Consider the following 44,093-nt stretch of genomic DNA (forward strand, 5'->3'; position numbering starts at 1 on the left):
GCAGGGCCGCGATGGCTCCGGGCCGGGCGACCGGAGCGTCCTGGGGTGCCTGTTTCGGCATGGGCGCCTCCTTCCGCGTCATATGTTAAGGAACATTCTCTATCTGCGGGCGGTTTCGCGCACATATTCACGAACGCTGTGTCAGGGCGCTGATTTCGCAGGTGGCGACGGGTTGGGGTAGCCTGGTGCGGTTGCCGTCACGGCAACACTCCTGCCGTGGAGAGTCCACGGCCGCATAGTCCATAGGAGGAGGCGAAAAGCCCATGCGTAATTACGAACTGATGGTGATCCTGGATCCGAGCCTGGATGAGCGCACCGTCGCGCCCTCGCTGGAGACCTTCCTGAACGTGGTCCGCAAGGACGGCGGATCGATCGGGAACGTCGACATCTGGGGCAAGCGCCGTCTTGCTTACGAGATCTCCAAGAACGCCGAGGGCATCTACGCGGTGATCGATCTGACCGCCGAGCCCGCCACCGTGAACGAGCTCGATCGTCAGCTCAAGCTGAACGAGTCGGTGCTTCGCACTAAGGTGCTGCGGCAGAACTAGCCGTACTACAAGCAGGGAGAAACACCATGGCAGGCGAGACGGTCATCACGGTCATCGGAAACCTGACGGCGGACCCGGAGCTGCGCTTCACCCCGTCGGGTGCAGCGGTGGCCAACTTCACCGTCGCGTCCACGCCCAGGACCTTCGACCGGAATTCCAATGAGTGGAAGGACGGCGAGGCACTGTTCATGCGCTGCAACATCTGGCGCGAGGCGGCGGAGAACGTCGCCGAGTCGCTCACGAAGGGCACTCGCGTCATCGTCTCGGGCCGGCTCAAGCAGCGGTCCTACGACGATCGTGAGGGCAACAAGCGCACGGTGGTGGAACTCGAGGTCGACGAGATCGGCCCCTCCCTCAAGTACGCGACGGCGAAGCCGACGCGCACGCAGCGCGGCGGTGGCGGCGGCGGTTTCGGTGGCGGCGGTCAGGGCGGCGGTGGCGGTTACAGCCAGCAGCCGGCCCAGCAGGCCCCGCGCCAGAACCAGCCCGCAGACGATCCGTGGGGCAGTGCCCCCGCGGCCGGGAGCAGCTTCGGCGGCGGCAACGACGATCCGCCGTTCTGATCCCGGGATCGAACACTGTGAAGGCATCCCCGGTCCGCCGGGAGCCGAAGTAGACCTCATCAAGGAGTACCAACACCATGGCCGGTAAGGGCAATGGCCGGAAGGTGCGCGTCGAGAAGGCCGTCAAGGCCAAGGCGTGCACGTTCTGCAAGGAGAAGAACACCAAGATCGACTACAAGGACACCACGCTGCTGCGTCGGTTCCTGTCGGAGCGGGGCAAGATCCGCAGCCGTCGCGTGACGGGCAACTGCGTCCAGCACCAGCGCGACATCGCGATCGCCGTCAAGAACGCGCGTGAGGTGGCCCTGCTGCCGTTCACGTCGACGACCCGCTAAGGAGGGATGAAGAAATGAAGCTCATCCTCACCGCCGACGTCGACAACCTGGGCGCCCCCGGCGACACCGTCGAGGTCAAGGACGGCTACGGCCGTAACTACCTGCTGCCCCGCGGCCTGGCCATCGTCGCCACCCGTGGTGCCGAGAAGCAGGTCGAGGGCATCCGCCGCAGCCAGGAGGCCAAGCGCGTGCGCGGCCTCGATCACGCCAACGAGCTCAAGCAGGCCATCGAGGGCCTCGCCGCCGTCTCGCTGACCGTGAAGACCGCGGAGTCGGGCAAGCTGTTCGGCTCGGTCACCGCCGCCGACGTCGCCGCCGCGCTCAAGGCCGCGGGCGGCCCCGTCGTCGACAAGCGCAGCATCGAGCTGCCCGAGGGCCACATCAAGTCCACGGGTTCGTTCCCCGTGGTCGTCGCCCTGCATCCCGACGTCCGCGCGAAGTTCGCGCTCACCGTCGCGGCGCAGTAGCTCCACGAACGAAGAACCCCACCGCCCTCGGGCAGTGGGGTTCTTCCGCGTCTACGGGGCGATCAGACGGTGATCGTGCCCACGCACGGCGTGCTGGTCTGCGTGCCGATCCAGTCCGAGCCCGCGCCCGCCTTGATCACCAGGTTGAAGGTGACGGAGCCCTTGCCTGTCGTCACGGGCGTCTTGTTGAGCGTGGGAGACGCGCCGACGCCGCTCACCTTGGCGGTGCCGAATTTTCCGGTCGAGGTGTTGTTCCAGGACAGCGAGCCGTTCGACGCGAACTGGCTGAGGACGAAGTCGCGATAGCCCGCGCTGCCCGTCGCGGAGACCAGGATCTGCCCGGGACCGCCGACGGTGACTGTGACCTTCCAGGTGAGCTGGTCGCCCCCGAGGGTGAACATCGGGTTCGCGCTCGAGCAGGTGGCCGTCACCGAGGCGGGCTTCGGCTTCGGTGCGGGCGCGGGAGCGGCCGTGGCGGGTCCGATGGCGAACGTGGCGGCAGCCGCGAGCGCGACCGCGACGCCGGCTGTGCGCGTCGAGATCGTGGAGGTGTTCATCGGTGCGTCCTTCCGCAGTCGTGAATGCTCGGACAAGAGTACGCGTCGCGGGTGACCCGGAGAAGGTGCGTGCGAGCCCGGTGGCGTGTTCGTGCAGGTAGGGGACACGGAGGGTGACCGGCGGGTAACAACGAGGGGTGGTTTTGCCGGCCCGTCGATGGCGGGTGCACTGACGACACGCCCGAATGTGAGTTCAGTGCGACACGCGGAGAAACTTCGATCCACAGGGTGGGGAAGCGTGTGGACCAGACCTGACCTGCAGTGACTCGATCCGTCGCCACGGATTTCCACAGGTTTTCCCCATCGGTCCACACCGATGTCCCCACCCTGACCGCGCGCCGTACACAGGAAGTGCACAGATTCGTCCACAGACGAAGTTTGCGACGGTGAGCGGAGGGCTTAGCGTTCACGTGCATCGGTCGCGCGCCTGCACGGGAGTCCCCGGAACCTGTCGGTGGTCCGCGCTAGACCTGTAGTGAGCGTTGGTGAGTTCCTGCGCCGCCCCATGGCGGAACGCGGGTTCGAGGAGAGGTGGGTGCGCGGTGTCGGTCACGGACGAGCAGGAGTTCACCCCGGGGCCGGCCAAGCGCTCGGAGCCCACTCCCGACGGTCCGCCGCCCGAGGACTTCGGCCGCCAGCCTCCGCAGGACATCGCCGCCGAGCAGTCGGTGCTCGGCGCGATGATGCTGTCCAAGGACGCCATCGCCGACGTGCTCGAGGTGCTCAGCCCGGGTGACTTCTACCGTCCCGCGCACCAGTCGGTGTACGACGCGATCCTGGACCTCTACGGCGCCGGCGAGCCCGCTGATGCGGTCACCGTCTCCGCCACGCTCGACCGCAAGGGCGAACTCAAGCGCGTCGGCGGCGCCCCGTACCTGCACACCCTGATCTCCACGGTGCCCACCGCCGCCAACGCGGGGTACTATGCCGAGATCGTCGCTGAGAAGGCCATCCTGCGGCGGCTCGTCGAGGCCGGGACCAGGATCGTCCAGTACGGCTACTCGGGGTCCGACGGTGCTGATGTCGCCGAGGTGGTCGATCGCGCGCAGGCCGCCGTCTACGACGTGACGGAGCGCAAGGCCTCCGAGGACTACGTGATCCTCGAGGAGCTGCTGCAGCCCACGATGGACGAGATCGACGCGATCGCCTCGCGCGGTGGCGTCAGCATGGGCGTGCCCACGGGGTTCACCGACTTCGACGCGCTGACCAACGGCCTGCACGCGGGGCAGATGATCATCGTGGCCGGGCGTCCCGGCGCTGGTAAGTCGACCATGGCCCTGGATGTTCTGCGCTCCTGCACCGTCGAGCACCACATGCCCGGCGTGCTGTTCAGCCTCGAGATGAGCAAGACCGAGGTCGTCATGCGCCTACTCTCCGCGGAGGCGCGGATCAAGCTCGCCGACATGCGCTCGGGCAAGATGTCCGACGACGACTGGACCCGCCTGGCGCGCCGTATGTCGGAGATCTCCGAGGCGCCGCTGTTCGTGGACGATTCGCCGAACCTCACGATGATGGAGATCCGGGCCAAGGCCCGCCGCCTCAAGCAGCGGCACGACCTCAAGCTCATCGTCATCGACTACCTGCAGCTGATGACCTCGGGCAAGAAGGTCGAGTCCCGCCAGCAGGAGGTCTCCGAGTTCTCCCGGCAGCTCAAGCTGCTCGCGAAGGAGCTCGAGGTCCCGCTCATCGCCGTCGCACAGCTCAACCGTGGTCCCGAGCAGCGCACCGATAAGAAGCCCCAGGTGGCCGACCTCCGCGAGTCCGGCTCGCTCGAGCAGGACGCCGACATGGTGGTCCTCGTGCACCGGCCCGACGCCTACGAGCGCGACGACCCCCGCGCCGGTGAGGCCGATTTCATCCTCGGCAAGCACCGCGCCGGCCCCACCGCCACCATCACCGTGGCCCACCAGCTGCACTACTCCCGCTTCGTGGACATGGCCAAGGGCTGACCCGCCGCCTGTAGGGTCCCAGATTCCGTGGCGGAATCCCAAGCTACGTGGCGGACAGTTGGCGGATCCGCCAACTGTTTGGGACACGCCGGGGCACGTCCCCGCATCTGAGGGCGGAAGTGGCACCGTCAAGACCATGTCGCCCGGCAGCTCCGCGGGGACCGCGGTGGAAGTATCGTTCCGCCGCGGTGAGGACCTCTGTGAGCGGACCGTGGAGTGGAAGTCGGCCGCAATGGAGGACCTTCGCGAGGCAGCGCCGTGGCGCACATTTCGCTGGTATCGAGGGCAGAAACACTACTCGGGGTGGTACTGGTCGAGCACTACCCGCGATCTGGTGATCTATGAGTCCCGCCTGGAGCTCGCTAACCTGATGCTCGCAGACTTCGACGATCGGGTTCGGGGCATCGTGGCCCAGCCTTTCCTTCTCGCGACTGAGGTCGATGGTGTCCTGCGGAGGCACGTTCCGGACTTCCTACTCGATACTGATTCCGGCCCGGTCGTCGTTGACGTAAAGCCTGCTCGACGGCTTGATAATGATGATGTTGCAAGGGTTTTGAACTTGACTCGGGATGTCGTCGAGGCCAAGGGGTGGCGATACGAGGTCGCCACCGAGCCGCCGCCGCGGAGGGCCGCGAATGTCAGATTCCTCGCTGGCTATCGGCGCGAGAGTGCAATCGTGCCTGACCATTGCGAGGCGGTTCAGGCGGTCGCTCAGGTGGGATTGACGATTGGTGCTCTCATCGATCGGATGCCAGATCGTCCTGACGCGAGCGTGCGAGCGGCGGTGCTGCACTTGATATGGCGGCGTCGGCTGCACGTCGACATTGACGCCGCAATCACTAGTCGCACTCAGATTTCGAGGGTCTTGTGAGTGGCGTTGAGCGGGTTGAGGTTGGCGGACGGTACATGTACGACGGCGAGGCGTTCGAGATCGTGGAGCTCGCCACGGCTAAGGGCGTCGTCGATGTGCTGGGGAAAAGCGCTGCAGGGCAGTACATGCGAGTTGGCCTCGCGGAGTTGCTGTCTTCGGTCCGGGGTCGGGTCCTCCCGACCGGCCCTGGCGTTTCGAGCACTGATGCAACCGAGCCTGCAGGCGTCATCTTCGGTGAGTTGTCCGCGGCAGAGCTTCAGAAGGTGACGGAACGCGCGGGGCACGTACGCGAGATTCTTACCGGGTACAGATCTGGCAGCGCGGAGACTGCGAGCAAGGGGGAGCCCAGGCCGGAGTTTTCCGGCGACCGCCCGCTCACTGACCGCTACGCAGCGAAGGCGCGCGAACTGGGCGTCGGCTTGCGATCTGTGGAGCGGTGGGTGTCCAAGTTCCGCACTGAAGGGCCCGCAGGCCTGGTAGACGCGCGACGTACGAGAGAGGCGGAGCCCTTCCCGTCTGTCGATCGGCGGTGGTTAGACACAGCTGTCGAAGTCATGGTTGAGCACGCCACCGAGTCGAAACCTTCCCGCACGATGGTGATGGCACGCGCGGAGGCACGGGTCTTGGCGCGATTCGGAGAAGGGGTCGTCGCCATCCCGTCTCGGACAAATGCTTTCCGCGTTCTCGAGTATCTGGAACAGCGCTATCCCACATTTCGACTGTCTGCCAAGCGAAATCGCGACATCGCTGAGCGGCCAGAAGGCGTGTACGGCAAGCTCCGTCCAACTCGGCCTGGCGAGTACATGCTGATGGACACAACCAGGCTCGATGTCTTCGGGCTTGATCCTCTGACGCTGCGATGGGTGCAGGTCGAACTGACCGTCGCGATGGACTGGTACACCCGCTGCATCACCGGGTTGCGACTGACCCCGGTTTCCACGAAATCGGTTGATGTAGCGACCGTGATGTACGAGGTCTTCAACCCACGTCCGGCCGGCGCGGACTGGCCGGAATACGCGGTGTGGCCAGCTCACGGAGTACCGCGGTCGGTACTTGTGGATGTGACTGCGGAGCGGCCAGCGGATGCGGCCGCTGGACCAGCGATTGTCCCTGAGACGCTGGTGGTGGACCATGGCAAGGTCTACCTCTCGAACCACGTGATGAGCGTGTGCCAGCGCTTCGGGATTTCGGTGCAGCCAGCTCGGCTCCGAACCGGCCGCGACAAAGGGCCAGTTGAGCGGTTCTTTCGTACTATTCGTGAAGATCTCCTCCAGGCCTTGCCGGGGTACAAGGGACCTGATGTCCACGCCCGCGGCGAGGATCCTGAGGGCGGAGCGTTCTTCTACATCGACGAGCTCGACAGCATCATCCGAGAGTGGGTCGCGCAGGTCTACCACCACCGCCAGCATTCGAGCCTGCTCGACCCGCGAGTTCCGGGCTTACGTATGTCGCCCGCCGCGATGTTCGAGCACGGTGTTGCTCGCGCCGGATACATTGAGGCGCCTCGCGATCCGGACCTGGCATTCGAGTTCCTCAAGCCGGTATGGCGGAAAATTCTTCACTACGGCGTCGAGATCGGCGGCCGCCGCTACAACGGAGACGGGCTCAACGGCTACCGCAACCTCGCGAGCCGGTTCACAGGTGAGGCCAAGGGACGATGGCCGATCCACTGCGATCCCGATGACATCACCAAGGTGTACTTCCGGCGCCCAGATGACCGGACCTGGCACACATTGGTGTGGGAGCACGCACCGTCGATCGCTATGCCGTTCAGCGAGGATGCACTGCTGTACGCCAGGAAGCTAGCGGCATCGAAGTACCGATTTCCCAACGACCGCCTCGCGGTAGCTGACCTGTTGGAGCGGTGGAACATCGGCTTGGGCTCGACCCGAGTGGAGCGTCGTATTGCATTGAGAATGTCACGCGAGGGCGAACTGTCGCAGCGAGCGCAGGGCGAAGCGCGTGTGGATCGACTGCCGTCGGTCGCCCGCGTGCTCGCGTCCGACCAGGACGAATCTGATGTGCCAGTGGATGACACCGCGATTGATCGCGATCTCGACTACGCCGGCGAGGAAGGTGACGACGATCGTTTCGACCAGGAAGACATCGATGACTTCTACTCTGATGCGCTGGAGGACGTATGACCGGAACCGCCGCGACGCTCGACAATCTGACCCTCGCGCGAAAGGAGGGGTGGCAGAAGTTCGTCAACACCCCCGCTCGCGTCCCACCGGAGGCGTTCAACCGCGAGGAACTCGACGCCCTGACCGACAAGGAGCGCACCGACTACGACCGTGAGCGCCGCGAGTGGCACGCGAACCTGGGGCCGCTCAAGACTCGGCAGTTGGTCGATGTGCACGAAAATCTGTGGGATGTAGTTGATTCCAATGCCCAGGACGGGGACAAACCGAAAGGCGCGGTCGCGATTGACGCGGTCCCGGGGCTCGGAAAGACCACCGCAGTGTTGAGCTTCGCTCGCGCGTTCCACCGCCGTGAAGTGGCCGAGAACGGCACCATGACCGAGGAAGGTCATGAACGGTGGCCGGTGTGCCGAGTGGGACTGACCGGAAACACTGGACTGCGCGAGTTCAACCGGGCGATGCTCGCGTTCTATGCCCACCCAGGCGGCCGCCGCGGCAACGCCGCCGATTTCGCCCACCGTGCCCTGGACTGTGTGCTGGCGTGTGAGACGAAGATCCTCATCGTCGACGATCTGCACTTCCTGCGGTTGCAATCCACCTCCGGCGTCGAGGTCAGCAACCACTTCAAGTACATCGCCAACGAGTTTCCGCTGACGGTGATCTTCGCTGGCGTCGGTCTGGAGGCGCGGGGACTGTTCTCCGAGGGCAGTAGTGACCGAGACGCTCTTCTCGCGCAGACCGGGCGGCGTACAACGCGGCTGACAATGGATCCTTTCGGTGTCACCAATGATGCTGGGCGGCGAGCATGGCGTCAGACGCTCAAGGCGATCGAGCAGCGGGTGGTTCTGGCCGAAAAGTATCCGGGCATGATCGCCGACGATCTCTCTGACTACCTCTATGCCCGGTGTACCGGCCAGATCGGCTCACTGATGACCCTGATCAACCGGGGATGTCAGCGCGCGGTCCGGACTGGGTATGAGCGCCTCGACGAGGAACTGCTCGATCGGGTCAAGATCGACGAGGCATCTGAGAAGGCCCGCGAAGAACTGCGCCAGGCATTCGACAACGGCTGCCTGAGAACTCGCATCGGCAGGGCCGGATGACAGTGCCGCGTTCGCTTCCCCTCAGGGTGGCCCCGGTGCCAGGCGAAGCGATCGATTCCTGGCTCGAAGCGATCGCCTTCCGCGCCGACTCAGCGTGGGGAGACCTCCTCGAAGCAGTCGACCTACCTGCGCCTGCAGGTCTTGGGTACCCGCCCTGGACCATCGCACTCAGCGAGGCCGAAGCAGACAACCTGCGTGCCGCCACGGGCACCGACGCCGAACTTTCGATGATGACCCTCACCCGGTTCGACGGGACCGCGGTGCGCATCGACTCGGAGTCGCGGAAATTGCGCCGCGAAGTGGCATGGACCCGCCGCACCGGATCCCGCTTCTGCCCGCACTGCCTCCGAAGCAACGGCGGCCGATGGAAGCTCGAATGGCGACTCGGCTGGACGTTCGCCTGCACCGAGCATCGTTGCTTGCTGTCCGACGAATGCCCTCGCTGCCATAGAATCCCACGCCGTCGCCCGCTCCCCGGCCACTGCACCCCGATCCCCGGCCGATGCGCATCGCCGGCGCAGGAAGGAGGCATTGGACGGGAGGCCCGACGGTGCGGCGCCGATCTCATGGCTGCCAAGGTCGTCGACCTTCCCGATGCGCACCCCGCTCTTCGGGCACAGGCCCTCATCGATCGAATCATCGACGACAGAGTCGTGCGGTTCGGGGTCTACGCGCGCTTTCCACAGCCCGCGCCTTCTGTGCTCGCCGACATTCGCGCCATCGGCGGCCGAGTACTGTCCTACGCCACTGACGAAGAGCTCTTAGCGCGAGTGGGACCCGAACTGGCGGCTGAGTACCGGGCAGTCGATGAGCAAAGTGGTGCGCGATCCGGACAAGTCCGACAGAGCCGCACGAAGCCGGCTCTCGAAGCTCCAGCCAGAGCCGTCACCGCTGCGATCGGCGTCAGTGCCGCGATCGACGTTCTGCAATGCTCGGACATCGCCGCCGCAGCTGAGCACCTGCGATGGTTAGTAACCTCGGCACGGGAGACGGGCCTCAGTGTTCAACCGACGAACATCGGCTGGGGGACGCGGATCTCACCAATCTTGACCAGTGTCCAGCTCGCCGCGCTATCACCGACGCTCGACCCGTCCGACCAACTTCGCTACCGCACTCACTCCGAGCTTCCCACGTTGGTGACCAGTGGGCGCGCAGAGCTTCTAGCCCGTCACACTCCGACTCAATTTTGGGCCGGAATCAGTTTGCCCTTCACGGTCCCGGCGGCCAGGCGCACAATGATGCGCCTGGCATTGTCTGCGGCCGTACAGTTGGTGGGTACTCGGTTGAATCTGACAGCCGCTGGGCAGCAGGTCGGAGGTAACCTGGCTGGCCACGCCCTATCGCGATTCCTGCAGATTTTGGAGTCCGATCAGCACTGGAGCGATGTGTGCGCAGGACTGACACGCGTTGCCGATTACGTTGTTGAGCATGGCGTACCGATCGACTACCAGCGCCGCCGGGCACTCGATTGCACCGGCTTGCTTACGGACGATGAGTGGAGGCAGATCTGCCACCGCACTGGAACGCCATCACCGGGCGGCTCCGCCCGGGCGGCTGTTGCGCGGGCACTTCTTCGCGAGGAACTCACAGGCGTCCCCACGGTTGACGGGTCCGCAGACCTGCTCGCTAAGGTCGCCGCGTTTCCGCGCCAGCTCACACCCGACCTTCGGGACGAGCTGATCAACCACGCACGGGTGTTCTTGGACGCCGCGGGGATCGATGAGGAACCAGTTGTCTGGGAGCCGCCAATTGAGCTCCTCGCTGGCCTCGACCTCCCAGGCCCGCGACCAGGACTGATCGACCGTGATCGCCTCCGAAAGCTTATCCGAGAACGCGACCTTCCCATCGGCGCCGCCGCCCGCGACCTCGGCACCACTGGCGAGGCAGTTCGCCTCGACCTGCTCGTCAACCCCCTCCCAGTCGATACCGGCCGCCAGCCGTACGTCAGCGCTCGAACACAGCTGCCCCCGGCAACTCTGACCCAGCTCTACCATCACGAGCGCCTCACCCTGCGGCAGATTGCAAACCGAATTGGAGTCAGTCGTCAGGTGATCCGCCGACTTCTCACCGAATACGAGATCCCCACCATTCCGGCAACCGAACGCGCGACGATCATCGTCGACCGTGACTGGCTCTATCAGCAATATGTCACCAACAGGCGGACCCTCCCTGACCTAGCCCGAGAACTGGGTATGAGCACGGCGAACCTGGCTCGGTGGGCGAACAGACACGAGATTCCGATGAGACCCCGCGGCGGACCCAGTCACACCGCGGCCCTCGACGCCGCGGCCGCCGCGAAAACGGTACCGCCGATCTTGCGCACTGCTGTTGCGGCCCAGGGCGGGCGCGACCGACTGGAACGAGCGAAAGCAGCATCGCGATTCCCCACGCTGACCGAAGCTGCGCACGCGTTAGGAACCAGCCAGGCAACCCTCACGAACCAGTTTCTCCGGCTCGAACGCGAGACCGGCGGAGCTCTGTTCGACCGTGCCGAGCGCAATCGCCCAATGACCCTGACCGCGCACGGACGGAGGGTGATCGCCGCCATTCGAAAGCTGGACGGAACGGCTAGCGAGTCTCCCGGTGGGCAAAGCGGTGCACCAAATTCCTGAACCTGGCCTCTCAGGTGGCGAAGGCGGGGTTCGGAATGCCCTAGCCTCCACGCATGTCCTCGCGTCGGTAGGGCCAGGAGCGACGAAGCGCGATTCACGTCCCGGAACCTGTCGTGGTGAGGCTCTAGAATGGATACAGCCGGAGCCCGGCTCGTTTGCCGACGAACCGGGCTCTGCTGAACAACTGAATCACCGCTCCGAGGGTTCGTGCCCTCAATACCGTGACCGTTGCGAATGTCTTTGGATGACGCCTCCGATGGTAGACGGTGTGCGCGGGTTCGCCAAACACCGGAACGGTCGGTGTGGGCGAGCGATGCGGACCTCGGCGTGGTGGCTCATCCACAACGCCTTGAGGAGGCACCGTTGACCAACGACAGTCGCGACTTTGATCGCACTACCGATTCCACCAGCACTACTAGGGCTGGTGGGGCCCGGCCCATTCAGGTCGGACAGCACCGGCTCGAGGGCATGCCGACGGACCTGTTCGTTCAGGTCCCGACGACCTTGATCGACCCGACCCGCGCTCTGATCGCGTCGGAAGGTGTCGGCGCGGTCTACACCGTGCCGTGGCAGTCCCGGAACCACCGCACCGCGGTGGCGAGCACCGCGGCGGATCAGACCCGCAAGAAGTGCCCCGACGCAGCCCTGCTGCTCGACGCGAACCTCTACAGCGGCCGGCAGCGGAAGATGGCGACGGCGGAGCCGACCCGCGACTGGATCACCGTGCAACGTAGCGCGGGCCTGACGTGGGCATTGACCGATTCCGGCTATGTGGCCAAGGGCGACACCGCCGGGCTGCGGACCACCTTGAAGACGGCGGCCCGCTTCGGTGGACAGGTGATCGCGGCGCTGCCGATCGCGAGCTGGTGGCTCTCGCACGCCGCCGATTCGCTCCGGTCTGAGATCAACGCGCACGGCATCCCCGTGGCGTTGATGGTCGAGGACACCGACGACCCGTTCGACCGGACGAACGTCGTGACCGGGCTGGTGCACGTCCTCACGGCAGATGTCCCGGTGCTGCTACTGCGCAGTGACACGGCGGGATTGGGGGCGCTGGCGTACGGCGCCGCGGGCGCGGCGCTGGGTTCGTCGACGACGTACCGGCACATCTACCCCGACATCGGCGGGGGCGGCAGCAGCGGGTCGGTGTCGTTCATCCTCCCGGAGCTGCTGGCGTACACGTCGCTGACCGCGTTCGAGCGGCACTACCTCAAGGACGAGTCCCACGCCGCGTGGTGCTGCGACTGCGCACTCTGCGGTGGGCGGGACCTGACCTGGATCCGCACCGCCGACATCCCGAAGGCAGCAGCGTTCTCCCATTCGGTCTCCGCGGTCGCGATGCTCGGTCGCGGATTGGCCACCGCTATCGCCGCGCACAACGGCCCGCAGGCGTGGACGGCGATGTGCGAGGCCGCCCACGAGAGCAACATCGAGATCGAGCAGCTCACCGGCGGGGACTGGAAACGTAAACGAGCCCTGTCCGCGTGGATCGGCGCTACGCCGGAGCCGGCTGCGGCGTGATCGACACCCCTGTCGCGAGGGCGTGAGCGAAGAGCCGCTCCTCCCAGTACCGCACCGCGACGATCCGCGGCGGATCGGCGACCTTCGATCCCCGCACCAGCAGTTCCTCGCCGGCGTGAGAGGTATGCACGACACTCACGTCGGCGAGGTCCGCCGCCGTCAAGCTCAGCGCCGTGGGGCGCCGCTCGGTCAGCACCACGGTTTCCCCGAACCCGCGAAGTTCGCTGGCGACGTACAGGGCCCTCTTCCACTGCCCGGTGGCGACGAACCCGACGATGCTCAACGGTGCCGCTGGCGGCGCGCCAGCGCCTTCCGCCGGGCACATCTCCCACAGCTCGAGGACCTGCGCGTCGAGCATCGGTCCCGCCCCGGCCGACATCCGTTCGGCGATGCTCGGCGACCATCGGACCACCGGATACCCGCGAAGCCCCGACAGTTCGGTCCGTGGCAACACCGACACTGAGCGATCGAGGACGAGCTCCGCAGCTGCGACCACGGCCGGGTCGACCAGATCCGCCGGCGCGACGGCAGGGACGTCGAACAGGGGGAGCTGACCCGCCTCTGCGTGGATTGACCGGGTACGTCGCCGCGCCGTCACTGGTCTTCCTCTCCCACGGGCGCGGGCTCCGGCGCGATGACCCGCGACGCGGCGAACAGATGAATGCGGTCCTCCAGGGCCAGGAACGCCACGACGCTCCCAATGTCCAGACCGACCGAGTCGAGGACCGCCGCCGGCAGCGCGATCTGTCGCGACGTCCGCAGCCGCCGCGGACGATCCGGGTTACCTCGTACGGACGGCTTCGTCCCGCGCGGGCCGCGAGTGGGAATGATCTCGACGATCCTCTGGTCGGCGACGACACCGATCCGGACCCACGAAGGCTGCCGCACTCCGGACGCCTTCGCCACCTTCGCTGGGATGGTGATCCGGCGGAAGCTGTCGATCGTCCGGGGACCCGTGGGAAGCATACTGCTGATTTTAGCAGTCAAGGACCGAACAGTCACTGGTACTGCGGATTACAGCGCATGTTCCTCGTGCCGACCGCTGTCCCGCTAAGGCACGGAAGCGCCGTCGTCGAGGGCTTCGAGGACGGCGCGGAGGAACTCAGCCGCAGTGAGGGGGATGCCGCGTTCGCGGAGCTGTTGCTCTAGCTGCTGCTCGATGTGGTCCACGCGTGTCGATCCTGCCGCAGGCGATCGTGCTGGTGCTGTGCCGGGGAGCCTCGCGACGGTGTCGTGCAGCCACTACCTGCGCGCGAGAGGCGCGTTCGCGCTAGCAGCACGTGGCCAGGACGGCCCGGAGCGCTTCAAGGGAGTCAGGTTCGGCCCGGTAGAAGACGTTGATCCCGCGCCGCTCGGAGCTGACGAGGCCGGCCTTCTTGAGCTGGCTCAGGTGGTGACTGACGGTCGCCGACGACAGGCCCACCGTGTCGGCGAGGTCGCCGGTGCTGATTTCGCCTGGACGTGCGGCCATGAGGATCGAGATCAGCTGGATCCGGGCCGGGTCGGCGAGGGCCTTGAGGCGCAGGGCGAGCTCGAGTGCCGCGGCCTCGTCCATCACGCCGGCGGCCAGCGGAGCACAGCAGATCGGGGCGCTGATGTCGACGACGGGGAGCGTCTTGGGCATACGCTTCAATCTACCTACTCGTTGACATATGTCAAAGCGTGGTCTAGAACTGAACGAGCAACAGTTAGATGTATGTCGAAGCCTCGGAGGTTCTCATGTCCCGCGTCCAGCTCGCCCTCAATGTCGATGACCTCGATCAGTCGATCGCGTTCTACACCAAGCTGTTCGGCACGGGCCCGGCGAAGGTCAAGCCCGGTTACGCCAACTTCGCCGTCGCCGACCCGGCGCTCAAGCTGGTCCTGCTGGAGAACCCCGGCCAGGGCGGCAGCATCAACCATCTCGGCGTCGAGGTGGACTCCAGCGACAAGGTGCACGCTGAGATCGCCCGCCTCACCGAGGAGCAGCTGTTCACCGAGGAGGAGATCGGCGCCACCTGTTGCTTCGCCACCCAGGACAAGGTCTGGGTCACCGCCCCCGACGCCGAGCGTTGGGAGGTCTACACCGTCCTCGCTGACGCCGAGACCTTCGACGGCGGACACACTCCGGCGACGACAGCCGAGGACTCCGAAGCGACGCCGGCCGCGTGCTGCACCCCTGCGGCGGCGAACTGCTGCTAGTCCGCCCTCGATCGATGGCCGTCACCGCTTCGGGTGGCGGCCATCGACGCGGTTACCAGAGAGCGCTGGCGCGAAACGCAGTAGCGGGCCGCACTGCGCTGTACCGGCTGGTTCTCGCGGTCGGCGTCCCCCTGGGCGGAGGCTGCGCTGGAGGAGAGGCATCTGCGGTTAGGCGCAGTCGCGTGGGTGGAATCCCTCGATGCGGTCGATCGGGGTAAAGACAGGGCAACCGACTTGGTCGTTTCGGTTGAGGATCACGTTCGATGCCGCCATCACTTCGCAGGCTGCGAGCCCGCGGCTAGCGGCGAGCAGCATGGAAAGCCCGTAGAACGTTGCTGCCGCCGGCGGGGTGAGCGCGAAGAACGCGAAGAAGACCAGCGTGTTAGTGGCCATGGCCCACGCGCCTGTGACCCGCAGTGGTGCCGAATCACGACCCCGAAGTACAACCGCGAGGGTGATCGCGGCAGGGACCAGTGCGACCGCGATGATGAGGTCGATTGTGGAAGGTCCGATGATGATCCCGGCTCCCACGAAAGCGGCACCGATCACTGTCCGGGCGGCGGTGCCCCATCGGCCGATCTCTCTTGTCCTGCGTGCGAGGGGCGATTTCACTGTGTTGGTCATTGGGCGGTTCCTTCGTGCTGATCCGGCGAGCAGCATCCGGCCTGTCGGGCTGTGTCCGGGCTGATGAGCGCTTGTTCAGCGAGAGCTTTCCCGAGGGCGTGCGCGTGGGTGATGTCGAGGAGTTGGTTGCCGGGATTTTCGCGCGTCCACGTTTGGGCATCGTGTGGGGAGGCGAAGAAGTGCACTTGGTTGCAGAACGACGTTCGAAGCGAGCTGAGGTCATCGGGGTCGACGAGCGATAGCACTGCGGTGTCGGGTTCGATGCTGGTCACGGTGTCTGCCGTGACAGAGATTCTGATCGTTTGACCGCTCGCGGGTGAGGTCGACTCGATGGTGGCTGACTGGTTTAGGAGTGTGGGGAAGATCAGGGTGTCGAGTGCGCACCACGTGAACAGTTCGTGACCTGCGACGGTGAACCGATGCGGGGTCGGACGGAGGGTCAGTCCTTGCCCGACTATTTGGTCGCGATCGTCGTATTCGGTGTCGGAAACGGATTGGAGTCGTTCCCGTACATCGGGTTCCGACAGTCCGGCCGCAGCTGCTAAGTCCTCTACGCTGACGGGGTTTCCCTTGGAGAGGAGCCTGAGTAGGGGAACCAGGACTGCCGGATCGAGGCCGGACCCCTCGGGGGTGATGAGTCGATCGAGTGGATTGGTCATTGTCTGGGACTTCGCTTGCGGATCGGTGGAATCAGGAATTAGGAAGCGCAGCAGGAGAGCTGGGCGATGTCGGTGCTGAAGGATTGTGCGGCGATTTTGATGCCCTCGGCCATGGTCAGGTAGGGCGCCCATGTCCGGGCGACCTGCTCGACGGTCATCCTTGCTTCGAGGATGTAGACCCCAGCGGCGGCGATCTCGCCGGCACTATTCGCGACCGCCGAAATTCCGAGGACTCGATGACTATCGGAGTCTGCGATGAGCTTGATGAAGCCTCGGGTATCTCGGTCAACTTGGGCCCGGGGTACGTGAGTGAGCGGAAGAAGCGAGCTCGTGTACCGGATTCCGCTTGCGAGGGCCTGCGTCTCGGTCATACCGACGCTCCCGATTGCCGGACTGGTGAACATCACGCGCGGCAGGTGCGTGTAGTCCAACGACCGCGGGGTCTGTCCGAACATGTTGTCGGCGACCGTTGTGCCTTGCGCGGCTGCGACATAGACGAACTCGGGATGGCCGGTCACATCGCCCGCTGCCCACACACGCGGGTTTGATGTTCTGAGCTGATTCGACACGAGGATCGCGCCGCTGGTGCTCGTGTCGACTCCAACCGTCTCCAGATTCAAACCTCTAGTATTCGGGGTTCTGCCCGTCGCGACGAGCAGCTTCGCCGCACGGAAGTCGCCTTGTCCACCAGGGCTGGAGGCGGTCACGACGACCTCACCCGCCTCGGTGTCGACCGAGGTCGCGGTCGCGAGCTGCACTACCTCGATGTGCTCGTCAGCGAGCGCTTCCAGGAGAGCATCTGCGACGTCAGCATCTTCGGCCGAAGCGATCCTGGACCGCACCAAAACGGTTACCTTCGCCCCCAGTCGCGCGAAGAGTTGCGCCTGCTCGAGCGCGATGAACCCGCCGCCGATCACTAGGAGTGATTCCGGGACTGCGGTCAACTCCATCGCGGTCGTCGACGTCAGGTAGTCGACCAGATTGAGTCCGGGAATCGACGGAATCGACGGTTGGGCCCCTGTTGCCACCAAGTACCGTCGAGCAATTATCGTCTCGGTAGTCCCATCGGGAGCTGTGACCACCAGCGATGGCGCTGCCCGCGTTCCCGCGAACGCGGCCGCACCCTGGACGCGGCGCCAGCCGTACGAGTCCGCAACGGCAACGTACTTCTCTGACCGCATCGACTCTGCCAAGCGCCGTGTCCCCGCCGCCAGGGCGGCCATATCTACCGGCACGGCGGTCGCACCGACCCCCGGGAACCGGCCAGCATCAGAGACCGTGTGCTGTGCCTGCGCCGCGGCGATCAACGCCTTCGACGGCACGCAACCGGTATTCACACAGGTGCCGCCGAAAGTGCCTCGCTCGATCATCACCACGGACTTGCCCATGGCTGTTGCGCGGATCGCCGCCGCCATCGCTGCAGCACCCGAACCAACGATCGCAAGATCAAACTCTTCACTCATGTCACCATCATCAACCCTCCAGTACCCTTGAAGGTCAAGCCCAGAATCCGGACAGGGAGGACCCGATGCGGATCGGAGAACTCGCCCGCAAATCTGGCGCCACGCCATCGACGCTGCGGTACTACGAGGAAGCGGGGCTCCTCCCTGAACCGGGACGTACCGCCGGTGGATACCGCAACTACACCCCCGACGCCATCGGCATCGTGCAATTCATCAAGAGGGGGCAGGCGGCGGCACTCACTCTCGCGCAAGTCAAAAGAATCATCGACATACGCGGCACCGGCCAAGCCCCATGTGATCACGTACGCGACCAGCTAGACAGGTCGATCCACCACCTCGATCAACAGATCGCGGAACTGATCGCACTGCGCGACAACATCACCCACCTACGCCAAGCTGCCGAACACACCGATCCGAAGTCGTGCGCTAGCGAAGATATCTGTCGCTACCTATAACCCAGACACGCTTGTGTCCAACATCGATATCTGTCAATATTGATGTGTGTCGAATTCGATTCCGTTGACCGATGTGACCGTGCGGTGCTCACCGCTGGTCCGTGAGCCTCTGTCGGAGGGGCAGTCCGTCGACCTCGCGGCGGTGTTCAAGGCCCTGGCCGACCCGGTCCGGCTGCGCCTGTTCAGCCTGATCGCCAGCCACGAGGGAGGCGAGGCTTGCGTGTGTGACATCTCGCCGGCGGTGGACGTCTCGCAACCGACGATCTCGCACCACCTCAAGGTCCTCAAGACCGCAGGCCTGCTCGAGTCCGAGCGCCGCGCCTCGTGGGTGTACTACCGCGTCATCCCCGAAGTCCTGTCCTCGCTCGCCGGGATCCTCCAGTCCGGCGAACCCGCCACCTCGTTGGAGGTTCTCTCGTGACCAGCCCCGCCCCGACCACCGAGCAGCCGGTCGTCGGCAAGCTCTCCACCCTCGACCGGTTCCTACCGGTGTGGATCGGCGTCGCGATGGTCGCCGGACTGCTGCTCGGCCGGATGATCCCGGGCCTGAACACCGCGCTGGAGAAGATCCAGGTCGACGGCGTCTCCCTGCCGATCGCACTCGGGCTGCTGATCATGATGTACCCGGTGCTGGCGAAGGTCCGCTACGACCGCCTCGACACCGTCACCGGCGACCGCAAGCTCCTCCTGGGCTCGCTGCTGCTGAACTGGGTCCTCGGACCGGCGCTGATGTTCGCCCTCGCGTGGATCTTCCTGCCCGACCTGCCCGAATACCGGACCGGGCTGATCATCGTCGGCCTGGCCCGGTGCATCGCGATGGTGATCATCTGGAACGACCTTGCCTGCGGCGACCGGGAGGCCGCCGCGGTCCTCGTGGCGCTGAACTCGGTGTTCCAGGTGATCATGTTCGCCGTCCTCGGCTGGTTCTACCTCTCGATCCTGCCCGGCTGGCTCGGCCTCGAACAGACCACCATCAGCACCTCGCCGTGGCAGATCGCCAAGTCCGTGCTGATCTTCCTGGGCATCCCGCTGCTCGCCGGGTACCTCTCCCGCCGGATCGGGGAGAAGACCAAGGGCCGCGACTGGTACGAGGCGAAGTTCCTCCCGCGCATCGGACCGTGGGCGCTCTACGGGCTGCTGTTCACCATCGTCATCCTCTTCGCCCTGCAGGGCGAGCAGATCACCTCCCGCCCCTGGGACGTCGCCCGCATCGCCCTGCCGCTGCTGGCGTACTTCGCCGTGATGTGGGGTGGTGGGTACCTCCTCGGCGCCGCCATGGGCCTGGGCTACGAGCGCACCACCACCCTCGCGTTCACCGCCGCGGGCAACAACTTCGAGCTCGCCATCGCCGTCGCGATCGCCACCTACGGCGCCACCTCCGGGCAGGCCCTGGCCGGGGTGGTCGGACCGCTCATCGAGGTACCCGTCCTGGTGGCCCTGGTCTATGTCTCGCTGGCCCTGCGCAAGCGCTTCTCCCTCACCACATCGTCTACCGCCGCTAGCGCGGATCCGTCCAGGAGTGTGAACTGATGCCCGACAACGAAACCCGCACGCCGAGCGTGTTGTTCGTGTGCGTGAAGAACGGCGGCAAGTCCCAGATGGCCGCCGGACTGATGCGCAAGACCGCCGGCGATGCCGTCGAGGTCCACTCGGCCGGCACCAAGCCCGGAAGCGCGGTCAACGGCCTGTCCGCCGAATCCCTGGCCGAGATCGGCGTCGACATCACCGGTGAGACCCCCAAGCCCATCGACCCCGAGCTGCTCGCCCGGGTGGACCTGGTGGTCACGCTCGGCCGCGAAGCCGTCGTCGACACCCCGGACGGCGTCGCGCTGGTCAACTGGGACACCGACGAGCCGTCGGAGCGGGGCATCGACGGGATCGAACGGATGCGCCTCGTGCGCGACGACATCGCCGCCCGCGTCACCGCGCTGGCAGCCGAACTCACCACCCGGTAGCGCCCCAGCAGGCCGGGAAGCCCGAGAAGCGGGAGAAGTCGGATGAACGCCAACGCCTCTACCGAGTCGGCCGGAACACCAGAACTGCTGATGCCCCAGGCCCTGCTGGCGCGGACCGCGGAGCGGCTCGCCGCCCAGTACCGCGGGATCGTCTCCGAGCAGACAGTCGAACGGGTCGTCTTCGAGTCCTACACCGCACTGCGGCGCACCGCCCGCATCCACACCCACCTGGTGACCCTCGCCGGCCGGTTCGCCGCCGAGCGCCTCTCCGCCCTGGCGCAGTCGACGGGTGCGAGCACCAAAACCGTGCCCGAGGTGCTGTTCATCTGCGTCCACAACGCGGGCCGCTCGCAGATGGCCGCCGCGCTCCTGACGCACCACGCCGCCGGGGCGGTACACGTGCGCTCCGCCGGCTCGCTGCCGGCCGCGGTGATCAACCCGATCGTCGAGCAGGCCATGACCGAGGTCGGACTCGACCTGGCCGCCGAGTTCCCCAAGCCGCTCACCGACGACGTGGTCGCGGCCGCGGACGTCGTGATCTCCATGGGCTGCGGCGACGCCTGCCCGGTCTACCCGGGCAAGCGGTACCTGGACTGGCAGGTCGCCGACCCCGACAACCACCCCATCGAGACCGTCCGCCTGATCCGCGACGACCTCGACCGCCGCGTCAAAGCCCTCCTCACCGAGCTCCATCCCGCCACCACCTGACCCAACCCGTGATCGACCTGCTCGACACTCCTGATCGCAGGCTGTCAGCACCGCTTGTGCCTGCCACACCTCATTCGCCTGTTCTTGGAAGGGAACCGACACCCCATGTCTGCACGCAAGATCATCGCCATTGGCGGATCGGACGCCGGGATCTCCGCCGCCCTGCGGGCCCGCGAACTCGACCCCACCAGCGAGGTCACCGTGGTCGTCGCCGACGCCTACCCGAACTTCTCCATCTGCGGCATCCCGTACTACGTCTCCGGCGAGGTCACCCACTGGAGCAACCTCGCCCACCGCACCGCCGCCGACCTCGCCGCCACCGGCATGACCGTGCACACCGACACCAGAGCGACCGCCATCGACGCGGACGGGCACCGCCTGACCGTCACCGGCCCCGACGGCGCCGCCCGGGACCTCGACTACGACACCCTCGTCATCGGCACCGGCGCCGTCTCCGTGCGGCCGCCGATCACCGGCCTCGACCACCTCGGCCCGGACGACGGCGTGCACCTGCTGCACTCGATGGGCGACACCTTCGCCGTGATGAACACCCTCACCACGAAGGATCCCAAGACCGCGATCATCATCGGCGCCGGCTACATCGGCCTCGAAATGGCCGAAGGTCTCACCGCCCGCGGCATCACCGTCACCCAGATCGAAGCCCTCCCCGAGGTGCTCCCCACCGTCGAACCCGAACTCGGCGCCCTCGTCCACGACGAACTGGTCCGCAACCGGGTCGACGTCCGCACCCACACCCTGGTCACCGCCGTCGACCGCACCGACACCGGCGCCCTGACCGTCACCACCAGCAGCGACGGCCAGACCGACCACCTCACCGCCGATCTCGTGCTCGTCGTCGTGGGCGTGCGCCCCGACACCACTCTCGCCGCCGCAGCCGGCGCGCATCTCGGCATCAAGAACACCATCGCCGTCGACGAGCAGATGCGCACCAACCTGCCCGACGTCTTCGCCGCCGGCGACGCCGTGCACACCCACCACCGCCAGCTCGGCATCACCTGGCTCCCACTCGGCACCACCGCGCACAAGCAGGGCCGCGTCGCCGGCGAGAACGCCCTCGGCGGCACCGCCCGCTACACCGGCTCCCTAGGCACCCAAGTCGTGAAGATCTTCGACCTCGTCGCCGCCCGCACCGGCCTCAAAGCCACCGAAGCCCTCGCCGCCGCCCGCGGCTGGGTACCGGTGTCGACGACCTCCACACCGGACGATCACAAGGCCTACTACCCGGGCGCCACCACCATCAGCATCCGGATCACCGGCGACCAGAACACCGGCGCACTGCTCGGCGCCCAGCTCATCGGGCACCGCACGGCCGAGATCTCCAAGCGCGTCGACACCTACGCCACCGCCCTGCACCACGGAATGACCGTCGACGCCCTCTCCGAGCTCGACCTGTCCTACACCCCGCCCCTCGGGTCCCCCTGGGACGCCGTGCAGGTCGCCGCCCAGAACTGGGTCCGCGAACACCAGCTGCACCACCAGCGCAGCGCCCTTAGCCTGAACAGGTGACCAGCACCGACCACGACACCCCCGGGCCCGCCGCATCGGCGGCGGCCCCGGCGATCGTCGCGATGCGGCCCGAGCACGGGCCACAGGTCCTCGCGATCTACCAAGCCGGCATGGACACCGGCAACGCCACCTTCGAAACCACCGCACCCAGCTGGACGGACTTCGACCAACGACACCTACCCGAGCACCGATTCGTCGCTCTCACCCCGACCGGGCAGGTCACCGGGTGGGTCGCCGCGGCGCCCGTCTCGGGGCGCTGCGTCTACGCCGGCGTCATCGAGCACAGCATCTACGTCCACCCCGACCACACCGGCCACGGTGTCGGGGCAACATTGCTGCAGGCCCTCATCGTCTCCGCCGACGCCGCCGGGGTGTGGACCATCCAGACCGGAATCTTCCCCGAGAACCACGCCAGCCTCGCCCTGCACCGGCGCGGCGGATTCCGCACCGTCGGCACCCGCGAACGCATCGGCCAACGCGACGGCCGCTGGCGCGACGTCGTCCTCATCGAACGACGCAGCTGACTGCCGCCTACACCTACCGGACTCAGCCGGCGTCACCGACTTCAGAACCGTCTGGTTCTTCATCCGCCAGCTCTGGGGCGCGGGTGATCGACACGATCACCGACGAGCGGCGGAACTGCTCGGTGTCGAAGGGACTCGCGGGATCGTCGAACCAGACCAGCGACTGATCACCGACACGCGGCCAGCGGGTCACCCTCGTGATCCGGTGCGCGATGCCGTCGTAGTCGAACGCCCCAGACGGGCTGGCGGGGCCGGGACGACGCGTGTACGTCAACGCATCCAGGTCCCACAGGTGCGTTGATCCCTGCGATGCCACCACCCACCGGCCGCGCATACCGTCCGCGAGCTCAACCACCGTCTCCGACGGTGGATCGTTGCCGTCGGGCGGCTGCTGGACATCCGGTTCATCCGTCATGGGACTCCTCGTATAGGGGTATAGGGGCAGGCTCACTGTCCCGAACGCTAGGCGGAGTTGATTTGGGGCGCCGCTGCCGGGTGCGCCCATGATTTTGGGCCTGGGGTTCGCGTGCCGTCCTTGGCGGATCTACTCGGCGGGCTCGAGGACGCGAGGATGGATCAGTTCGATCCGCGGGACGTGGATCTCGGCTCCACCGAGAACCCGCACACGGGGCCACTCGCCGTCGACCATCGTCAGGCCTGCCTGGGCGGGAGTGAGGCCGTCCTCGGTGGGGATCAGGCACGCCTCACCGGGTCCGGCCTTGCACCCGGGGCAACCGGTCTTGACCTCAATGATGATTCGCGACCTTTCGAGCTCGAGCTTCTCCTCGTCGGTGGCGTGACGCCAGCAGCCGAAGCCTTCTTGGTGGCCGACCCCGGCCTGGTACAGCGGCCGCATCTGACACGGTTTCCCGTTCGTCTTCGGCCGTAGGCACTTCTGCTTGAGGCTGCGGTCGAGGTCGTCCTTCTTCGCCTTGATCCGCTCGGCGTTGAGAGCCATCTGCGTCAGGTAGTCGGCTGTGTTGTCGCCGGCCGCCTCGTACAGGGCGAACACCTGCCGCGGGGACTGGGGGCCTGTCCAGCGCCGGCTGTCCGCCCCGTACACGGCGACCGGCAGCTTGCGTGCGACGATGCCGATCGCGACCTCGATGTAGCGAGCCAGATCGGTGTGCATGTTGCCCACCCGCTCTGGATAGATCGCGATGCCGTACTCGGTCTCGATCCGTGCGGCCTCGCGGTTGAAGCCGTTGACGGCGATCTCTACCTGCCGCAATGCCGTCATCAGCGGTGTGTGATCCAGCGGTGCAGGCTCGGGCTTGTGGCGCGGGGTGCGGTTGCGATCTGATCTTCGTGACATTGGTACTAGCGTGCCAGTAACAGCATCGGAGGTTGTGCGGTGGTGCCGGATCGTGACTCGAAGTGGGTGTGCGAACCGCGCGCGCGAATACCATTCGGCCACTACCTGATCCAAACTGTGAAGTTCAGTCAGTCGTGCTCGGGGAGGTCGTGGAGCTGGTGCTCGGCGGCGTTGAGCGCCTCGATGAGCAGGCGCCGCACGTGTCCGCCGCGAACTCGGTACAGCAGCCGGCGCCCGTCGCGCCGATGTGCGACCAGGCCGGCGAGCTGCAGCTTCGCCAAGTGCTGGGAGACTGCAGGTCTGGCCTGACCGACCTGCTCGGTCAGGGCGGTGACGTCCAGCTCTCCAGCGGCACTGAGCGCCCACAGGATCTTCATCCGGGCGGGCACGGACAGCATCTTCAGCGCAAGGGCTGCGGCGTCGATCTGCTCGTCGGGGGGTGTCCGGTCAATCTCCGATGTGACATCATGTGCGTACACAAGCACATGATATCTGATCGGTACCGCCCACCTCGGAGGTAGAACCCATGTCGCAGCAGCGCGCGCCACGACCTGGTCTTGGACCAACGCCGTCGCCGGGTTCGTCGGCGCGGTCGCTGTACGGGAACCGTGACTACCGGCACTTGTTCACTGCGCAGGTGGTGGCCCTGTTCGGGACGGGGATGACGACCGTCGCTCTCGGCCTGCTCGCCTACGACCTGGCGGGGCCGCGGGCCGCCGCCGTGCTCGGGACCGCGTTGACGATCAAGATGCTCGCCTACGTGCTGATCGCGCCACTGGCGACGGCGTATGTGGATCGGATGCCACGGCGGCTGCTGTTGGTGAGTCTGGATCTGATCCGGGCGTCGGTGGTGCTGGCGTTGCCGTGGGTTGATCAGGTGTGTCAGATCTACGTGCTGATCGCGGTGCTGCAGTCGGCCTCGGCGGCGTTCACCCCCACCTTTCAGGCCGTGATTCCCGACATCGTCGCCAATGACGCGCAGTACACGCTGGCGCTGTCCGCCTCGCAGCTGGCATCGACGATGGAGTCTCTCCTGAGTCCGATTCTCGCGGCGGTGGCGCTCGTGGTGATGAGCTTCCATTGGCTGTTCGGGTTCACCGTCGTCGGGCTCGTCCTCTCGGCGGTGCTGGTGGTCTCGACGTCGATCCCGGATGCGGTGAGCAGTGCCCGGGGTGGGGTGTTCGACCGCACTTTCGCGGGGGCGTGGATCTTTGCGGCGACCCCACGGTTGCGTGGGGTCTTGGGTTTGGATCTGGCGGTCGCGGGCGCCGGGGCGATCGTGATGGTCAGCACCGTGAACCTGGTGCGGGACAGGCTTGGTGGTTCGCAGGTGGGGGTGGCGTGGCTGCTCGCAGCGTCGGGGATCGGGACCATGGTCGTGGCGCTGGTGCTGCCGCGGCTGCTCGATCGGGTGCCGGAGCGTCCGGTCATGTTCACCGGTGGCGGTGTGCTGGTCGTTGCCGCCGCGGCGGCAACAGCGATGGTGCTGGTGCCTGGTGCGCTGCTGTGGCCGGCGGCGGTGGTGGTGTGGTCGGCGATTGGGGTCGGGATGGGCCTGGTCCTCACGCCGGTCGGGCAGGTACTGCGCCGCTCGTCGGTGCCCGCTGACCGGGCAGCGGTCTTCGCTGCGCAGTTCTCGCTCTCGCACCTGTGCTGGCTGATCACCTACCCGATCGCCGGATGGCTAGGCTCCACCGCCGGTTTCGGCTCAGCGTTCGCGGTCCTCGCCGGACTATCCGTAGTCGGACTGCTGGTCGCCGCGCGGGCATGGCCGCGACGCGACCCCGCCGAGCTCGAGCACCAGCACCTCGCTTCGGCGACCGCTTCAGAGCATCTCGTCGACGCCGTCGCCATGGGCGACGGCCTTTACCGGCACCGGCACCCGTTCGTGATCGACACCGAGCACGTCCGCTGGCCCGTCTGACGGGGACGCGAACGGACGAGCGGCTGCCGCCGGATACGAGCCCGGCAGTTGGCGATAGGGAGCCGCGGCGAAGGGTAAGGACGCTGCGTACCTCGAGGACCACTGTGTTTGAGACGGCAAGCCAGCCCCATCGAGCGGCTCAGTTTGCGACAGACCTCCCGGCGGCTAGGTGGTAGCGGCGGCGGTCGCCGGCCGATCGGCCAGGCCCATCCGGAGGTGCTCGCTGTGGTAGACCGCCTCGTCGAGGAGTTGAGCGACGTGGCTGTCGTAGAGGCTGTAGACGATGCTGCGGCCCTCCCGCACACCGGTTACCAGCCCGAGATTGCGGAGCAGCCGCAGCTGGTGCGATACCGCCGACTGCTCCATCGCCACGGCGGCCGCGAGATCACCGACCGCCATCGCCTGCCCCCGCAACTGCGAGAGAATCCGCAGGCGGCTGGGCGTGGCGAGCGCCTGCAGCGTCGTCGCGACCCGTTCGGCGGTCGCGGCATCGAGCGGACCCGGCACTGCGGCGGCTTCGTCGCCGATCCCATGTCCCATGACGGGATCATACCCTCCACCATTGATATGAAGAGATGTTCAGATATGCTGATGTTGTGTGGGTGTGCCGCACGAACCTGACTCGAGGAAGGGGGTCGGCGATGAACGCGGCGACTGTCCGATCCGGTGCTACGGATCGGAGCGCACAGGTGCTCGCTGTTGGGGCGCCTCGCACCCGACCGTTCGACCTCGCCGAAGTTCGTTGGGCTTCAGCGGCACTCGGGCTGTTCCTGCTCGGTCTGGCCGCGCAGCTCGCCGGCGCGCCGGCCTGGTCGTGGTGGGCGCTGTATCTGGCCTGTTACGCCGCCGGCGGGTGGGAGCCGGCGCTGGCTGGACTGCAGGCGTTGCGCGAGAAGACCCTCGACGTCGACCTGCTGATGGTGGTCGCCGCGATCGGCGCCGCCGCGATCGGACAGATCACCGACGGTGCGCTCCTGATCGTCATCTTCGCTACGTCCGGTGCACTCGAGGCGTGGGCGACGGCGCGAACCGAAGATTCCGTCCGCGGGCTGCTCGATCTCGCCCCCGACAGTGCCACCCTGCTCGACGCGGACGGAACTGAACGCACGATCGCGGCGGCAGACCTTGAGGTCGGCGATATGATCCGCGTCCGCCCCGGCGAGCGGATCGCCGCGGATGGCACCGTCATCGACGGGGCGAGCGAGGTCGACCAGGCCACGATCACCGGTGAACCGCTGCCCGTCGACAAGCACGTGGGAGACACTGTCTTCGCTGGCACCCTCAACGGCACCGGAGCGTTGACCATCCACGCGGATCGGCCCGCAGCGGATTCGGTCGTCGCCCGCATCGCCGCCATGGTCACGCAGGCCTCACAGACGAAGGCGCGCGCGCAGCTGTTCATCGAAAAGGTCGAGCAGCGCTACTCCATCGGCATGGTCATCTCCACGCTCGCGGTGTTCGCGATCCCGCTCCTGTTCGGCGCGGAACTGCGGTCCGCACTGCTACGGGCGATGACCTTCATGATCGTCGCCTCGCCCTGCGCGGTGGTCCTTGCGACGATGCCGCCGCTGCTCGCGGCGATCGCCAACGCCGGCCGCCGCGGCGTGCTGGTCAAGTCCGCGGTGGTGATGGAGAACCTGTCCACGATCGACACGGTCGCTTTCGACAAGACCGGCACCATCACCTCCGGTCGGCCTGCGCTCGCCGCCGCCGAACCCTTCGCCCCCGGCCCAGACCTCGACGCTGACGCGCTCGTGGGGATGGCTGCCGCCGTCGAGAAGCTCAGCGAATACCCGCTCGCCGCGGCGATCGTCGACGCAGCACGCGCGCGGGATCGAGGTGCGCACGGCCACCGACTTCGTCGCCGACCCCGGTAGCGGCGTCAGCGGCACCGTCGACGGACACCGAATCGCGGTACTGTCGCCGCACACCAGCGACACCGTGCTGCCACCCCACGCGGCTGGCCTGGTCGGAGAACTCGAAAGCCGCGGCGACACAGCGGTCGTCGTCACCAGGGATGGAACCCCCATCGGGGTGTTGGCGCTCACCGACACTCAACGAGCCGATGCCCGCGCCGCCGTCACTGCGCTGGGCAACGCCGGAATCGGCACCACACTCATTACGGGGGACAATCCGCGCGCCGCGCATCGGGTCGCGGACGGGGTCGGCATCACCGACGTCCGAGCCGGGTTGCTCCCGGACGGCAAGACCGCTGCCATCGACGAGCTGCGCACCGGCGGGCGGGCGGTGGCCATGGTCGGTGACGGCGTCAACGACGCCCCGGCACTGGCTACCGCGGACGTCGGAATCGCTATGGGCGGCGCCGGTTCGGATCTCGCCCTGCAGGCAGCGGACGTCGTCATCGTGCGCGAGGACCTCACCGCGGTTCCCGCCGTCATCGCCTTCGCTCAGCGTGCGCACCGCGTGGTGGTCGCCAACCTCACCATCGCCGCCAGCTTCATCGCGGTCCTGGTCGTCTGGGATCTGGTGGGTACGTTACCGCTGCCGCTCGGCGTGGCCGGTCACGAGGGCTCGACGATCATTGTCGGCCTCAACGGGCTGCGGCTACTGCGCCGCAACGCTTGGCCCGCGTAGCAGGGCGGGGTGGGACCGGGCTTGGTCGAGCGGGTGGCCGGCTGGCAGGCTCGCGGGCATGGCCGACGATCCCATCGCCGACGCACTGGCGAGTATCCGAGCTCGTTTCCTGCCCGGGGCGTACCCGATGCTCGAAATCAGGCCTGGCTGGTACCCGATCATCATCGACCTGGACCGGAAACTGAGCGCGATCGATCCGAGCTACCAGCTGGTGCAGGTCAAGGAGAAGTTCGGCGGCCTGCGCTATTACGTCGAATTCGAGCCCGACCGGACCCGGCCCGGGTTCGGTGACCTGATCCGCGCGGCCGAGCGGCGATCAGAGCGGACCTGCGAAGAATGCGGCGCCGAGGGCGCTCCCTCGCACCGCGGGAGCTGGGCCCGCACCCTGTGCGCCGCGGACGCCGCAGCGAGCGGCTTCGTCCCTGACACGCCGACCGTCTAAGGTTCGGCGACGTGGTTCACCGTTCGGTGTTGGCACTACGCCGTTCGAGCGGCACCGTCATTTCGTGACCGGCGAAGGTGAGCGTGATGCCGATGCCCTGAGCGCCGGCGGCCGTGAGGTGCCGATGGAGTTCATCGAGAACCTCAGCGGTGACGGCGGGACCGGCTATGGAGCTTGTCGCGGCCAACGCGCCGTCGAGCAACTGAACAGCCGCGCGGTACTGACGGTCGATCAAGGCCATCTCTGAGGTGATGGCGTCCACGCGTGTCCGGCGCTCCGGATCGGACAGGATCTGAGCCAGCCGGTCATTGCCTGAAACGAACTGCGCAGCCTCGTCGCTTGTCGCCATAGCGTCAGTATCCACCCACCGGACAGTGGTGACGGGGGCGGCCAGCTCGCGTCTATCAGGATTGGTTTCCTGCTTGAGATGAGGAGGCCGCGATATCCCGGCAAAGGTGCTGGAAGATCGTTGGCTGGACCGTCGCCTGGGCGTTACGCGGCTTGTGTGCAGGTGCACTGGCACTCGGTCAGGGTCCCGTCGGCAGCCGCAGCGTGACGCCATGCCTCATCGGGTAGGACCGCGCTATCTTCCTCCGCGGGGGCCGGTACCTGCGTGCCAGCGGGCACGACGCCGCGCCGCCATAGCAGCGGCGCGGCGATCGCACCGGCGCCGGCGATCAGCGCGAGTACCCCCCAGGCGGGTACGAGACCGAATCGCGTGGCCCCCCAACCCGCGATCGGGTAGGCGATGAGCCAAGCGAGGTGCGAGAGCGAGAACTGAGCCGCGAACACGGCAGCAACGTTCGCGGGCGCCACAGCAGCCCGCAGCACCTTTCCGGTCGGGGTGATCGCCAGCGCTGAGCCGGCACCACTGGCCAGCCAGATCACTGCGGTCACCGCCCAGCTCGGCCGGTCCACCGCAGCCATGGCAACCGCCGCGGTAGCCGCGGCGGTGAGCAGGCCGGCTCCGGTGAGCATCACGGCACGAGCGGTCACCCGGTCGAGCAGGCGAGGTACCGCCAGTGCCACAGCTAGGGTTCCACCGCCGGACGCCGCCATCATCCACGCGACATCGGACTCGGATCCGCTCAGTCGGTCACGGACGTAGTTGACCGTGTTCACCACGACAATCGAACCGGCCGCGGCGACGGCGAAGTTGACCGCGATGACTCCCCGCAAGCTGGCGGTACTTGTGAAGATCCGCAGGCCGGCGAAGATCCGGTCCGTTGGCCGCGCGGCACCCGAGGGTTTCGCGTTGGGCACCTTGGCTTGCAGTACCAGCACCGCGGATAGGACGAACCCGATCGCGGTACCGACGAAGAGCACATTGAACTCGATCACCAGCAACGCCAGCGCTGCCACGACCGGGCTGACCAGACTCTCCATCGTGTATGCAACTTGCGAGGCCGACAACGCGGTGGTGTACTCGCGCTCGTCGGTGATGATGTCGGGGATCACGGCTTGGAACGTAGGCGTGAACGCGGCCGACGCCGCCTGCAGTGATCCGATGAGCACGTAGATCTGCCAGACCTCAGTGACGAACGGCAACGCCAGCACGATCGCCGCACGGAACAGGTCCAGCGCAATCAGGAACGCGCGTCGCGGCAGCCGGTCGACGTACGCCGCCGCCACCGGTGCGATAACGACATAGAGAACCATCTTGATCGTCAGCGCCGTTCCCAGGACGACCGCTGCGGACGAGCCAGCGATGTCGTAGGCGAGCAGCCCGAGGGCGACCGTCGCTAGCCCGGTGCCGAGCAGCGCAACGATCTGCGCACTGAACAACAGGCGGAAATCGCGATGAGAAAAAGGCCCCACGATGGCTCCCAACTAGTTGGCGACGACGTCGATCGAACAGGGCCCGCAGCGCACGCCACCCCGGGCTCCGGAAAACCTAGTACTGCCTGAATCAGCGCTACTGATGGTGGTGCGCGCTCGCACCGCCAGTGACTGCACCGGTGGTGCCTCCGGTGGCAACGAGGGTGAAGTCCGCGGTCCGGACGGTGTCCTGATGTCGGAAATCCAGGAACAGCCGGTAGGTTCCCACGGAGGGAGCGACCGCGTGGAACCGGATCCGGGGACCTGCAGGCGTCTGCGGGTCCGACGGGCTCCCCTCGGGATGGATATGCAGGTAAGCGAGGTCACCGGCCCGCAACGCCACCAGGTGGCCGTACGCAGCAAGATAGGGCTGCAGATCGGTCACCGGGACGCCATTCCAGGTGACGACGGCCTGCAGCTCCCCGGCTTGGGCGGCAACGAGATCGCCCTCGAGCGTGACGGTGTAGTCGCCGCCGGTCCAGGCCCTTCTCAACTCAGGCAAGGGCCGAGGATGGAACCCGCCAGGCACGAACAGGTCGGCACCGAGCGTGAGCCCGTCCGGCGCGCCCTGCGGCACGAAATCGGCCAAGACCCGCCACACTCCCGGCGTGAGCGCCAGCTGCACAGTCCAGGACCCGGCACTGTCCATCGACGGATGGACGTGGTGAAAGACGCTGGTGTCGCGGCTCACAACGATCAAGTGCAACTGCTTGTCGTGACGTTCCTCGAAGGTGACTAGCGGCTCGCCGTCGGGCCCGAGGATCACAAAGCGAAGTTCCACGGTCCCGGCGTCGACGATCTGGATCGCCGGTTCGAAGCGATAGCCTCGAGCGGCGACCTGCAGCCCCTGTGGCACTTCGGGCCCAACGCCGTGACCGGCGTGTCCTGTGTGATCGGTATGCGAACCGTGCTCCATAACGTGCTCCTTCGCGGAAACGACAGCCACCGGGACGACACCCCGGGTGGACTCATGATCGGACGAGACGGGTGATCGCGGCAGTCGCTTCGTTCAGCTTGGTGTCGAGTTCCTGCTGGTCTGAGCGGGCGGCCTGGACGACGCAGTGCCGCATGTGGTCATCCAGCAACGCCAAGGCGAGCCCTTGCAGGGCGCTCGTCGCGGCACTGATCTGGGTCAGGATGTCGATGCAATACTGGTCCTCATCGATCATCCGCTCAATGCCACGCACCTGTCCCTCGATCCGCTTCGCCCGCATCAGATAGCGCGACTTATCGGTCAAATACCCGTGCTGCGCCGCACAGCACTCGGCCCGCTCGACCGCAACCGCGGGGATATCGGTGCTCACGCCGAGGCCGCCGTAACGTACTTGTGTGGGTCGGCGTCGAACCGAGGCCCGCACCCGGCGCAGCACAGGTAGTACCGCGTGCCCTCGAAGTCGCGGTAGAGGCCCTTGCTGACAGCGGCAGACTTGTCCACCACCGTGCCGGTCATGACGGGGCACTCCGCCGTGTCGGTACCGCCTGTGCCCGCCTGCCGGGCGCTGCGGGTCAGCTCGAGCGACTGCTCGCCGGGGCCGGTGTGCCCACAGCAAGACTGTCGGTGTGCATTGTCGGTCATCGTCGAACTCCTTCATCTCAGGCCCCCCGACCGTCTCACATTCACCTGAACGGGTACCCCAGCCGGGTACCCCGAATATATACCCCGGCGGGGTATTGACCGCAAGGGTTGCTCGGGATCGGCCGCGCGACCACCGCTCCGGCGCACTCGCCGCGACAGGAGGGCCTAGACATACCCGCCTGGGGTATGTTAAGCATGATTTGGAGATACCCACAGGGGGTATCTGAACTGGGTAGGAGAAGGCGATGACGACCAGCGAATACCAGGTGACAGGCATGACCTGCGGCCACTGCGAAATGTCCATCCGTGAGGAGGTCAGCCTTATCCCCGGTGTCGAGTCCATCGAGGTCAGCGCGCAGACGGGTCGGCTGCGTGTCACGGGAGCGCAGCAGGTGACCGACGAGCGGGTTCTCGCCGCGGTGGAAGAGGCTGGCTACTCGGCAGTGCGCAATCCATGAGTGCCATGCGCAGGCTGATCGTCTACGTGGTTGCGGTGACCGGTGTCTTCGCCAGCGCGTATGTGATCGGTGGGGTGGCAGTACCCGACTCGGCGGTCGCGCGGTGGGAGCACCGTGCCCCCGGTGGATCGCCCGCCGTGCCGGCGAGTGAACCGGGCGCCCCGCACGGTGGCGGCCACCAGCAGTGACGCAATGAAGCAGCGCGGGCCACAGGCCTGGCGATAGACCGCAAGTACGGATCGAGGAAAATGATGAGTGTGTCAGCGCCGTCGGGCGGCCGTAGTGTCGAGCTGGACATCGGCGGGATGACGTGCGCCTCGTGCGCGAACCGGATCGAGCGCAAACTCAACGGGCTCGATGGGGTCGAGGCCACGGTGAACTACGCCACGGAGAAGGCGAAGGTGCACGTCCCCGAGGGTTTCGATGCGCAGGCGCTGATCGACGAGGTGGCAAAGACCGGCTACTCGGCGACTCTCCCGCGGTCCTCGACGCCGGGGGCTGGAGGACCTGGTGCTGGGGTTGCCGGCGAGGACATGGACCCGGAGCTGACGTCCCTGAGGCAGCGGCTGATCGGCTCGGCTGTGCTGGCGGTGCCGGTAGTCGCGATGGCGATGGCACCGGCCCTACAGTTCACCTATTGGCAGTGGGCATCGCTCACGCTCGCTGCGCCAGTGATCGTCTGGGGTGCCTATCCGTTCCATCGGGCGGCGTGGATGAACCTCAAACACGGAACCGCCACCATGGACACCCTCATCTCGATGGGCACCCTAACAGCGTTCCTGTGGTCGCTGTACGCGTTGTTCCTCGGCACCGCCGGCACGCCCGGGATGACACACGGGTTCGAGTTCTCGATCGCTCCGTCGGACGGAGCAGGCAACATCTACCTCGAGGTCGGCGCAGGGGTCACGGTGTTCGTGCTCGCCGGCCGCTACTTCGAGAAGAGGTCCAAGCGGCAGGCCGGAGCAGCATTGCGCGCGCTCCTCGAGCTCGGCGTCAAGGACGTGGCAGTGCTGCGTGACGGCGCGGAGGTTCGGATCCCGGTCGCCGAGCTGGCCGTCGGCGACACCTTCGTGGTCCGACCGGGGGAGAAGGTCGCCACCGACGGGGTGGTCACGTCCGGATCCTCGGCCATCGATGCGTCGATGCTGACCGGCGAGTCCGTCCCGGTCGAGGTCTCCGTTGGGGACACGGTGACCGGAGCGACGGTCAATTCCGGAGGACGGCTTGAGGTGCGCGCCACCCGGGTCGGAGCGGATACGCAGCTCGCGCAGATGGCCAAGCTCGTCGAGGACGCGCAGACGGGGAAGGCCGAGGTGCAACGGCTCGCGGACCGGATCTCGGGTGTGTTCGTGCCGATCGTCATCGCGATCGCGTTCGCCACCCTCGGCGCGTGGCTCGGTGCTGGCTTCCCCGTCGCGGCCGCGTTCACTGCCGCGGTCGCCGTGCTCGTGATCGCCTGCCCGTGTGCACTCGGACTGGCCACGCCGACAGCGCTTCTCGTGGGAACGGGTCGTGGAGCCCAGATGGGTGTACTGATCAAGGGCCCGGAAGTGCTCGAGTCCACCCGCAAAGTCGACACCATCGTGCTCGACAAGACCGGAACGGTCACGACCGGCAAGATGACGCTGGCCGAGGTGATTGCAGAGGACGGCACCGACTCTGACGAACTGCTACGGCTAGCCGGCGCGCTGGAGAACGCCTCCGAGCATCCGATCGCCCAGGCCATTGCCGCCGCGGCTCGCGACAGTGGCGGAGAACTGCCCACACCGGAAGGTTTCGCCAACGTCGAAGGGCAAGGGGTGCAGGGCGTGGTCGACGGGCATGCCGTGATCGTGGGCCGCGAGAGTTTCCTGGCCGACTGGGCACTCGAACTCTCCCCTCGGACGGCGGCCGTGAAACGGGACGCCGAAGCGGACGGCAAGACCGTCGTGGCGGTCGGGTGGGACGGCCAGGCGACGGGCATCCTCGTTGTCGCTGACGCGGTCAAGCCGACCAGCGCCCAGGCGATCAGCGAACTGCGGGCCCTGGGACTGAAGCCGGTGCTGCTCACCGGTGACAACGCCGCCGTCGCACAACGAATCGCGGCCGAAGTCGGCATCGACGAGGTCATCTCCGAGGTGATGCCGCAGGACAAGGTGTCGGTGGTCAAGCGCCTGCAGGATCAGGGCAAGGTCGTCGCCATGGTCGGCGACGGCGTCAACGACGCACCCGCGCTGGCCCAGGCCGACCTGGGCCTGGCAATGGGAACTGGCACCGACGTCGCGATCGAAGCCTCCGACATCACCCTGGTACGCGGAGACCTGCGCAGCGCCGTTGACGCGATCAGGCTCTCTCGCAAAACGCTGAGCACGATCAAGACGAACCTGTTCTGGGCATTCGCCTACAACACCGCTGCGATACCGGTCGCTGCGGCGGGCATGCTCAACCCGATGCTGGCCGGCGCCGCGATGGCCTTCTCCAGCGTCTTCGTCGTCGGCAACAGCCTGCGGCTGCGTGGCTTCACCAGCGTCGCCAGCTAACGCCGCCCCGGCCCCAGCCCTCCACCGCGGAGGGTCGGGGCCCTGGGTAGCGGAACACCGCAGCACAGACGCTGGACAGCAGGTCACCGACGATCCCTTCCCGCCTCAACGGCCACGTCCGCCTCGCGGGCCGCGGCCTCGGGCCCACTCAGCGCGCCGGCTCGATAGAGCGCCCGCAGCGCGAGTGCCGCGCCGGAACCGACGATGATGAGCACGAGCCAGATCAGCGCCGGGAACCCGAGCCGGTTCCCCAATGACATGAGCGCCCCGGTGCCGAGGTTGCCGGCCAGGATCCCCACGCCGACCACCGTGTTGTAGAGCCCGTAGTGGGTAGCGACGAGTCGATTGCCGGAGAGGCTGACGACGGTGTCCATCTCGAAGGGGAAGACGGTCGCCGTGGCTATCGCCAGGCCCGCTGCCGCCAGCAACAGCGCCGCGATCGCGGCGGCCTGCCCGGCCAGCGCCGTGGTCGGCACGGCTACGAGCGGCACGAACGCAGCTGTCATCAGCGCCATCCCGATGCCAAGGCTACGGGTGGGCCCGAACCTGCTGCGGAACAGCGCGGTGATCCGCAGCTGCCCGGCCACGGCAATCACACCGGTGACCACGAACACGGCTGCGACCAGGTACGACGAGGCCTGCTCGCTGCCTGTGATCGACGCCGCGTGCAGTGGCAGCGCGAGATAGACCTGGAAGGAGAGCACGTACGAGCCGATCATCGCGCAGGAGAACAGGACGAACGGGCGGTTGCCGGCCACAATCCGCCAGTCAGCGAGGACCGACTGCCGTGGGCCGGCTAGGTCCGTGCGATCGCGTCGGTCGCGCGGCAGCGCGAGGATCTGTGCGATGGTCAGCACGCCGAACACTCCGGCGGCGACCGCCGATGTCGCCTGGAAGTCGAAGGCCATCAGTGCCACCCCGACCAGCGGGCCGATGAGGATGCCGCCCTGGTAGAAGATGTTGAAGATGGCGAATGCCTCGATCCGCCGGTCGCCGGCGTCGGCGGCGAGGTACGCGCGCACGGCTGGGTTGAACAACGCCCCGGCGAACCCAGTAGCTGCGGATGCGATGAGTAGTGCGGGTAGCGAGTCCACCGTCGCCAGCAAGGCGAATCCGATGGTCCGCAGTAGACACCCAGCGACGATAAGGGGCTTGAACCCCAGACGGTCGGCGAGGGTGCCGCCGATGAGGAACATGCCCTGCTGGGAGAAGTTGCGAATCCCCATGACGAGCCCGATGGCCCAGCCTGCGAGCCCGACGGGGCCTGCGAGGTACCCGGCGAGGTAGGGCATGAGCATGTAGAAGCCCAGGTTGATGGTGAACTGATTGACCATCAACACCTGGCTGGGCCGGTCGAACGTTCGGAACGTGGCGAGCGGCCCCCTCATACGATGGTCAGCGGGTTGCAGACAGCGGTGGTGCGGGACCAGCGGTGCACGACAGTGGAGGTCGGGTCGGAGATGGTGATCGGCGCCGACGGCGGCGCCACGGTCGGATTGATGTCGTTGGCGTTGCAGAACTCGTCGCTGTAGACCGTTCCGTAATAGCGCTGGGGGCCGTCGGGGAAGATCGCGGCGACGACCGTGTCAGGCGAGCGAGTGCCGGCGATCCATCCGGCCACTTGGGCGACGGCACCGACGCTCCAGCCGCCGGTGGCATAGTGCGTCGCGGCAAGAGTCCGGCACGCCCACACCGATTCCGCGGGCGCCACCCAGTGCACCTCGGAGAACGCCGAGTAGTCGACGTTCTCCGGGTATATGCTCGAGCCCAGGCCTCGCATGAGCCGCTTGCGCGCGGGCTGCCCGAAGATCGTCGACCCGACGGTGTCGACCCCGATGAGCTGTAGGTCTGGCAGGAACTGCCTCAGGGTGCGGCTGACCCCAGCTGAATGTCCACCGGTGCCGACCGAACAGACCAGTACGTCGATGTGCCCGAGTTGGGTCAATAGCTCGAGTGCCAGCGGCTGGTACGCGCTGACGTTATCCGGGTTGGTGTACTGATCCGGGCACCAGGCAGTCGGGTCCGAAGCCAGGTGCTCACAGACTCGGTCTCGGCGCGCTTGCTGCCAACCTCCGGTCGGATGAGGTTCGGTCACCAAGTCGACCTCGGCGCCGTACGCGGCGAGCATCTGGGTCAGGATCGGCTCCAGCCCAGGGTCGGTCACCAGCGTCACCGGATGACCGTGCACGATGCCCGCCAAAGCCAGCCCCAGCCCGAGAGTCCCGCTGGTCGACTCCACGATCCGTGCGCCCGGGGAGAGATCCCCCCGCGCCTTCGCGCGTTCGATCATATGTAGGGCCGGCCGGTCCTTCATTCCTCCGGGATTGAACCCCTCGAGTTTGGCCCAGAACCCGTGCCCGGCCGGCGCGAACGGTTCGGCGATCCGCATCACCGGAGTGTTGCCGACCAGGGCCGCCGGGCGCTCCGAGACAGGTCCGATGTCGACGAGTGACCGGGCGGGCAACGGCGGGTGCAGCAATGACAGTGGGGGGCGAGAATCAGGAACCGTGGTCACTTCGGTGCTCACGTGCTGGGGTCCTTTCGGAAGCGGAAAAGGGCGGCACAGGTGTGTGGCACGCCACCCGCCGCGACGGTCTTGCAGGACCAGGACGGTCAGCGTGAGTCGGCAGATGGCGTGCCCGTGGCCCGCCGGGTGAAGACGTGCCACCGGTGATCAGTCCGGTGAGGGGTATCTGATCGCCCTCGACTGTGCGTGCCCTAACCAGGCCGTTATGTGTGCTCAAGATCAAGATTTGCTCAAGAACCGCGCCCCGGGTCGATCCTGGGCATACGGTCAGGCCACGATGGGAGGCATGGATGCGATTGTTGCCGAGCCCAAGCCGACGGCGGTGACCGAACCGCGGCCGAAGCTGGGCCTGCGCGCGATGGTTGTCGAGGACGAGCCGGACCTCGCCGAGGTCATCGCCGACTACCTTCAGCGCAGTGGTTTCGATGTCGAGATCACCGGCGATGGAGCGGCCGCAGTCGCCGCCGCGCACCGAACTCCACCGGATGTCGTCGTCCTCGACCTCGGGCTGCCCTCGCTCGACGGTGTCGAAGTGTGCCGGCAACTGCGCACCTTCTCGGACGCCTACGTTGTCATGGTCACCGCCCGCGCCGACGAAGTCGACACCCTGGTCGGCCTGTCGGTCGGGGCGGACGACTACCTGACCAAACCGTTCAGCCCGCGGGAGCTGATCGCCCGAATCGAAGCAATGCTGCGCCGCCCCCGCGCCGGAACCGTCAACGGGCCCGCCGTGGCACAGGGCGCGGAGCGCCGCATCGGGGATCTGCTAATCGACCCGAGCGGTCGGGAGGTGAGCGTCGCCGGTAGACCCGCGGCTCTCACCCGCACCGAGTTCGACCTTCTCGACGTCCTCTCGCGCCGCCCGGGCATGGTGTTCAGCCGCGACCAACTGCTCGCCGAACTCTGGGGACCGACCTGGGTCGGCGATGCACACGTCGTCGACGTCCACATCGCCAGCCTGCGTCGCAAGCTCGGCGACACCACCACCGAACGGCGCTACATCCGCACCATCCGCGGCATCGGTTACCGAATGGGTGACGGCCGGTCGAAGCAATGAGCGCGCCCCGATCCGACGCACGGCGCACCCGTCGCCCACGTTCGGGGTTCACCACCAGGCTGTTCATCGCCCAGACCATCGTCATCGCCGCTGGCGCTGGGGCCTCCGCGCTGGTGGCGTGGACTGTCGCACCGCACCTGTTCCACACCCACATGGCCCACGCCGGCCTGCCGACCGCCTCACCCCAAGCCAAACACGTCGAGGAGGCGTTCGCCTCCTCACTGGTGGTATCCGTCTCGGTCGCCCTATTGAGCTCCATGGTCCTCGCACTCGTCGTCAGTTGGCTGATCACCCGCCGCGTCCGACGCTCCATCGGCGCCGTGGTGACCTCGACGGCGAACATCGCCGCCGGCAACCACGCGATTCGCGTCCCGCCCAGCCGCTTGGGCCGCGAATTCAGCGACCTGACCCGCAGCGTGAACCGACTCGCCGAGCAGATCGATACCACCGAAGAGATCCGCCAGCAGATGCTCTCCGACCTCGCCCATGAACTTCGGACGCCGATCACCACCATCACCGCCCAAATCGAAGCCGCCGAGGACGGCATCCGCACACCAGGCGTGCAAATGTACGGCGTCATCCGCAGCGCCACCGGTCGCCTCAAGCGACTCGCTGACGACATCGATGCTGTCTCCCGCGCCGGCGAACGACAACTACGCGTCGAAGCAGAGCCGACCGCGGTCAACGACATCACCACCGCCGCGGTCCGTGAGGCGCAACCCGGCTACGACGCTGTAGGTATCCACCTCGGCCTCGGGCCCACCACCACCGACCTCGTCGACGCCGACCGTGCCCGCATCGGCCAGACCCTCGCGAACCTGCTCAGCAACGCACGCCGACACACCCCACCGGGAGGCAGCGTCACGGTCAGTAGCCGCCGCCGCGACCACAACCTCATCGACATCATCGTCGAGGACACAGGCGAAGGCATCGCCAGCGAACACCTCCCACACATCTTCGACCGCTTCTACCGCACTGACACCTCTCGCAGCCGCGACGCCGGCGGCAGCGGTATCGGCCTGACTATCGCCCGCGCGCTCGCCGAGGCCCACGACGGATCCCTCACCGCCACCAGCCGCGGGCCCGGACAAGGCGCCCAGTTCACCCTGACCCTGCCGGTCTACAAACGCCGCAACACCAAGCGAGAACACCCACCACCGGAACCCGGTACAGCCTCGAGCCCACTACCCCGACCGCCCCTTCAACGAACCCCACAGAGAATCCCTGCCAGAAAGACGAACCGATGAACCCGAAACGACTGATCACCACCGCCGCCGTCACCGCCACTATTGCCCTCGCCGTCACCGCCTGCGGCGACGACATGTCCACGATGAACATGAACGACGACACCAGCACTACCCCCACCTCAACCCAACCGTCGATGCCCGCAGGCCACTCGATGAGCAGCTCCCCGACTTCATCGCCGACACCTCACACAAGCATGCCGGGTATGTCGGGTATGCCAGGGATGGGCGACGGCAGCCCGACAGTCAGCCCCGCTGCCCCCTAAGCAGGGCCGCCCCCGACTTCCTCGACGTCAAACCAAGGAACCAATTCATGACACCGGTGACCAGACGAACAGCCCTCTTCGGCGGTCTCGCCGCGCTCAGCGTCGGCGCGCTCGCCGCATGTGGCGACAAGACCGCCAGCACGCCGAGTGGTGCCTCTCGTGCGCTGCAAGGACCGCCACTACAGGCCACACCCCAGGCCGGACAGAAGGTCGTTGAGACGACCCTCACCGCGCGCGAGACCACCGTAGACCTCGGCGGTATCACCGCCCGTACCTGGGCCTACGACGACGCCCTCCCCGGCAAGGTCCTGCGCGCCAACGCCGGAGACTTCCTCCGCGTCACCCTCGACAACAAGCTTCCCGCCGACACCACCATCCACTGGCATGGCATCCGCCTGCGTAACGAAGCTGACGGCGTTCCCGGCGTCACCCAGGATGCTGTGCGCCCCGGGGGGCGATTCGTCTACGAGTTCACCGCCCCGGACGCCGGTACCCACTACTTCCATCCCCACGTCGGTGCCCAGCTCGACCGTGCCCTCTACGCTCCGATCATCATCGACGACCCCAATGAGCGAGGCGCCTTCGACGCGGAGTGGATCGTCGTCCTCGATGACTGGACCGACGGCATCGGCAAGAACCCTGACCAGATCCTTGCCGACTTCCAGGCCAAGACCGGACCTTTGCAGACCGGGATGGGCGGGATGGGTGGCATGGACCACTCCTCGATGCCTGGCATGGGAAGCTCTCCGCTGGGCGATGCTGGTGACGTGGTCTACCCGCACTACCTCATCAACGGCCGGATCCCTGCGGCGCCGACCGAGTTCCGCGCCAAGCCCGGACAACGCATCCGCCTGCGGATCATCAACGCCGGCTCCGACACCGTCTTCCGCGTTGCCCTCGGCGGTCACACGATGACCGTCACCCACACCGACGGACACAGGGTCAACGACATGCAGGCCCGCGCGCTCTTCGTCGCTATGGGGGAACGCTACGACGTGACCGTCACCGCAGGCGACGGCGCGTTTCCGCTAGTCGCCGCGGCTGAGGGCAAGAAGGGCCAGGCTCTGGCAGTCCTGCGCACAGGCTCTGGCGCCGCACCCGCCGCCGACATTCGCCCCGCGGAACTGGACGGCGCGGTCCTGCTCGGCGCCACCGAACTCGCCGCCGCGGACTCCGCGCGCCTTCCTGACGCCCAGCCCGACTCCACGATCAAGGTCGCGCTCAACGGCCAGATGGACCCGTACGCCTGGGGCATTAACGGCAAGAAGCACGGCGAAGACACGCCTCTGCGCGTCAGCAAGGGCCAGCGACTGCGGATGCAGATCACCAACGAAACGATGATGCTTCACCCCATGCATATCCACGGCCACACCTGGGGCCTCCCCGGCAGTGGCGGACTGCGCAAGGACACGGTGCTCATCAAGCCCATGGGCTCGGTCGAGGTCGACCTCGACGCGGACAACCCCGGAACCTGGGCCCTGCACTGCCACAACATCTATCACATGGAGATGGGCATGATGACCACCCTCAAGTACACCTGACGCGACCGACGTCTCCGCGGCTGCCCCCGATGGCGAGTGCGACCGACCAGCCACCAACTACTATGCTACTTAGTAGTTGGTGGCTGGTTCGTTAGCCGCCGAGAAGGGGTGAGGATGCGACGACAGTCCACACGGGCATCGCTGGGCGATGATGACTGTCCCCCGAGCGGCAGCTCGAGTCTGCGCCGGTGCGCCGGTGTGATCGCGGTGCTTGTGGTCGCGATGCTGCTCGGCGGGTGCGTTCAGCTCAGCGACCGGGCACGTGATGGCGGGATCATCGCTCCGGATGGCAAGGCCAGGCACTTCTACCCGCCCGAGCGGCGCAGCGTCGTCGGTGAGCTGTCCGGACGTAGTGTCACTGATCCCGGGGCCACGCTGCGACTGTCGGACTACGCCGGAAAGGTCGTGGTGATCAACGTCTGGGGCTCCTGGTGCGCCCCCTGTCGTCTCGAGGCTCCTGCTCTGGAAAAGGTGTACACGGCGCGCAAGTCCAAGGGTGTGCAGTTTCTCGGTATCGACGTTCGTGAAACCGCCGGCGACGATGCGGCGCGGGACTTCATCCGCTCCCACGGGCTGACCTATCCGTCGATCTACGATCCCCCTGGCAAGACGCTGCTAGCGCTCGGTGAGCAGTATCCGACCACAGTAGTGCCGATGACCTTCGTCCTTGATCGGCAGCATCGCGTGGCCGCGGCATACCTGACGACGATCGACGAGAAGACCCTCACCGATGCCGTGGACCGCGTCGCCGGGGAGGGCTGATGGGACAAGCCTTTGCCGACGCCGCCGTGTCAGGTCCGCTGATCCTGGCGATCGGGGCATGCCTGCTCGCCGGGTTGGTGTCCTTCGCCTCGCCGTGCATCGTGCCCCTTGTTCCCGGCTACTTGTCGTACCTCGCGGGGCTGGTCGGCGCCGAGGCTCCAGCGACGTCGATCGCAGAGCTCGGCGGCAGCGGAAAGGCGGTAGACCGGTCCGGTCGGTGGAGAGTGCTCGGCGCAGCCGCGTTGTTCGTCGGCGGGTTCACAGCGGCCTTCCTCTTGATGACGATGTCGGTGTTTGGTCTGGCGGCGACGATTCGGCTCAATGCAGAGACGCTGATGCGGATAGGTGGGGGAATCACCATCATCATGGGCTTGGCGTTCATCGGATTGGTCCCGGCACTTGCCCGCGAGGTGCGTTTTGCGCCACGACCCTGGACCACGCTTGCCGGTGCCCCGCTGCTGGGCGGGGTGTTCGCGCTCGGCTGGACTCCCTGTATCGGTCCCACCCTGGCGGGGATCATGTCGATCATTGTGGGCACCAACGCTGCACCGGCACGCGGTGCCGCGCTGGTGGTGGCCTACTGCGTAGGCCTGGGCCTGCCGTTCATCGCACTCGCCGTCGGATCGACCGCCGCGGTGCGGGCCGTCGGATGGCTTCGCCGCAACAGCCGACGCATCCAGGTCGCCGGCGGCGTGCTCATGATCGTCGTCGGACTCGCCCTGGTCACCGGCTACTGGTCCGACTTCGTCGACATGGTCCGGCGGCTCTTCGTCTCCAACATCGTCATGCCGATCTGACAGGAATCGCCGTCGACACGCACCAACCAGTACGCTGACTGCGCTCGTTGATTCTCCCCAGTTCTGCTAACTGAATCTCCCCACTTGTGTGCACCCGCCAAGTAATGGGCGGGGCCTCCCCGTGATGCTGGTGGTCTCTGACCACGCACCAGCCCTTCGAGGGAGGCCCCGCTCGTTCATGCTCACACAAGGAGAGACCGTGGAAGCACATGCTCTGCGCAAGCAGGGGTGGACGATCTCAGCGATCGCCCGTCATCTGGGACGGGACCGTAAGACCGTCCGCAACTATCTCAACGGGGTCACCGAGCCGGGTGTCCGCCACCGGGACGAGGACCCGTTCGAGCCGTTCGCCGAGTACGTCACCAGCCGCTTGCTCGAGGACCCGCATCTGTGGGCGCAGACCCTGTTCGACGAACTCGTCGAGATGCGGTTCAAGCAGTCGTATTCGTCGCTGACCCGGCAGATCCGGGACCGTGGCCTGCGCCCGGT

General features: G+C 66.7%; 49 protein-coding genes and 1 pseudogene (1 of these 50 running past the window's edge). 31 read left to right on the top strand and 19 right to left on the bottom strand.

What is annotated here, in order from left to right:
- Positions 1-61, bottom strand: partial view of an ABC transporter permease gene (locus tag AXK60_RS06145; RefSeq protein WP_068570239.1) — the 5' portion only. 794 nt of this gene lie to the left of the window's left edge; 61 of the gene's 855 nt are visible here — the first part of the coding sequence; its start codon is at positions 59-61; its stop codon lies beyond the left edge, outside the window.
- Between the two features lie 202 nt (positions 62-263).
- On the opposite strand from AXK60_RS06145, the gene rpsF reads away from it, so the two are divergent.
- The 4 genes from rpsF to rplI all read left to right on the top strand — a co-directional run bounded on the left by rpsF (position 264) and on the right by rplI (position 1,913).
- A complete protein-coding gene (gene rpsF, locus AXK60_RS06150) occupies positions 264-548 on the top strand; it encodes a 30S ribosomal protein S6 (protein WP_068570214.1) in 285 nt (94 codons plus the stop codon).
- 26 nt (positions 549-574) lie between these two features.
- Positions 575-1,111 carry a single-stranded DNA-binding protein gene (locus tag AXK60_RS06155; RefSeq protein WP_068570215.1) on the top strand — a complete coding sequence of 179 codons (537 nt, stop codon included), beginning with the start codon at positions 575-577 and terminating at the stop codon, positions 1,109-1,111.
- 77 nt (positions 1,112-1,188) lie between these two features.
- A complete protein-coding gene (gene rpsR, locus AXK60_RS06160) occupies positions 1,189-1,446 on the top strand; it encodes a 30S ribosomal protein S18 (protein ID WP_068526176.1) in 258 nt (85 codons plus the stop codon).
- Between the two features lie 14 nt (positions 1,447-1,460).
- On the top strand, positions 1,461-1,913 hold the full coding sequence (gene rplI / locus AXK60_RS06165) for a 50S ribosomal protein L9 (RefSeq protein WP_068570216.1): 453 nt from the start codon (positions 1,461-1,463) through the stop codon (positions 1,911-1,913).
- Between the two features lie 62 nt (positions 1,914-1,975).
- Here rplI and AXK60_RS06170 read toward each other — a convergent pair whose 3' ends face one another.
- The gene (locus tag AXK60_RS06170; RefSeq protein WP_139057779.1) at positions 1,976-2,470 is read right to left on the bottom strand and encodes a hypothetical protein; all 495 of its coding nucleotides are present in this window, start codon (positions 2,468-2,470) and stop codon (positions 1,976-1,978) included.
- A gap of 542 nt (positions 2,471-3,012) precedes the next feature.
- Between AXK60_RS06170 and dnaB the strand changes: the two genes are divergently transcribed.
- The 6 genes from dnaB (at position 3,013) to AXK60_RS06205 (ending at position 12,667) form a co-directional block, all read left to right on the top strand.
- Positions 3,013-4,419: a replicative DNA helicase gene (gene dnaB, locus AXK60_RS06180; protein WP_068570219.1), complete on the top strand. Its 1,407-nt coding sequence runs from the start codon at positions 3,013-3,015 to the stop codon at positions 4,417-4,419.
- A gap of 136 nt (positions 4,420-4,555) precedes the next feature.
- Entirely contained in the window at positions 4,556-5,290 is a 735-nt protein-coding gene (locus AXK60_RS06185) for a TnsA-like heteromeric transposase endonuclease subunit (protein ID WP_225536084.1), read from the top strand.
- Positions 5,291-5,325: 35 nt separating this feature from the next.
- Positions 5,326-7,434, top strand: coding sequence for a helix-turn-helix domain-containing protein (locus AXK60_RS06190; protein ID WP_068563599.1), 2,109 nt, complete (start codon positions 5,326-5,328; stop codon positions 7,432-7,434).
- Positions 7,431-8,534: an AAA family ATPase gene (locus tag AXK60_RS06195; protein ID WP_068563584.1), complete on the top strand. Its 1,104-nt coding sequence runs from the start codon at positions 7,431-7,433 to the stop codon at positions 8,532-8,534. The genes AXK60_RS06190 and AXK60_RS06195 overlap by 4 nt, the downstream gene beginning before the upstream one ends.
- On the top strand, positions 8,531-11,146 hold the full coding sequence (locus tag AXK60_RS25645) for a TniQ family protein (RefSeq protein WP_082756132.1): 2,616 nt from the start codon (positions 8,531-8,533) through the stop codon (positions 11,144-11,146). The genes AXK60_RS06195 and AXK60_RS25645 overlap by 4 nt, the downstream gene beginning before the upstream one ends.
- Positions 11,147-11,509: 363 nt before the next feature.
- Entirely contained in the window at positions 11,510-12,667 is a 1,158-nt protein-coding gene (locus AXK60_RS06205; RefSeq protein WP_139057780.1) for a hypothetical protein, read from the top strand.
- On the opposite strand, the gene AXK60_RS06210 is transcribed toward AXK60_RS06205, so the two are convergent.
- The gene (locus tag AXK60_RS06210) at positions 12,642-13,265 is read right to left on the bottom strand and encodes a hypothetical protein (RefSeq protein ID WP_068570220.1); all 624 of its coding nucleotides are present in this window, start codon (positions 13,263-13,265) and stop codon (positions 12,642-12,644) included. The genes AXK60_RS06205 and AXK60_RS06210 overlap by 26 nt on opposite strands.
- Positions 13,262-13,573 (bottom strand): AbrB/MazE/SpoVT family DNA-binding domain-containing protein, encoded by a 312-nt coding sequence (locus AXK60_RS06215; RefSeq protein ID WP_126195753.1) that lies wholly within the window; start codon positions 13,571-13,573, stop codon positions 13,262-13,264. The genes AXK60_RS06210 and AXK60_RS06215 overlap by 4 nt, the downstream gene beginning before the upstream one ends.
- Before the next feature lie 117 nt (positions 13,574-13,690).
- Here AXK60_RS06215 and AXK60_RS27785 point away from each other — a divergent pair, with 117 nt between their 5' ends.
- Positions 13,691-13,816, top strand: coding sequence for a hypothetical protein (locus AXK60_RS27785; protein WP_280512879.1), 126 nt, complete (start codon positions 13,691-13,693; stop codon positions 13,814-13,816).
- A 121-nt stretch (positions 13,817-13,937) separates the two neighbouring features.
- Here the strand turns inward: AXK60_RS27785 and AXK60_RS06220 are convergent, their stop codons facing one another.
- Positions 13,938-14,291, bottom strand: coding sequence for an Rv2640c family ArsR-like transcriptional regulator (locus AXK60_RS06220; protein ID WP_068526167.1), 354 nt, complete (start codon positions 14,289-14,291; stop codon positions 13,938-13,940).
- A gap of 95 nt (positions 14,292-14,386) precedes the next feature.
- On the opposite strand from AXK60_RS06220, the gene AXK60_RS06225 reads away from it, so the two are divergent.
- Positions 14,387-14,848, top strand: coding sequence for an ArsI/CadI family heavy metal resistance metalloenzyme (locus AXK60_RS06225; protein WP_068526166.1), 462 nt, complete (start codon positions 14,387-14,389; stop codon positions 14,846-14,848).
- A 168-nt stretch (positions 14,849-15,016) separates the two neighbouring features.
- On the opposite strand, the gene AXK60_RS06230 is transcribed toward AXK60_RS06225, so the two are convergent.
- Genes AXK60_RS06230 through merA form a run of 3 tightly spaced genes read right to left on the bottom strand, consistent with a single transcriptional unit; the run spans position 15,017 to position 17,594 of the window.
- Positions 15,017-15,472: a hypothetical protein gene (locus AXK60_RS06230; protein WP_126195754.1), complete on the bottom strand. Its 456-nt coding sequence runs from the start codon at positions 15,470-15,472 to the stop codon at positions 15,017-15,019.
- Complete coding sequence (merB, locus tag AXK60_RS25650; RefSeq protein ID WP_074850279.1) at positions 15,469-16,131, bottom strand: organomercurial lyase MerB; 663 nt, start codon at positions 16,129-16,131, stop codon at positions 15,469-15,471. The genes AXK60_RS06230 and merB overlap by 4 nt, the downstream gene beginning before the upstream one ends.
- A gap of 38 nt (positions 16,132-16,169) precedes the next feature.
- Complete coding sequence (gene merA, locus AXK60_RS06235) at positions 16,170-17,594, bottom strand: mercury(II) reductase (protein ID WP_068526164.1); 1,425 nt, start codon at positions 17,592-17,594, stop codon at positions 16,170-16,172.
- 65 nt (positions 17,595-17,659) lie between these two features.
- Between merA and AXK60_RS06240 the strand changes: the two genes are divergently transcribed.
- The 7 genes from AXK60_RS06240 (at position 17,660) to AXK60_RS06270 (ending at position 22,763) form a co-directional block, all read left to right on the top strand.
- On the top strand, positions 17,660-18,049 hold the full coding sequence (locus tag AXK60_RS06240; protein ID WP_068526163.1) for a heavy metal-responsive transcriptional regulator: 390 nt from the start codon (positions 17,660-17,662) through the stop codon (positions 18,047-18,049).
- A gap of 46 nt (positions 18,050-18,095) precedes the next feature.
- Positions 18,096-18,470, top strand: coding sequence for an ArsR/SmtB family transcription factor (locus AXK60_RS06245; RefSeq protein WP_068570221.1), 375 nt, complete (start codon positions 18,096-18,098; stop codon positions 18,468-18,470).
- Complete coding sequence (gene arsB, locus AXK60_RS06250; RefSeq protein ID WP_068570222.1) at positions 18,467-19,579, top strand: ACR3 family arsenite efflux transporter; 1,113 nt, start codon at positions 18,467-18,469, stop codon at positions 19,577-19,579. Before AXK60_RS06245 ends, arsB begins: the two co-directional genes overlap by 4 nt.
- The gene (locus AXK60_RS06255) at positions 19,579-20,004 is read left to right on the top strand and encodes an arsenate-mycothiol transferase ArsC (RefSeq protein WP_019201604.1); all 426 of its coding nucleotides are present in this window, start codon (positions 19,579-19,581) and stop codon (positions 20,002-20,004) included. The genes arsB and AXK60_RS06255 overlap by 1 nt, the downstream gene beginning before the upstream one ends.
- 42 nt (positions 20,005-20,046) lie before the next feature.
- Complete coding sequence (locus tag AXK60_RS06260) at positions 20,047-20,712, top strand: arsenate reductase/protein-tyrosine-phosphatase family protein (RefSeq protein WP_068570223.1); 666 nt, start codon at positions 20,047-20,049, stop codon at positions 20,710-20,712.
- Positions 20,713-20,817: 105 nt separating this feature from the next.
- Positions 20,818-22,239, top strand: a complete 1,422-nt coding sequence (locus tag AXK60_RS06265; RefSeq protein WP_019201606.1) for an FAD-dependent oxidoreductase — start codon at positions 20,818-20,820, stop codon at positions 22,237-22,239.
- Positions 22,236-22,763, top strand: coding sequence for a GNAT family N-acetyltransferase (locus AXK60_RS06270; protein ID WP_244881041.1), 528 nt, complete (start codon positions 22,236-22,238; stop codon positions 22,761-22,763). The genes AXK60_RS06265 and AXK60_RS06270 overlap by 4 nt, the downstream gene beginning before the upstream one ends.
- Before the next feature lie 22 nt (positions 22,764-22,785).
- Here AXK60_RS06270 and AXK60_RS06275 read toward each other — a convergent pair whose 3' ends face one another.
- From AXK60_RS06275 to AXK60_RS06285, 3 genes are all read right to left on the bottom strand, one after another.
- Complete coding sequence (locus AXK60_RS06275; protein ID WP_068570224.1) at positions 22,786-23,178, bottom strand: hypothetical protein; 393 nt, start codon at positions 23,176-23,178, stop codon at positions 22,786-22,788.
- A gap of 129 nt (positions 23,179-23,307) precedes the next feature.
- Positions 23,308-24,003: a hypothetical protein gene (locus tag AXK60_RS06280; protein ID WP_068570225.1), complete on the bottom strand. Its 696-nt coding sequence runs from the start codon at positions 24,001-24,003 to the stop codon at positions 23,308-23,310.
- Positions 24,004-24,206: 203 nt separating this feature from the next.
- Positions 24,207-24,557, bottom strand: a complete 351-nt coding sequence (locus AXK60_RS06285; RefSeq protein WP_068565126.1) for an ArsR/SmtB family transcription factor — start codon at positions 24,555-24,557, stop codon at positions 24,207-24,209.
- Between the two features lie 47 nt (positions 24,558-24,604).
- On the opposite strand from AXK60_RS06285, the gene AXK60_RS06290 reads away from it, so the two are divergent.
- The gene (locus AXK60_RS06290; RefSeq protein WP_082756367.1) at positions 24,605-26,002 is read left to right on the top strand and encodes an MFS transporter; all 1,398 of its coding nucleotides are present in this window, start codon (positions 24,605-24,607) and stop codon (positions 26,000-26,002) included.
- A 165-nt stretch (positions 26,003-26,167) separates the two neighbouring features.
- Here AXK60_RS06290 and AXK60_RS06295 read toward each other — a convergent pair whose 3' ends face one another.
- A complete protein-coding gene (locus AXK60_RS06295; protein WP_068565102.1) occupies positions 26,168-26,542 on the bottom strand; it encodes an ArsR/SmtB family transcription factor in 375 nt (124 codons plus the stop codon).
- Between the two features lie 101 nt (positions 26,543-26,643).
- Between AXK60_RS06295 and AXK60_RS06300 the strand changes: the two are divergent.
- Positions 26,644-28,597 (top strand): annotated as a pseudogene (locus AXK60_RS06300) (heavy metal translocating P-type ATPase).
- A 58-nt stretch (positions 28,598-28,655) separates the two neighbouring features.
- The gene (locus AXK60_RS06305) at positions 28,656-29,039 is read left to right on the top strand and encodes a hypothetical protein (protein ID WP_068565100.1); all 384 of its coding nucleotides are present in this window, start codon (positions 28,656-28,658) and stop codon (positions 29,037-29,039) included.
- A gap of 16 nt (positions 29,040-29,055) precedes the next feature.
- On the opposite strand, the gene AXK60_RS06310 is transcribed toward AXK60_RS06305, so the two are convergent.
- The 5 genes from AXK60_RS06310 to AXK60_RS06330 all read right to left on the bottom strand — a co-directional run bounded on the left by AXK60_RS06310 (position 29,056) and on the right by AXK60_RS06330 (position 32,433).
- Positions 29,056-29,388, bottom strand: coding sequence for a hypothetical protein (locus AXK60_RS06310; protein ID WP_068565098.1), 333 nt, complete (start codon positions 29,386-29,388; stop codon positions 29,056-29,058).
- A gap of 143 nt (positions 29,389-29,531) precedes the next feature.
- Positions 29,532-30,857: an MFS transporter gene (locus AXK60_RS06315; RefSeq protein WP_082756365.1), complete on the bottom strand. Its 1,326-nt coding sequence runs from the start codon at positions 30,855-30,857 to the stop codon at positions 29,532-29,534.
- A 97-nt stretch (positions 30,858-30,954) separates the two neighbouring features.
- On the bottom strand, positions 30,955-31,773 hold the full coding sequence (locus AXK60_RS06320) for a hypothetical protein (protein ID WP_040765953.1): 819 nt from the start codon (positions 31,771-31,773) through the stop codon (positions 30,955-30,957).
- A 52-nt stretch (positions 31,774-31,825) separates the two neighbouring features.
- A complete protein-coding gene (locus tag AXK60_RS06325) occupies positions 31,826-32,161 on the bottom strand; it encodes a metal-sensitive transcriptional regulator (RefSeq protein WP_019201621.1) in 336 nt (111 codons plus the stop codon).
- Positions 32,158-32,433 carry a YHS domain-containing protein gene (locus tag AXK60_RS06330; RefSeq protein ID WP_019201622.1) on the bottom strand — a complete coding sequence of 92 codons (276 nt, stop codon included), beginning with the start codon at positions 32,431-32,433 and terminating at the stop codon, positions 32,158-32,160. Before AXK60_RS06330 ends, AXK60_RS06325 begins: the two co-directional genes overlap by 4 nt.
- Positions 32,434-32,678: 245 nt before the next feature.
- Here AXK60_RS06330 and AXK60_RS06335 point away from each other — a divergent pair, with 245 nt between their 5' ends.
- The 3 genes from AXK60_RS06335 to AXK60_RS06345 all read left to right on the top strand — a co-directional run bounded on the left by AXK60_RS06335 (position 32,679) and on the right by AXK60_RS06345 (position 35,410).
- Positions 32,679-32,891: a heavy-metal-associated domain-containing protein gene (locus AXK60_RS06335; protein WP_019201623.1), complete on the top strand. Its 213-nt coding sequence runs from the start codon at positions 32,679-32,681 to the stop codon at positions 32,889-32,891.
- 5 nt (positions 32,892-32,896) lie between these two features.
- Complete coding sequence (locus AXK60_RS06340; RefSeq protein ID WP_139057781.1) at positions 32,897-33,079, top strand: hypothetical protein; 183 nt, start codon at positions 32,897-32,899, stop codon at positions 33,077-33,079.
- A gap of 63 nt (positions 33,080-33,142) precedes the next feature.
- Positions 33,143-35,410: a heavy metal translocating P-type ATPase gene (locus AXK60_RS06345; RefSeq protein WP_068565122.1), complete on the top strand. Its 2,268-nt coding sequence runs from the start codon at positions 33,143-33,145 to the stop codon at positions 35,408-35,410.
- An 83-nt stretch (positions 35,411-35,493) separates the two neighbouring features.
- Here the strand turns inward: AXK60_RS06345 and AXK60_RS06350 are convergent, their stop codons facing one another.
- Both AXK60_RS06350 and AXK60_RS06355 read right to left on the bottom strand, forming a co-directional pair.
- On the bottom strand, positions 35,494-36,798 hold the full coding sequence (locus AXK60_RS06350) for an MFS transporter (RefSeq protein WP_068537254.1): 1,305 nt from the start codon (positions 36,796-36,798) through the stop codon (positions 35,494-35,496).
- Positions 36,795-37,874, bottom strand: a complete 1,080-nt coding sequence (locus tag AXK60_RS06355) for a PLP-dependent cysteine synthase family protein (RefSeq protein ID WP_068537251.1) — start codon at positions 37,872-37,874, stop codon at positions 36,795-36,797. Before AXK60_RS06355 ends, AXK60_RS06350 begins: the two co-directional genes overlap by 4 nt.
- Positions 37,875-38,223: 349 nt before the next feature.
- Here AXK60_RS06355 and AXK60_RS06360 point away from each other — a divergent pair, with 349 nt between their 5' ends.
- The 6 genes from AXK60_RS06360 to AXK60_RS06385 form a co-directional block, all read left to right on the top strand.
- Complete coding sequence (locus AXK60_RS06360; protein ID WP_068537249.1) at positions 38,224-38,994, top strand: response regulator transcription factor; 771 nt, start codon at positions 38,224-38,226, stop codon at positions 38,992-38,994.
- Complete coding sequence (locus tag AXK60_RS06365; RefSeq protein WP_068537247.1) at positions 38,991-40,241, top strand: sensor histidine kinase; 1,251 nt, start codon at positions 38,991-38,993, stop codon at positions 40,239-40,241. Before AXK60_RS06360 ends, AXK60_RS06365 begins: the two co-directional genes overlap by 4 nt.
- A 310-nt stretch (positions 40,242-40,551) precedes the next feature.
- Positions 40,552-42,045, top strand: coding sequence for a multicopper oxidase family protein (locus AXK60_RS06370; protein ID WP_068565096.1), 1,494 nt, complete (start codon positions 40,552-40,554; stop codon positions 42,043-42,045).
- A 198-nt stretch (positions 42,046-42,243) separates the two neighbouring features.
- Complete coding sequence (locus AXK60_RS06375) at positions 42,244-42,807, top strand: TlpA disulfide reductase family protein (protein ID WP_019201631.1); 564 nt, start codon at positions 42,244-42,246, stop codon at positions 42,805-42,807.
- Positions 42,807-43,604, top strand: a complete 798-nt coding sequence (locus AXK60_RS06380) for a cytochrome c biogenesis CcdA family protein (RefSeq protein WP_068565094.1) — start codon at positions 42,807-42,809, stop codon at positions 43,602-43,604. Before AXK60_RS06375 ends, AXK60_RS06380 begins: the two co-directional genes overlap by 1 nt.
- 178 nt (positions 43,605-43,782) lie before the next feature.
- The coding region (locus AXK60_RS06385; protein WP_139057782.1) for a helix-turn-helix domain-containing protein at positions 43,783-44,093 on the top strand (311 nt) is incomplete at its 3' end.

Origin of the sequence: Tsukamurella pseudospumae, assembly GCF_001575195.1 — a bacterium.
In the GTDB taxonomy this organism is placed as follows: domain Bacteria; phylum Actinomycetota; class Actinomycetes; order Mycobacteriales; family Mycobacteriaceae; genus Tsukamurella; species Tsukamurella pseudospumae.

Coding starts and splice junctions, on each gene's coding strand:
- rpsF (WP_068570214.1), top strand. CDS start 264: ATGCGTAATTACGAACTGATGGTGATCCTGGATCCGAGCCTGGATGAG.
- AXK60_RS06155 (WP_068570215.1), top strand. CDS start 575: ATGGCAGGCGAGACGGTCATCACGGTCATCGGAAACCTGACGGCGGAC.
- rpsR (WP_068526176.1), top strand. CDS start 1,189: ATGGCCGGTAAGGGCAATGGCCGGAAGGTGCGCGTCGAGAAGGCCGTC.
- rplI (WP_068570216.1), top strand. CDS start 1,461: ATGAAGCTCATCCTCACCGCCGACGTCGACAACCTGGGCGCCCCCGGC.
- AXK60_RS06170 (WP_139057779.1), bottom strand. CDS start 2,470: ATGAACACCTCCACGATCTCGACGCGCACAGCCGGCGTCGCGGTCGCG.
- AXK60_RS06185 (WP_225536084.1), top strand. CDS start 4,556: ATGTCGCCCGGCAGCTCCGCGGGGACCGCGGTGGAAGTATCGTTCCGC.
- AXK60_RS06190 (WP_068563599.1), top strand. CDS start 5,326: ATGTACGACGGCGAGGCGTTCGAGATCGTGGAGCTCGCCACGGCTAAG.
- AXK60_RS06195 (WP_068563584.1), top strand. CDS start 7,431: ATGACCGGAACCGCCGCGACGCTCGACAATCTGACCCTCGCGCGAAAG.
- AXK60_RS25645 (WP_082756132.1), top strand. CDS start 8,531: ATGACAGTGCCGCGTTCGCTTCCCCTCAGGGTGGCCCCGGTGCCAGGC.
- AXK60_RS27785 (WP_280512879.1), top strand. CDS start 13,691: ATGTTCCTCGTGCCGACCGCTGTCCCGCTAAGGCACGGAAGCGCCGTC.
- AXK60_RS06220 (WP_068526167.1), bottom strand. CDS start 14,291: ATGCCCAAGACGCTCCCCGTCGTCGACATCAGCGCCCCGATCTGCTGT.
- AXK60_RS06225 (WP_068526166.1), top strand. CDS start 14,387: ATGTCCCGCGTCCAGCTCGCCCTCAATGTCGATGACCTCGATCAGTCG.
- AXK60_RS06230 (WP_126195754.1), bottom strand. CDS start 15,472: ATGACCAACACAGTGAAATCGCCCCTCGCACGCAGGACAAGAGAGATC.
- merB (WP_074850279.1), bottom strand. CDS start 16,131: ATGACCAATCCACTCGATCGACTCATCACCCCCGAGGGGTCCGGCCTC.
- merA (WP_068526164.1), bottom strand. CDS start 17,594: ATGAGTGAAGAGTTTGATCTTGCGATCGTTGGTTCGGGTGCTGCAGCG.
- AXK60_RS06240 (WP_068526163.1), top strand. CDS start 17,660: ATGCGGATCGGAGAACTCGCCCGCAAATCTGGCGCCACGCCATCGACG.
- AXK60_RS06255 (WP_019201604.1), top strand. CDS start 19,579: ATGCCCGACAACGAAACCCGCACGCCGAGCGTGTTGTTCGTGTGCGTG.
- AXK60_RS06260 (WP_068570223.1), top strand. CDS start 20,047: ATGAACGCCAACGCCTCTACCGAGTCGGCCGGAACACCAGAACTGCTG.
- AXK60_RS06265 (WP_019201606.1), top strand. CDS start 20,818: ATGTCTGCACGCAAGATCATCGCCATTGGCGGATCGGACGCCGGGATC.
- AXK60_RS06275 (WP_068570224.1), bottom strand. CDS start 23,178: ATGACGGATGAACCGGATGTCCAGCAGCCGCCCGACGGCAACGATCCA.
- AXK60_RS06280 (WP_068570225.1), bottom strand. CDS start 24,003: ATGACGGCATTGCGGCAGGTAGAGATCGCCGTCAACGGCTTCAACCGC.
- AXK60_RS06290 (WP_082756367.1), top strand. CDS start 24,605: ATGTCGCAGCAGCGCGCGCCACGACCTGGTCTTGGACCAACGCCGTCG.
- AXK60_RS06295 (WP_068565102.1), bottom strand. CDS start 26,542: ATGGGACATGGGATCGGCGACGAAGCCGCCGCAGTGCCGGGTCCGCTC.
- AXK60_RS06305 (WP_068565100.1), top strand. CDS start 28,656: ATGGCCGACGATCCCATCGCCGACGCACTGGCGAGTATCCGAGCTCGT.
- AXK60_RS06310 (WP_068565098.1), bottom strand. CDS start 29,388: ATGGCGACAAGCGACGAGGCTGCGCAGTTCGTTTCAGGCAATGACCGG.
- AXK60_RS06320 (WP_040765953.1), bottom strand. CDS start 31,773: ATGGAGCACGGTTCGCATACCGATCACACAGGACACGCCGGTCACGGC.
- AXK60_RS06330 (WP_019201622.1), bottom strand. CDS start 32,433: ATGACCGACAATGCACACCGACAGTCTTGCTGTGGGCACACCGGCCCC.
- AXK60_RS06335 (WP_019201623.1), top strand. CDS start 32,679: ATGACGACCAGCGAATACCAGGTGACAGGCATGACCTGCGGCCACTGC.
- AXK60_RS06340 (WP_139057781.1), top strand. CDS start 32,897: ATGCGCAGGCTGATCGTCTACGTGGTTGCGGTGACCGGTGTCTTCGCC.
- AXK60_RS06345 (WP_068565122.1), top strand. CDS start 33,143: ATGAGTGTGTCAGCGCCGTCGGGCGGCCGTAGTGTCGAGCTGGACATC.
- AXK60_RS06350 (WP_068537254.1), bottom strand. CDS start 36,798: ATGAGGGGGCCGCTCGCCACGTTCCGAACGTTCGACCGGCCCAGCCAG.
- AXK60_RS06360 (WP_068537249.1), top strand. CDS start 38,224: ATGGATGCGATTGTTGCCGAGCCCAAGCCGACGGCGGTGACCGAACCG.
- AXK60_RS06365 (WP_068537247.1), top strand. CDS start 38,991: ATGAGCGCGCCCCGATCCGACGCACGGCGCACCCGTCGCCCACGTTCG.
- AXK60_RS06370 (WP_068565096.1), top strand. CDS start 40,552: ATGACACCGGTGACCAGACGAACAGCCCTCTTCGGCGGTCTCGCCGCG.
- AXK60_RS06380 (WP_068565094.1), top strand. CDS start 42,807: ATGGGACAAGCCTTTGCCGACGCCGCCGTGTCAGGTCCGCTGATCCTG.